The following is a 57,671-nucleotide window of genomic DNA, read 5'->3' as shown; positions in this document are numbered from 1 at the left end:
TCCCCAATCATCGCCGCTAAAAAAACGCCGGGCTATATGGCAGAGAAGATCGCTGAAGGCCAAGATGCCGAACAAGTGCTCAGCACTTATATTGATATGAAGCTGACGGAAAATGAGATCAATCAGGTTAAAAACGCAGCCTCACAATCGAATACAGCTGCTGTCCAAAAAAGCATTCAATTGATTTTTGATAAACGGTCTTTTTCAGGCTGGACGACGTTAGCCCACACCGGGGAAGACGTACCGGTTTATGCTTACGGTCCGGGAAAAGAAAAATGGAAGGGGCTTATCGACAATACGCAGCAGGCAAAAAACATTTTTGCCATTTTAGAACAAAAATAAAAAACTCCGGCTCACCGCCGGAGTTTTTTTATTAAGGAGCGCCGCCCCAGAAAGGATCGGCGCAAATTTCTTAAGCTAACTTCGAAAAGTCAAATTCGGTTATCGGCGTTTGATTTTCGATATCGTTTCTGAATCCCTTCAGCATTTCTTTTTCTTCTTCTCCTATTGAATCAAGGTCAAACATTTGGTGGAGCAATCCATAAATCAGCATATGGCGCAGGCGGAGGAAATCCGGGATTTTCTTGAGCCATTCGGCGGCAATTTCATTTTCCTCCCTGTACCCTTTCATAAAATGCGTCATAAATTCTTCTGTAAAGGCTGCTTTATTTTCATATGGGACAACCGGATACCATAGTACATTGTAGAGGAGAATGCTGATATCATTCACAAACCAGTTGTACCCGATATCATCAAAATCAAATGTAGTGATCTTCCCATGATCCCAGTTAAAATTACCATGGTGAAGATCTGCGTGAACAAGGCCGTAGCTGTCACGGTTTTTTGGCAGTTGCTGCAACTCATTCATTAAATCGTCTGCCTGCTGAAAAACCTTTGTCTGATCTTCAGGGACATATTTTCTGAGCTTCAACTGCTCTTCTTCATCCCACTCTTGTCTTTTAAATCTTGGATTGCTCAGTTTATAGCTTTTTGTCAGGCTGTGCATTTTCCCTGTATATCTGCCAAGCTCGAAAAATAGGGTTTCGTTCCACTCAGATTCGTCTACTTTATGACCCGGCGCCTTTTCATACACTCTCAATAAAAATGCTCCGCCGTTTCCGTCCGGCACTTCCTCAATATCCTTCCCGTTTAACGACGGGATCGGTTTGGCGACTGAAAGCCCGCCTTCAGCAAGATGATGGAGCCATTCCATCTCTCCCATAATATAATCCGGCGACCGGCGAATCGTGTGTGTAATCTTTAAAATATAAGATTCATTGTCTTTTGCAAACTCATACACATAGTTTTCCGCATCCGCTAAAAACTGCACTTGATCTCTAGTAAATCCATATATAACGGCAGCTTCTGCCAAAACCTTTTCTTCATCAAATATTGCTTTAATATCTTTATGCATGCTGATTCTCCCTCTTCATATATTTAGACAATTCCCTTATCGTGTGTTTTTTCGCAAGATTCAAATCATCAACATACCAGCCTTTCTTTTCCATCTCTACTTCCATTTTGACAGCGAGCAGCGAATTTCCTCCTAAATCAAAGAAATCGTTGTCAATTCCTACATAATCCAGGTGGAGAATTTCCTTCCAAATGTCTAAGAGGATTTTTTGCTGTTCTGTCTCCGGCCCGCTATCTTCTGTTTCAGCTCCTACATGTTCCTTCACTAACAGAGCCCGCAAATGCTCCGGCTGATTGGTATCTAAGGCCATTAAATATGGAGAATGCAAGGATTTTTCAGCATGCAGCACTTCCCAATGAGCGTTTGTGTTTTCCATTAAAGCGGATTGCAATACGTCATCAGCAAGCACTTTCGCCTTTTTGCGAGGCGCGGGCTGTAAAGAGGATGCCCATTCGATATGTCCGCTTTGATCCTCTACCTCATTGACGGTTATGTGATAAACCGTTTTTAACGGGCCAGCCTCTTCCTTAAAGCGATGCTCAGCCAAAAACTCAGAAAAAGCCCGGTTCTTTTCTGAGTTCTTATACTCCAAGGACAACGTCGCAAGCTGTTTATCCCGTGCATATGAAGCAAGGCCTGACAGCACTTTATGTTCAATTCCTTTGCCTAGTGCGCGGCAGCTGAGCAGAAAAGTATCTAGCTTTAATGAATCTTCTGTTCGGATTCCCATGATTGCACCGACGATGCCTTCATCACTGAATCTGTCCGCTGCTTCAACGATCCAGCCGATATGGCCGTCCGTATTGAGCCGCTGGGCAAGCTGCTCTTCACGATAGACTGACGGATTCATATTGAACTGATTGATTCTCGCACTCATTTGAGCAACTCGCGGCAAATGCTCTTCTGTCATCTCAGTCAAGGCGATACGCAGGTGTAAGCCGGAAAGAAATTCTTCAAGCGAACGGGACGTATTCAAATCTATTTTTCTTTCTTGCGCGGCCAAATATCGTTCCGTGCGCTTTTGATCAGCTTCTGTCACTCTGAACCTATCAAATGCCCAGACATGTTCTAGGAACATCGGAATAGAATCTGGATCAGACGGCAGAAGCAAGGTCAGAACCTCTGGCAGGCGTTCGTTCATTTCCAAGCATTGAGCCGGATCATCATCTAAGAATATGAACCGATCCACTGAAATGTTCAGCTCATCGGCCATTTCTTTCATGTTTCTGGCTTTCTCATTCCAATTAATGCGGGACAGGACAAAGTCCTCTTTCTTCAAAATCATATCTGGATGACGTTCAAACACATTCCAGACGTCTTCTTCATTATTTCTGCTTGAAAGCACAAGGAGCAGACCCTCTTCTTGTTTTCTCTTTAAAAATTGCTGCAGCGCTCGGTGGGCAGGAGTAATAATGACCCCTTCCACACCAGCTTCAGACACGGTACCGCTCCATAAAGTGCCGTCACAATCGATGGCGGCCGCTTTAAATGGCGGTTTGAGCCATGCCGCAAACTCACGTGCCACCCGTGTTCCCATCGCCGCATAAAATTCTTCAGTAAACGGTATTCTTGCCGCTCTTTCACTTTGCGGGTCAAATATGGCATCAAGCTGGTATGTTTGATGCAGCTGGCGGAGATCAATCAAATGTACATCCGTTTCTCCAGCAAGCTGCGCGATCCAATTCTGCTGGGATTGCACAAGGATGTCCCGGAGCTCCTGCTCTTTCACATTTTCCAGCGGAAGCAATCCAATGAAATAAGGCACTTCCTTTTTCTTTTGTTTCATGATGGCGAGCAGTTCATCTGAATTATATTGAACGTGAGCCATTCTTTCTTCCAAAGAAAGACCTGAATCCCCTGCCATATCCTCAAGGCGAATCAACAGCAGATTGGCACCATTTTTTTGCCGTGACAGCAAGCTTTCTTCATTAAGCAATTCTTGAAACACCTGACCGTAAGGAGACAGCTTTATATCTAGATTGATATCAAACTGTTCGCCCCACCATTTTAGGTAAGGCACAATCGGATCAGCCGTAAAATTGGAACAGATGGTTAATGGACACGAGATGACTCGGTTTGACTCTCTCTCCCTTTTCCGCTCGGCCTCTTCCTGCTCTTTTTGGCTCAGCACCGGAATGTCCTTTATGCGTTTTTCAGGCTCTTCTGCAGCTTTTTCAGCAAGAGAGATAAAATGAGAAACAAATGCCTGCATGGATTCATGAGTGAATAGCGACCGGTTGTATTGAAGCACACATTTAAGCTCTCCCGTCACTTCCTTCACGACGTCCATTTTCATATCAAGCTTTGAAATGCCCTTTGCGAATTCGAATGTTTCAAATGTTAATCCGCCAGCCTCTATTTTTATATTCGGGTCATACTCATTGTGATAGATCAGCATGGTATCAAAGAAAGGGTTGCGGTTCGGCTTGATCACCGGCTGCAACGCTTCTGCCATTTGATCGTATGGATAATCCTGATGGTCATAAGCTTCAAGCAGCGTTTGTTTTGTGTGTTGAAGGTTTCCGGCAAACGACTCTTCAGGATTCAAATGAATTTTGATCGGCAAAAAGTTTGTAAACATGCCGATCGTATTCTCAATATCCGCATGTCGCCGGCCTGCCACCAATGACCCAATCATCAGCTCCTGCTGTTTTGTATAGCTGGACAAAAGCATGGCATAGAGCTGAAACAGCATGACATTGTTGGTCAGCTGCTGCGCCTCTCCGATTTTCTCAAGCTTTTCTAAAACGCGAGGCGGGATTGTAAACTTAATTGCCCTGCCTAAAAAGCTTTGTTCTTTTCGTTCATAATCAAGAGGCATATTCAGCACGGGCACTTCGCCCTCAAGCTGCTTCAGCCAATACTCTTTTTGGCGTTTAAACATGTCACTATTAAAAAATGTCTGCTGCCACTCCGCATAATCTTTATACTGAATGATTTTTTCCGGGAGCTGTTCCCCTCTATATAATTGGGTAAATTCTTTTATAAAAATATTCATCGAGGCGCCGTCCGCCACAATATTATGCATATCAACAAGCAACGCATGTTTTTCTTCCTCAATTTTGACGAATTTCACCCGAATTAATGGAGAGACCTTAAGATCAAATGGCCGTATAAATGAACTGATTTCGTCATCAAGCTCATCCATTTTCGCTTCGGTTTGTTCAATCGAAAAATCAAAGTTCTGATGGATTCTCTGCACAGGTTCTCCATCCTTAATTTCAAACGTTGTACGCAGTGTTTCATGCCTTTCGATCAGCTTTTTGAATGTGTCCTCAAAGCGGGCGGCATCAATTTTTCCGAAGCACAAAAGAGCCATCGGCATGTTATATGTGGTGACTTGCCCGATTCTCTGATGAATCAAATACGTTCTCCGCTGTGCCGCTGAAAGCCTGTATACGTCTTTTTTCTCTGAAGGCTGAATGGATGTATATTGATTTCGGTCAGAGCGCTCAATAAGTGCGGCAAGCGCACGGATTGTCGGGTGCTGGAACACGTCGCTTAGCGTAAGCTCCGCTCCAAATTCCTTGTGAATGCGGGAAATCAGACCAGTGGCGTTCAATGAATGCCCGCCTGTTTCAAAGAAATGGGTATCTAATGTGACACGTTTGACTCCGAGAATGTCCTTCCACATAGCAGCCAAGACTGCCTCTGTCTCATTAAATTGAACATCTGATTCTGTATCCGCTGTCTGCCCGTCATTTGCTTGCTCAGGCACCAAAAGCTGAAAATTTTCTGCCACCGGTGTTCCCGACTGTTCATTTGTCCGGCCAATCCAATATCTTTCTCTTTCGAAAGGATACGTTGGAAGCGGAATAAGCTGGCATTGCTCCTGATCATAAAAAGCTGTCCAATCGACCGGCACCCCGTGCAGCCACATCTCACCCAGTCTGCTCAGCAAGTAACGGTAATCAGAAGCTGCCTCCTTTGGATGCCTCATCAGCTGGATTGCAATGTGCTGCTTGTCCTCTGCCTGATACAATTTGCTGACAAACGAACGCAGCGCATTTCCAGGGCCAACCTCTATAAAAATTGGATCCAGCTCTTCTTTTAAGCGTTTTGCGCAGTTCATAAATCTGACGGTTCCCCGCAAGTGATCAGCCCAATATGACGGATCTCCAGCTTCCTCATCAGTGATCCAGTCTCCTGTTACATTTGAGACAAACGGGATCTTTTGTTTTTTAAATTGATAGGCTGAGAGCTTTTGTTTCATGCTTTCTAAAACCGGTTCCATCATATACGAATGAAAGGCATGTGATGTATGAAGCTTTCTGCAGCTGTGTCCTTCCGCGTTCAGCTTCCTTTCCAATACATCAATCGCACTTGATTCTCCTGATACAACACATGAATCCGATGCATTCACAGCAGCGATTGAAATGGTTCCGTCTGTATACGGTTTGATGTCTGCTTCGCTTAAGGAAACGCTAAGCATAGAACCGGACGGCAGATTTTGGAGTGCTGCCCCTCGATAGCTGACGATGTCAAGAGCATCTTCCAATGAGAGCACACCGGAAATGGCTGCAGCCGTATACTCACCGATGCTGTGTCCCGCCATTGCTTTCGGCTTAATTCCCCAGTGGATCAGCATTTTTGCAAGTGCATATTCGATACAGAACAGCAGAGGCTGCGTATATTCAGTTTGGTTAATCAGTTTTGCATCATGCTGATTATTGTCAGAGAAAAGCACCGTGCGCGGATCTGTGTCCATATGATTTTTTAATATGTCAAAACAGGCATCGAGCTCTTCCTTAAAAATCGGTACAGTATCGTAAAGCCCTTTAGCCATATCAACATACTGCGCCCCCTGTCCCGGAAAAAGAAAGACAACGGGCCGGCTTGCAGATTGAGAGCTGCCGGTTTTAACAGACTCATAGTCATTTTCATGAATAGCCTCAAGAAGCTCAGGCACATCCGCTGCCACAATCGCTTTTTTATAAGGAAACGAATGACGCCCTACTTTGAGGGTATATGCCGCGTCTGCCAAATTGGCCTGCGGATTTTTCACGAAATAGTTTGACAGCCGGTCTGTCATGCTGTTTAAAGCGGCCGGTGTTTTGGCTGACAGCAATAAGAGTTCCGCGTCATGTCTTTCCGCTGCCTTTTGCTGTGCCGGCGCTTCCTCTAAAATGACATGGGCATTTGTTCCCCCAATGCCAAATGAGCTAACGCCCGCTCTGCGCGGGAACTCATTTTCTTCCCAAGGGGTGAGTTTCGTATTGACGACAAATGGTGATTGCTCAAAATCGATTTTGGCGTTTGGCTTTTCGAAATTCAGAGTCGGCGGAATCACTTTGTGCTTTAAGCTTAGAACTGCTTTCATAAATCCAGCTACACCAGACGCATCGTTTAAATGACCGATGTTGGATTTGACAGAACCAATTTTGCAGTAGCCGCGACGGTCCGTTTGGTAAGCTTGTTTTAATGCTTCAATTTCTATCGGATCACCGAGTGTCGTCCCTGTGCCATGAGCCTCGACATAGGTAATGGTTTCAGGCTCCACCTCGGCCATGTGCAGGGCTGTTTTGATCGCTGTTACCTGGCCTTTGGTGCTCGGCGCTGTATATCCAACCTTTCTGCTGCCGTCATTATTGATCGCAGTACCTTTTATCACTGCATAAATATGATCTCCGTCTGCTTCAGCATCTTCAAGCGTTTTTAAAATGACCGCTCCTGCCCCGTCTCCAAATACTGTGCCTGCCGCCTCATCATCAAAGACGCGGCAATGCCCGTCTGGAGAATGGATCATACCTTCTTGGTAGAGATACCCGGATTTTTGCGGGAGGCGGATAGAGACTCCGCCTGCAACCGCCATATGGCAGTCCCCATTTAACAAAGCCTGAGCAGCAAGATGAATAGAGACCATCGAGGTTGAGCAAGCAGTCTGCACCATCATGCTCGGCCCTTTCAGGTTAAGCTTATAAGAAATAAGTGTTGCCATGTAATCTCTCATATTCAAAACGGCTGTTTCCAGCGTCTTTGAGTCTTCTCCATGCTTTGCTCCCTGAAGAGCCCTCAGCACCCATTCTGCATTGAGGCCCGCTCCGGTATAAAGGCCGATCTGCCCTTTATAAGTGAAAGGATCGTAGCCGGCGTCTTCCAAGGCCGTCCACACACATTCATGAAAGATACGGAACTGCGGATCCATCATGGCAGCTTCCTTCGGCGTATAATCAAAGAAGCCGGCATCAAACAGATCTACATCCTCCACAATTCCTTTTGCTTTGACAAATCGCGGATCATTCAGCAGCTCTTCATTAACACCCTCTTCTCTCAGCTCATCATCAGTGAAAAAAGAAATCGTCTCTTTCGCATTTTTTAAATTGCTCCAAAACTCCTGCACGTTTTTTGCTCCCGGAAATCGGCCTGCCATACCGATTACCGCAATTTCAGCTCCATGATTCGCATAATGAGAATTACTCATTCTATTCGCCGCCTCTCAATCTTTTATCTCGCTGATTGCGTATCCGTGTTTTTCTCCGTCCCTTGGATACAGCTGCCATTTCTTCTTTATCCTCTTCACTTTCCTCTTGATCAGGACTGATAAATTGCGCTAAAGCAGCTACAGACGGGTATGTGAATAAAGTCACCACAGCCTCGTTGGTTCCCAATTCTTTATTTAAACGGTTTGTCACTTGTACAATGTCTAAAGAGCTGGCTCCCAAATCAAAAAAGTTATCATGTATGCCGACTTGCTCCAGACCCATGAAATCTTGCCAAATGCCGCATATGACCTGTTCTGTTTTGTTGCGGGGGGCGACATACGGATTATTCAATTCAGGTCGGGTGTGTAAGGCGCCCGTCTTCTTCTCCTCTTTCGCTATGCTATCGGCATTCATGGATATCCATTGCTTCATTCTGTGTCCCAAATCACCTGTTGAAACTAATAAATGGCGATTGTTGATATCTGACAGCACATATTGAAAAAGAGCTGCTCCTTCTTCAGGCAAAATGGCAAGTTCAGCAATAGATTCTCCGATAGTAGATTCAAGCTGGCCCCAGAAGTTCCATGCATCCCAGTTCACACAAACCCAAGGAGTCTTGCTGCGCTGATTTACCCTCGCCGCAAAAGCATCCATATAAATATTCGCTGCAGAGTAAGCTGAGAAACCGAGACCTCCAAGCAAAGCACTAATCGATGAAAATAAGAAACAAAAATCTATATTTTCGTTTTCTAATAGAGATTCAAGCACTTTCAATCCTCTGACTTTAGACTGGAACTGGTCTTCTCCGCCTTCAATCGTTGCAGGTATATCTGTAATCGCCCTGAAAGACGAACTTCCCGGAAGCCCGGCAGCGTGAAAGACGCCGTTCAGCTGGCCAAACTCAGTATGAACCTTTCTCATAACAGCCTGCATATCCGACAGGCTTCCCGCATCTGCCTGTAGAGCTGTCACCTTTGCGCCTAACCGTTCCAATTCTTTTATTTTCAGGATTTTCGCGGTAATCGGATCATCTTCCTCATGTTTCTCGCACCAGCTTTCCCACTGGCTGCGCTGCGGAAGTTCACTTCTTCCTGTCAGAATCAGACGGACGTTTCCTTCTTGTGCAAGCAGCTTTGATAACACAAATCCGATTCCGCCAAGCCCTCCCGTAATAAGATAAACACCTTTCGGGCGGATCATATTCGGCAAGCCGGACGCTTTATTTAACTGAACAGGCTGATACATCTGCACCCATCGGCGGCGGTTTCGGTATGCGATCATTTGATCCTCGCCCGCTGCATCAGTTTCCGTCAGGATTTGGTCAATCAACTCCTCTTCTTTCCATGTCAATGTATCCGGTAAAGGAGGAATGTCGATGTTCCAGCACTTCAAATGGTTATATTCCTGCGGGATGACTTTCAACGGCCCCAAAATCGTCGATTTTTCAGCATTGATTTGTTCTTCTCCAGTCACCTCATGAATCCCGCTTGTCAGCACAAACATATTACATTCGTTCATTTGTTTTTGATTAGATGCCGCCTGTGCAGTAAAAATCAAACTATAATAGCCGTTTTCACTGTACGTGCTGAAAGTTTTGAAGGATTCCCCTTGCTCCGAAACGCTCCACAGATGCATCATACAGTTTGGAAGTAGCCCGTCTGAAGCAAGTGAAGAAAATAAACGCTCATAATGTGTCCCATCAGCTGGATTGATGACATACAATCCGCTGTTTATTTTTTTGAATTGTCGGTCTCTCGTGACAATTACGGTCTCATGTCCTTTGCGGCGTATCGCTTGCACCAGCCGATCTCCAAAGGCTGTTCCTTCATGGAAAACCAGGGTTTTTCCGCCTTCAGCTGGCTGCTCTTTCTTTCGGCTGTCAGCGGACTTAATCTTTCTTTCCCATGACGGCAGATAGAACCATTGATCCATCGGTTTCTTTTTATTCCATTCATCAACTGCGGTGAAAGCAGCCGCATTGTCAGCCGCTTCTATCCAATAGCGTTTTTTCTCAAAAGGATAAGGCGGAAGCGATATCAGACGCTTAGGCTTATCACCGCCATACTGCCTCCAGTCAATTTCACATCCGCAGACCCAAAGCTGACCTAATTTCTTCAAGAAATAGGAATGATCATGCACTGGTTCTTGAACATGTCTGACAAGATTGACGATGTCATGCTGGCTAGATCTCTTCTTATGCCTTCTGGCAAATGTGCTTAACGTGCTGCCCGGTCCGACTTCTATTAACAGAACGTTATCGTCACTCAAAATCTGTTCTAATCCTTCATGGAAGCGGACTGTGCCTCTCAAGTGCTGAGACCAATAAGCCGGGTCTGCTGCTTGTTCCGGTGTTATCCATGTTCCCGTTACATTCGAAACAAAAGGAATCCGAGGGGTGTTCATATCCTGTTGCTTTACAATCGCGGCAAATTCCTCAAGAATGGGTTCCATCATATAAGAATGAAAAGCGTGAGAAGTATGCAGGTGGCGGCCGGCAACGCTCTTTTCTTCAAGAAGAACCGCAAACGTCTCAATGTCTTCGCTTTTTCCGGATACTACGCATAAGTCATGAGCATTGACAGCCGCAAGTGACAGACTGTTCGTAAGCAGCGGCTGCAGCTCTTCCTCTGATAGCTGAACACTCATCATTGCTCCAGATTCCAGCTGCTGCATCAGCCTTCCCCGTTCCATTACGAGCGTTAAAGCCGTGTCTAATGAGAACACGCCTGACAGGCATGCAGCAGTGTATTCACCAATGCTGTGTCCAATCATATAATCCGGTGAGATGCCTGCACTTTGCAGCAGCTTTGCGAGCGCGTATTCAAAGATGAACAGCAGCGGCTGCACAATAGCGGTCTCCGTCAGCTTCGCCCCATCATTTGAATCTGGGAAGACGATCGCCTTCAAATCAATTTGATGTGACTTCTGTGCGAAGGCAAAACAGCGGTCCGCTTCTTTCTGAAATACAGGTTCAGCTTCATATAAATCTTTCATCATATCAATATACTGAGAGCCTTGCCCGGAGAACATAAAGGCAGTCGGGCGCCCGCTGTGTCTTTGATAGGCTGTGAGCTCTGCACCGCTTTCCCATTCCGTTGATTTTGAGAGCACGACCGCTTTTCGGTATGAAAATTGTTTTCTGCCGACTTGCAAGGTGTATGCCACATCCTCTAACGGAACGTTTGGATGCGTTCGAAGAAATTCCTTCAATCGATTTGTCATCCGCTCTAAGGCTGTGTCTGTTTTTGCTGACAGAACTAGCAAATGCCGCTGGCTCTCGGAAGCTTCTCTGCCTGACTCCGGCTCCTCTTCCAGTACAATGTGCGCATTTGTGCCGCCAATTCCGAAAGAGCTGACACCCGCCCGCCTTGGATCAGCGGATTCCTTCCAGAATGTCGCCTCGGTATTAACATAAAATGGCGTCTGGTCAAAATGAATATGCGGATTAGGTGTCGTATAGTTCAAGCTTGGCAAAATTGTTTTATGTTTTAGCGATAAAACGGCCTTAAAGAGTCCGGCAATCCCGGCAGCGCTGTTTAAATGTCCAACATTGCTTTTCACTGACCCGATTGGAATTGACATTGGCCTGCCACTTTTAAAAACCTGGCTCAGCGCTTCCATTTCGATTGGATCACCCATTTTTGTACCGGTTCCGTGAGCTTCGATATACCCTACTGTGTTCGGGTCAATCCCTGCATTCTCGTATGCATTCTTTAACACTTCGGCCTGGCCTTCAACGCTCGGGGCGGTAAAACCGACTTTTCGGCTTCCGTCATTATTCATTCCGACCCCTTTTATGACCGCATAAATGGTATGCCCTTCTTTAACGGCGTCCTCATATCTTTTTAAAACGACAATTCCCGCGCCATCGCCAAAAACTGTGCCGCCTGCATCCTCATCAAAAGGACGGCAATGCCCATCAGGTGATTGAATCATGCCATCCTGATAAACATAGCCTGACCGCAAAGGGGTGCTGACAGTTACGCCTCCCGCAAGCGCCGCGTCACATGCTCTGTTTTGCAGCGCTTGACATGCCGCTCCAATATTGACTAAAGAAGTGGAGCAGGCTGTTTGCATTGTAATGCTCGGCCCATGCAGGTTTAATTTATAAGCCAGCTGGGTACTGAAAAATTCTCTGTCATTTAACAGCATGGAACTGAACTGTTCAGTCCCATCCAGTTTCCCTGCGAAACGTGTAATCCATTCGAGGTTCGGACTTGTCCCAGTGTAGACGCCGATTTTCCCTGTTGCCCGCTCAGGGTCGCAGCCCGCATCTTCTAAGGCCTCCCAGGCACATTCATGTAAAAGCCTGAATTGCGGATCCATCAATTCTGCTTCTCTTGAGGAATATTGGAAAAAATCCGCATCAAACATATCAGAGCCCTCGATGATCCCCTTCGCTTTTACATAATCGGGGTGCTGCAAGAGCTGGTCATCAATGCCTGACGCTTTTAATTCTTCATCCGTAAAGAAGCTGATCGTTTCTTTGCCGTTTACGAGATTATTCCAAAACTCATCCAAATTGCCGGCTCCCGGAAAACGCCCTGCCATACCGATAATCGCGATATCAGATCCCTGACCGTTCGGACGGCGTTGCGACACCTTTTGGTGCTGCGTCATTTCTGGCTGCCCGGCCTTCGTTTGAACCTGTTGATGAAGATGCTTCGCCAGGCTGCGAACTGCGGCAAATTGATAAAGCAGAACTGGTTCCACCCTCCAATTCAACTGGTCTGTTAATTTTGCCGCTAATTGAGAGATATCAAGCGACGTAGCCCCCAGCTCAAAAAACGGCGCATTATCGTCAAGCACATTGAATCCAAAATGCTTTATGACAATTTCTCTGATTGTCTTTTCAATAGCAGATAACGGCATTGCACGAAACGGTTCTGCCGGCTGGTGAGGCTCATCTTCTTCAAGTTCAGCCAGTGCTAAGCCGGCTGGCAACGGGAAATGCTGCTTTGTAAAAGGGTAAGTCGGCAGAGCTAACCTTTTATTATGCTGAGGTTCATGCAGGACGCTGAAATCAACCTCAGACCCGAGACTCCACAACGCTCCGTATATATGTAACTTTAAAACGTCTGTGTGTCCTTGTGTGCCGAGATCACCTGTCATGCCAATTGATTGGCGCTCTGTAAACACTGATGCCCCCTGAGTCAAACGCAGGTCTATGCAAACAGCAGGTTCCTCCCGCAAACAAGATGAGATGTGTTCAAAAAACCGTATCGGCTTGCAGATTTGGCCGGCCCAATAACTGGCATCCGCTGCTTCGCCATCTGTTATCACTTTTCCAGTGACAGATGAAACAACTGGAATGTCTGGTGACTTCATGTCCAGCGTGCCAAGGAAGTGCATGAATTCTTCCGCAGCGTCGACCAGCAGATCCGATTGATACGCGATATCCCCATCAAATAACTCAGCAGCAATCCCTTTTTGTTCAAGCCGCGCCTTCAGCTGATACACATCCTCTGGCAAACCGGAGACGGCACAATACCGCTCATCAATCAGCGCAAGGGATAATGATTTTTCTAAGTATTGAACGATATCCGATTCTGACAGGCTGACACCGAGCGTTTTTCCTGCCGGCGACATACTGATTAACTCTCCGCGTTTATATGCGGCTGCGGCCCCTTCTTCAAAGGAAAACATCCCTGCCGCGCAGGCCGCCGTAAACTCCCCGAATCCCCGCCCGATAAAGCGGTCTGGTGTTATGCCGATGTACTGTAAGAAACGGACTGCGGCGTATTCCATGATGAACGACAACGCATGGACCAATCCCAGATTTTCCTCTTCCCGGTACGTTTCTGGAGCAGAAATACATGCTTTAAAGAAGCTGAGTACATCCTGCTGAAAAGCATTTTGCACCTTTTCGAGGCAAGCATCGACTTCTTTTTTGAACAGATTTTCCGTGCGGTACAGCTGCGCATATCGGCCAAAGCCCTCTTGAACGTCTCCCGCAAATACAAACATGGTGCTGCTTGGAACAACCGCCGATTCGGTGATTTGTTTTTTATGCCGATGTTCAGAAAGCTGATCAAGCAGATCCTTTTGATGTGAAGCAACAAAGGAGATTCTGTACTGGAATTGCTTTCTGCCAAGCTGTAGCGTACGGGCTATGGCTGGCAGCGGCGCTTCTGGGTTCCGGCGAAGAAAATCAGCCAATTGATCCATTGAACGGGTAAGCTCCTGTCTTGTTCTCGCAGAAAGAACAACGAGCTCAGGACCGCCGGCTGGCATTTCGTCAGTATGAGATGGGGGCTCTTCAAGGACAACGTGAGCATTAGCGCCGCCGATTCCAAAGGCGCTCACGCCGGCTCTTCTCGGCCCTTGCAGAGATTCCCATTCAGTCAGCTCTGTATTGACAAAAAACGGCGTGTTCTCAAACTTGATGCGCGGGTTCGATTTTTGATAGTGAAAAGCGGGCGGCAGCATTTTATGATGGAGCATCATAACGGTTTTTATAAATCCCGCTACCCCGGAGGCGGCGTCCAGATGCCCGATATTCGCTTTGACAGAACCAATTCGGCAATATCCTTTTTTATCTGTATTGAAAGCGCGGGTCAGCGCCTCAATTTCAATCGGATCTCCGACAGGCGTTCCTGTCCCGTGGGCCTCAACATAACCAATAGTTTCCGGTTCCGTTTCCGCCATCTCCATAGCTGTGGCAATAACATTCGCCTGGCCTTCAGCACTTGGAGCCGTATACCCTGCCTTGTTGTTTCCATCATTATTAATTGCAGAGCCCTTGATGACCGCATAAATCACATCACCCTCAGCTTGTGCGTCTTTCAATCGCTTTAACGCCACCACTCCGGCTCCTTCACCAAAAATGGTTCCGTTCGCCTTTTCGTCAAACGGACGGCAATGACCATCTGCTGAATAGATCATTCCTTCCTGATAAAGGTACCCAGATATATGCGGCAGGCTCAGGGTAACACCTCCGGCTAATGCAAGGTCACATTCTCCTCCAATCAAGCCCTGGCACGCCATATGTATCGCGACAAGAGAAGTCGAGCAAGCGGTTTGAACTGATACACTCGGCCCTTTCAAATTAAGTTTATAAGCGATTCGTGACGCAAACGACGAATCATTTAAATGCATGATTTGAAAAGCGTCTTCATTCTTATGAAGAGAAGACATATGACGGCCCATCCAGGACAAATTGCTGGAAGCACCAGCATACAGCCCGATCAGCCCGTTAAACCGTTCAGCGTCACAGCCCGCATGCTCCAGCGCTTCCCAGGTACATTCATGCATGAGTCTGATTTGCGGATCCATCAAGGCAGCTTCTCTCGGTGAATAGCCGAAAAACTCTGCGTCGAAGTCAGAAACCTCATCAATGATCGGTTTTGCTTTTACATATGCCTCTTGACGAAGCAGCGTCTCATCTACCCCGGCTTCTTTTAGTTCTTCATCGGTAAATTGAGTGACCGATTCTATTCCTTTTGAAATGTTGCTCCAATACTCATCAATATTTGCCGCGCCTGGAAACTTGCCCGCCATACCGACTACCGCTATTTCCAGTCCTGTTTCTGTCCATTGTTTCTCGTCAGCCATGGAAATCAGCCTCCCATCTATTTTCGTCTCATTCGCTGTTTTCGCCGGTTTTTCCCTTCATTTATGGCTTTTTGGCGATCTGGCTCTATTCCTTTTATGTGCAAGTCATCACCGCTTTGCTGTGCTTTGACGGCTTGGGTTAATGCTGCAACCGTCGGGTGGGCATACATCATCACAACCGGGATATCCACGCCAAGCTCGTTTTTGATTCTCCCGCTCACCTGAAGCAGATCAAGTGAAGAGGCTCCTAATTCAAAGAAATTCATATTTACATCTGTCTCAGAATGAAAATAATCTTTGAAAATATTCATTAACCTTTCTTCAAGTGTGTCCAAGCGGTCTTTTGTCAGCACATGCGCTGCGGTTTGTCTGTCCTCTTTCACATAGCTGTCTTTCATTCGTTTGTTTACATCCTGCAGCGAAATCAGGACTTGCGGGTAGCGCAGCTGCAAAGCTCTCATAAACGCTTTCGCACCTTGGGCCGGCAGGATTCCTTGGTGTTGCTCCTCTTTGTCCGCTATCTTCGAAAGAATGGCTGCCGTTTCTGATTCATATGCCATCCCTACTTGTTCCCAACGGTCCCAGTTAACCGTCACCATGTTTTCACCTTCTTTTCGGCATGCGTGAGCATAACTGTCCAAGAATGCGTTTGATGCAGCGTAGCCGACTTGGCCCCCCGCTCCTAAAAATGAAACAAGAGAGGAACAAATGAAGAAGAAGTCCGGCTGTTTGTTTCTAAGCGCTTTTCTTAACAGAGCGGTTCCTGTTATTTTGGCTTTCGCCATATGCCTCTCATCGTCTGGTGTCCTTGCGTGAATCACTTTGCCATCAGGAATGCCTGCTGCATGAATAACGCCATGAACGGCTTGTCCGAAACGAGATTCCACCGTTTGCAAGGCTTTTTGAAGCTCTGCCTCGTCTGAAATATCCGCCTGTAATACCAGCACCTCTGCTCCAGCCTTCTCGAGCTCTTCCACAGCCTTGAGTTTTTTGGCTGTATCGTCATTTGCTCTTAGTTTATCGGGCAGTCCCGTCCGGCTTAGCAGCACAAGCTTTGCTTGAACTGTTTCAGCTAAATGAGATGCAAGAGATAATCCAATCCCCCCAAGGCCGCCTGTAATGATATAAACTCCTTTATGCCTGAGATTGCCGGCCATATCAATCTCATCTTGCTTGCCCGGCTGCTTCGCCTGCCGAATCCATCTGCTGTTTCCGCGATAAGCCACAATAGGCTGATCATCCTCTTTTTTAAGTTCATAAGAAATCATTTCAGGCCAGCTTGATTGACCGAGTCGCGGGTCCGGACAAAGATCAACAGCTTTACAGCTGATCTGCTTATACTCTTGCGGAATGGTCAAACAGACTCCGGTCAGCGCAGCCTGATGAGGCTGAAGATCCTCCATTCCCGTCACATCGTGAGCTTGATTGGTTACTACGGTCATGCTGAATCTTTTGTTGCTCTCTGTTCCAAGTAAACGGACAAGATCAAGGAGAGGAAGATAACCGGCTATTGTGTGCTCTGCAATATCTCCATCATGACAATCACAGTCTTGCAGCCACATCCAGATGATTTCATCAGGGATAAACCCCCTTGCATTCAGTTCATCCAGCAGCTTCCGAAAGTGGGCCGTATCACGATGGTTTACCGTAAACGTGTTTCTGTCTGTTTCCGCAAAGTAATCACCCGGCTGGACAGACACGGCTTCCGCCTGCTGTTTTAGGAGATATTGGCTGACATCACTGTTTTCTTCAAAGACAAGTATCCTCTTTCCTTGATGAGTGAATGTCTCATTGACTGGTTCCATTCGTTCCCAGAACGGTACGGAAAACCACTTATCAAAAGGAAGCTGTTTTTCACTTGAAGCAACGTTTAATTTCAATTCGTTTTTGATCTTTTCTTCCATGCCGCCCTGAGATGTTTGCGGATCGGGAAATACTTGATGCTCAAAAGGATAAGTCGGAAGCGGGACCCTTTCGTATGAGCCCCCCTGGCGAAAGTGCTCCCAGTTCATGTTTACACCATGCGTCCAAAGCCTGCCGATGCGGTTTAACAGATAGACACGATCAGATGATACTTCCTTTGGATGCCTGATCATGTTTACCGCAGCATGTTGCTCCGTCATAAAACCCTCATGTTTTCTCACAAACTGCGTCAACGTGTTTCCTGGCCCGATCTCAACAAATACAACATTGCCCATTTGTAAAAGTGTGTTCAGCCCTGAATGAAAATCAACCTTTTCCATGATTTGCGAAGCCCAGTATTTCGGATCTGCGGCCTGCTCTGCTTGTATCCAATCGCCTGTCACATTTGAAATAAACGGAAGGCCGGGTGCTTGGAATTCAATATTATGCAAAATATCAGCAAAACGAGATGCTGCCGGCTTCATCATGCTTGAATGAAACGCATGGGACGTTTTTAAGTGCTGAATTGCCACTCCTTTCGACTGAAGGCGCGCGGCAAAAGCATTGATTGGCTCCATAAGACCTGATACAACCGCTAAATCAGAGCTGTTTGAAGCCGACAGCTCAACCCCCTCTGTCAATTCCATTTCTGTCTCTCTGCTAGACAGTCTGACGCTCAACATTTCTCCCTCCGGCATTTCCTGCATCAATCGGCCTCTCATCGCAACCATATGAAGCGCGTCTTCCAATGAACAAATGCCTGACAGACAGGCTGCCGTTAATTCCCCTATGCTGTGGCCAATCATGTATTGCGGTTTTAAACCTTTTTTGCTCAAGAAGGACGCCAGCGCATATTCAAAAGAAAATAAAATAGGCTGCGTATATGAGGTTTCATGGATAAGCTGTTCGGCTTCTTTGCTTTCTGCTTCATTAGTCGGAAACATGATGCTTCTAATATTGAGTCCTTCCTCAGCTTGCAGAATGGTAAAACAGCGCTCCAGCTCCTCCTGGAATACGGGCTCCATTTCATACAGTTGTTTCCCCATATTGACGTATTGAGAGCCTTGCCCGGAAAACATAAAGACAACTGCCGGCTTCTCCAGCGCTATTGAAGAATTTGCCATATCGCTTGTTATCCCTAAAGGACCAGCCGTAAATGCCTGACGATACTGAAAATGCCTGCGGCCCTCTTGCAGTGTATATGAAACGTCTTGGAGCGGTACCTCTTCATTCTCTTTTATAAATTGCTTGACCTGATCCGCGGCCTTCATTGCAGCTTTTTCAGATCGGGCAGAAATAAGCATAAGGCAGTCTTCATGATCCTCTTGATGACGTCTTTCCTTCATCGGAGGCTCCTCCATAACAACATGAACATTCGTGCCGCCGATCCCAAAGGAACTGACGCCCGCTCGAAACACCCGGTCAGATGCTGTCCATTGTTTTGCTGATGTGCTGACATAAAAAGGACTGTTTTCAAAATCAATTTTAGGATTGGGCTTTTTGTAATGAAGGCTTGGCGGCAGGGTTCTCGCTTTGAGACTCAGCGCCGTTTTAATAAACCCCGCAATTCCCGCGGCGGAATCCAAATGACCGATATTTGTTTTAACAGAGCCGATCGCGCAGAATTGCTTCTTTTCTGTTTGAAACGCTTGTTTAAGCGCCTCTATTTCAACTGGATCTCCTAACGAGGTACCCGTGCCATGCGCTTCGACATAAGAAATACTTTCGGACTCTACACGGCTGATGTTCAGTGCTTTTCTAATGACATCTGCCTGCCCTTCGATACTTGGCGCTGTGTAACCGACTTTACGGCTGCCGTCATTGTTATATGCTGATCCTTTAATGACAGCGTAAATATGATCTTGATCCTTCAGCGCCTGCTTTAAGGTTTTCAGCACTACAACACCGCAGCCTTCACCCCCGACTGTCCCTTTTGCTTCCGCGTCAAATGCGCGGCAGCGGCCGTCCGGCGACATAATCATCCCTTCTTGATACATATAGCCCTTTTTATGGGGACAAGTCACCGTTACTCCTCCGGCCAGCGCCATTTTGCAGTCGCCGGTAAGCAAAGCTCTGGATGCGAGATGCACAGCGGTCAAAGAAGATGAACAGGCTGTATCCACTGCAATACTCGGCCCTTTCAAATTCAATTTGTATGAAATTTGTGTATTCATAAAATCCTTGTCCGTCAACTGAACAGCAGCAAACTGCTCAGAAGAACTGCTGCTTCTCAGCAGCATTGAACTTGCCTGCCAGTACAAATTCGCAGACGCAGCGCCGAATAAGCCGATAGGCTGTGAATAGGTTTCGGGATTATAGCCAGCGTTTTCAAGGGATTCCCACGCGACTTCATGAAACATCCGCACTTGCGGATCCATTACCTCGGCTTCGCGCTGTGAGTAGCCGAAAAACGCTGCGTCAAAGTGGTCATGCCGGTCTACTTTTCCTTTGGCCCTGACATAATTCTTATGATCGAGCTGTTCTTCAGGCAAACCGGCTTCCATAAGCTCTTCTTTTGAGAAAAATGTAATGGATTCCGTGCCCGTTTTGATATTCTCCCAAAACTCTTCAATATTATTGGCACCGGGGAAACGGCAAGCCATTCCGATAACCGCTATTTCTAAGCCTGTTGTTTTACTCATCAGAAATCCCGCCTAACAGTTGTGCGACATTTTCTAAATCCTCCGCTGCCTCTTCCCCACTCTCAGCATTTGCCTGAGAACCCTCAGACTCCGTTTGCCGGCTGAGCTGGGCAGCTATTGCCGATACGGAGGTATATTGAAACAGCTGAACAACAGACAGCTCTTGTCCAAACTGCTCTTTCAATTTGTTCGATAATTCTACGATGTGAAATGAGTTTCCGCCGATATCAAAAAAGTTATCTTCCATGCTGATATCAGATTCAGGTATATTCAAAATGCCAGCAAAAATGGAAACCAGCTTTTTCTCAGTTTCATTGTGCGGTTTTATGACCTGCTCGTCAGATTCAGGCTCTTCCATAGGATCTGGGAGCGCCTTGAGATCAAGCTTCCCTGACAGGTTCATTGGAAATGAGTCCACGCGGATGAATCGTCTCGGAATCATATAACCCGGCAGCTTTTCTCCTAAAAACCCTCTCATTTTTCTAGTTTTCAGTTTTTGATTGGAAATGAGATACGCCACAAGAAACTGATCATCTGGTTCCTTTTGAACTGGAATAATCACCGCGTCATGAATGATTTGTCCCGACTCCCGGTAATCAAGCAAGGCTTTTCTAATCTCATCAAGCTCTACTCTGAATCCTCTTATTTTTACTTGATCATCATACCTGCCAAAAAATTCGATTAAGCCGTCAGAACGCCATCTCGCCAAGTCGCCGGTATGATAAAGCTTGCCGGCAGGAATATGCTGCGGTTCTGTAAATTTTTCTGCCGTCAGCTCTGGCTGACAGATATATCCTCTTGCCACCCCATCTCCGGCAATGCACAGTTCTCCGTATACGCCAATGGGCACAGGCTGTCCGCAATGATCTAAAATATAAATCTGTTCATTCGGCATCGGCCTGCCGATCGGTACGACGGGTTCATTCCAATGCTCAGGTATGGTAAAAGCCGCTGACTGTACAGTACATTCCGTCGGACCGTAATTATTTGTCATCACCGGCTTATCATCACGAAATGTTTGTAAATATTGCTGAACCAATTGGGGCGGCAGAATTTCGCCGCCAGCCATTATTAACTTCAATTCGTCAACGTGATGCGGCTCTTTCTCAGCGGCTTTGAGCATTAGGCGCAAATGAGAAGGTGTCGCATCTGAAATATGAATGCGGTTCTCCTCATAAAAAGACCACAGCTGCTTTCCATCCATCCTTGCATGATCGGGTGCAATATATAAGGTGTGTCCAAGAAGCACTGCCGGAAATATCGTTTGCACGGATGCGTCAAAAATATGTGAAGCAAGCATGCCGATGCGGAAATGCTCTTGTGAAAACGGCTGAAAATGAAGGCTGTCTATGCCATATACTAAATTGATGACTTGACGATGCTCCACCATCACGCCTTTCGGTTTTCCTGTTGTCCCTGATGTATACAGCACATAAGCGAGATTTTCAGGAGACGGCAGACGCCCATGCTCCGCCGCCCCTTCAAATTTCATCATTTCCTCTATAAAAAAGCTTTTTTGATCCTCAGCAGAAATGTCATAATCCTCGTTCGTGATCACAAACCGCGAACCGCTGTTTTTCAGCATATAATCCATCCGTTCGGACGGCATATTTACATCTATCGGCAAATAAGGACATCCTGCTTTCAATATGCCTAATATGCCAATAACCATTTCTGCTGAGCGATGAACCATCAGCCCCACAGGCTCCTCATGACGAACACCTTCTTTTATCAAAAAAGCAGCAACCCGGTCTGACAATTCATCAGCCTCACCGTATGTGAAGCTGACATCTTCATACACAATTGCAGGCTGATTAGGTTTGAGAGCTGCCTGTTCTTTGAAGAGATCGACAATCGATTTTTCTTTCGGATAGGGCTGATTTGTGTGATTAAATGTCGTGATGATTCTCTCTCTCTCCTCACGAGAAAGTAACTGCAGCTCAGTGACCAGAGTCTCAGGCGCCGACAAAGCCCGGTCCGCAAGCATACAAAAATGGCCGGCTATCCGTTTAGCAGTATCGAATGTGTAATGCTTCAAATTCCAGCTCAACTTTCCAGTCAATGTCCCTCCATCACGCTGAATGGAAATAAGTATATTCGTGTCCAGCGCTTTCAAAGAGGACGGCTGCTGAAGATCATTCATAGCAAGGGAAATGCCGAAGCGGGGCTCCCCTTTTTTATGCAAAGGATGAAGCTCGTCCAATAGTATTTTCACAGGATAATTTTGATGGGCATACACTTCTTGAAAAGCTTGTTTCACATGCTCTAGACAGTCTCTGAAATTCATAGAAGGATTGATTTTCACCAGCAGCGGAAGAAGATCATTGATCACCGGCTGTGTTTCCCGCTGTCTCAACACAGGGGCCGACGCCATGATATCCGTTCTTCCGCTGTACCTGTGCAGCAATGTGACTGCCGCAGTCATAAAAATGATAAACATACGCAAATCTGAAGCTCCGGATGCCTTTAAGATGGCCTTTTCCAGCTGAGCCGGGAATGAAAAAGTGAATGAAGCTTCTTCATCGTTTTGATCAAGAAGCTGTGAATCATAAGGAAACCGGCAGTCCGACGGGATTTGAGATAATAGAGAAGTCCAATATTGCCGCTCCTTCACTTTTTCAAGAGCTGCGGTTTTCAATTGAAAGACATCGGTTTGGTTCATTGTTATTCACCTATTTCTGCTAGATTTTCAGATCGTCTAGTTCCAGCAACGATACCTTTTCTAAATCATTGATGCCTGAAGTCAGGTCAATATCCTTGAGAGCGGTTTGCTTACAATCAATCACGGCTGACAGCACCTTTTTAATCCCTTTCGCAACGCTTTCAATGGTTTCTCTTGTAAACAGCTCAGTGCTGTATTCAATGACAGAAGATAAACCGTTTTCGTCTTCTGAAGCGATCCAAAGCAAATCAAACCGGGAAACCGCTGTTTCATATTCATAATCGGTTAGTGTGATCCCGTCTACCTCTAAAGCAGGCTGGCTTAGATTCTGCAGAGCAAAAACGGTATCAAAAATATGATTCCTATTTAACGTCCTATCTAACTTCAAATCTTGAACCATATGTTCATACTGATAATCTTGATGATCAAAGTCATCAATCACCAGCTGCTTGACATGGTGCAGAAATTGAGTGAACGTCATCTCTTTTTTCGGATAAAACCGGAGCGGAAGCATATTAACGAATATACCGATGATCCGCTGCAGTTCCTCCTGCCTTCTTCCTGCGACCGGAACGCCGACTACAATGTCGGACTGTCCAGTGAGCTTGTGCAGCAGGATTTGATAGATTGATAAAAGTCCCATAAACAGCGTGGCATCTTCATCGGCCATAATGGATTTAAACGCCTCAAGCTCTTTTTTGCTTATATAAAAACGATAATGGGCGCCGGCAAAGCTTTTGACATCAGGTCTCTGGTAATCAGCCGGCAGCTGAAGCTCCCGGAAGCCGTCAAGCCGTTTCAGCCAATATGTTTTCACCTCATTCAGATCCTCAGACTGAAGCATCTGATTCTGCCATTCTGAGAAATCTTTATATTGCAGTTCAAGCGGTGCAAGCTCTTTGCCGTCATACAGATCCATAAATTCGCTGACCAAGATATCCTGAGATAAACCGTCAGAAATAATATGGTGCATATCGAGCATCAGAATATACTCGTTTTCAGAGTTCTTAATAACACCAGCTCTCATCAGGGGAGCCTGATCAAGCTGGAACGGCTTTAAAAAGCTGCTGATGACTTCTTGTTCTTTTTGGTTTTGCCCTTCCTGGCCTGCCACATTTGATAGGTCAAAAAAGTCTGCATGAAATTCCGCATGCTCAGCTATGCACTGCATAGGAACACCGTCTATTGCTTTAAAGGATGTTCTTAAACTCTCATGACGATTAATCAATTGCCGGAACACATTCTCAAGCCTTTGCATATCAAGTTTTCCTGCAATCCGGCCGGCAGTGAACTCATTGTAGCCAGTGCTTGTTTGATCTAACTGCTGAACAAGATAAAGCCGTTTTTGCGCTGAGGATAACGGATAATAATCCCGTTTTTCAGCTTTTTCTATCTTTCTGTACAACTTCTTGTCGGCTTGGCTGATAAATTCGGCCATCTGCCTGATCGTCGGAATGTTAAAGAAATCCGGCAGCGCAATTTCCACATTGAATGCTTGATGAATAATGGAAATGAAAGTAATCGCCTTTAACGAATCCCCGCCCATCTCAAAGAAATCATCGTCTATACCGATTTGATCAATCTTAAAAAATGACTGCCAATGAACAAGGAGTTCTTTCTCCATATCAGTTACTGGTTCAACATATTCAGCGGTAAGTTCTGGCCGCCCGTACAGCGAAACGTCCTCTTGCTCTTCACCGTTAGGCTGCTGCAGACGATTCACATATTTTCGTATCCTCTCCTGCAGATCCGTGGCAGACACTACAATCTGATCCATATGATCAAATGTGAAAATTTTCTCAAAAACCTCTCTGCCCTCATGCGCACGAATCAGGGTATTTTCTAAATCCCCTCCGACTGGAATATCCGGTTTTTTGCCGTCTTCAAATTCCCAGCCGTCTAAATTTAGGGCTGTCCACTGAACAGGATGCTGCGCATTATGTTTATATACAAAGGCATCAACAAACTGGTTAACCGCAGTATAGGCGGTAAATCCAAGTCCTCCCAATATCGGAGACAAGGATGAAATCAAAAAGCAGAAATCAAGCGGTCGATCGGCCAACACTTTTTCTAATACCGCAACGCCCGTCATTTTTGCTTGAAAGTGAGCATTCGAAAAACTTTTATCCGTTTGTTCCATCATCCTGAATGATTGTTCGCCTGTTATTCCAGCTGCATAAATTACACCATGAATGGAGCCGTACTTACGTTCAGCCATATGAACCAGTTCAGACATATCCGCTTCACAGCTTGCATCCGCAGCAACAGCAGTGACTTCTGCGCCTGTTTTTTCTATCTCATATATTGATTTTATTTTTTTAACGGTTGGATCATCCTCAGCATGCGTGCTGATTAAGGACTCCCATTCACTCCGCGGCGGTAGGCCAGAACGGCTTGTCAGAATAAGTTTTCCTTTTGTTTTCTCAGCAATGGTTTTTGCAGCATGTAAACCGATGAAGCCCAACCCGCCAATCAGAATATATACGCCTCCGGGACGAAGGTGCCCCTGCGATGATTCTGCAGGCACGGCTTTGTGAATAAAGTTCCTGGTGTACCTTTTATTACTTCTATAAACCGTTAAGAGATTGCCGGATTCGGTCATCAGCTCTGATCTGATGAGTCCCAGCAGCTTGTCTTCTTTCCAGGAATCTTCTTTCTGTCTGTCTATATCAATCACTCGATAGCGAAGGAACGGTGTTTCCTGAGATATGACCATACTCGGCCCCAGATGTACGGCTTTCTCTGGATACAGCATGTCTTCTCCGCCAAGCTGATACGTAAGGGACGATAACACAAAGATCGAAATGTCCTGCTTTGTTTCTTTCTTTTTCAATGCTTGCCCTAAGTAAAGCAAAGAGTAATAGGATTCGTTTTGCATCTGCTCAATCCACTCGGCAGCAGCGGTTTCATTCTTCTCTGCCAGCCCCCAGAGGTGCAAAATCCGGCTGTACTGAATCTTTTCCTTCTCCAACACTTCAAAAAGACGGCAGTAATCTTCCGCAGAGTCTGGGCGGAGTGTGTACACTCCTTTTTCAACCTGCTGAAAGTTATGCCCTTTTTTAACGATGACACAAGAAGCACAGGTGGATTGCAGCCCCTGAATAAGCTTATAGGAAAAATCTCCATCCTCCATGAAGACAAGCAAACGTTGTTCCGTCGCTTCAATCTCGCGGGAAATCGGCAGGATTTCTTTTTCCCATTGCGGCAGATAAAACCACTCCTGAAGCGGGAGCTTTCCTCCAGAATGTTTTTTGCCTTTTCCGCTGGCAGTATGTTTCCGTTTGTGCCAGAAGGATTCCTTTTCAAAAGGATATTGAGGCATAGTAATTTTTTCAGGGTGTCTGCCCTCGTGCAGCCCGCGCCAATCAATGTCCGCGCCATACATCCAGAGCGTGCCAATTCTGCTGAGTAAAAATTGGACATCTGACATACTCTGTCTGCTGTGTTTCAGCACATTGCAAACATGCTGGCGCAGCTCATCGTTAATCGATCTCTTCACCAGCACACTTAAATCTTGTCCCGGGCCGATTTCGATAAAAATAGCATCTTCCTGCTTCGTTAACACGCCAATACCCTCGGCAAAGCGAACAGTTTCAGTCATGTGCCGCTTCCAATAGTCATAGTCCGCAGCTTCTTCATCCGCTATCCAGTCTCCCGTTAAATTCGAGAAGAAAGGAACACCCGGTTTTTGATAAGAAATGCGCTTAGCCGTATTTCCAAATCGTTCAGCAGCGGAAGCCATGACGTGCGAGTGAGCAGCAATTGAACCTTTTACTCTCATACAAAGCACTTTTTTGGCTTTTAACTGTTCTTCAAATGCGGAAATGTCAGACTCAAGCCCCGACACAATGCAAGAAGCGTCATTAACAACAGCCAATGAAATGCAATCAGGGAGAATCGCTTTCAGTTCTTCCTCTGGCATTGGCACGCTTAGCATGATGCCTGACGGCGCTTCGTGCATCGCTTGTCCACGTAAGCTGATTAGCTTGATGGCATCGCTTAGCGTAAACACTCCCGATACCGCGGCAGCCGTTAATTCACCGAAACTGTAGCCGATCATAGCCCATGGCCGCAGCCCCCACTTCATCAGCAAAAGTGACAGCGCATATTCCAGCATAAAAATAGCCGGCTGGGCATATTTCGTCTCTTGAAGCTTTATCGCGGCAGCGTCTTCATCCTGCTGGTCAGGGTATAGAATATTCTCAAGCCTCTCACCGGTCGCTTCATAGAATTCTTGAAAACAGTGATCCATCGTCTCTTTGAAAAACGGCTCCTCCGTGTACAGATCCCTGCCCATGTTCACATATTGACTGCCTTGGCCCGAGAACATGAAGATCAATTTTTTCTCCTTTTTTTCCTGAATCCGCGACATTCGGCTGAGTCCTCTGTCCTTCTTCTCGGAAAGCAGGCGGATGACATCCTGTCTGTCCTTTGCCACAAACATTTGCCTATAATCAAAGTGCTGTCTTCCGGCCTGCAGCGTATAAGCGGCGTCTGCTGCATTAAGCTCAGAGTTCCTTTCCATGTGTTCGAGCAAAAGGTCTTTCGTTTTTTCTAAAGCATTCATCGTTTTTGCTGAAAGAGGAAACAGCTGATACGAACGCGAATGTTTTTCACGTTCACTGACAGGCGCTTCCTCCAGAATCACATGGGCATTGGTGCCGCCCATACCGAATGAGCTCACGCCTGCTCGTCTTGGGTTATTTGTTCTCTTCCACACTCGGAGCTTGTCATTCACTAGGAAAGGACTGTTTTGAAAATCAATATTCGGATTCGCTTCTTTAAAATGAAGACTAGGCACAAGTTGTTGATGCTGCAGAGAGAGAACTGTTTTAATAAGACCCGCCGCTCCGGCAGCAGCATCAAGGTGTCCGATATTCGTTTTTACGGAACCAATCCGGCAAAACGCGGTCTTATTTGTTTGAAACGCTTTAGTTAAGGCTTCAATTTCAATTGGATCTCCGAGAGCTGTGCCTGTCCCATGGGTTTCCACATAGCTGATGGTTTCCGGTTCAATCCCCGCGTCGGCAATCGCATCTCTTATAACCTCTGTCTGGCCTTCCACACTCGGCGCATTGAAGCCTACCTTTTGGTCACCATCATTGTTGACCGCAGATCCTTTTACAACCGCATAGATCCTATCGCCGTCAGCCAAAGCGCGGCTCAACGATTTCACTGCGACAAATCCGACACCATCGCCTCCTACAGTGCCTTTCGCGTCTTTATCAAAGGCTCGGCAATGGCCGTCTGGCGATTTCACCATATTCTCTTGATAGATGTAGCCTGACTTAACCGGGTGGAGAATGGACACACCGCCTGCGAGAGCCATATCAGATTCTCCATTCAGCACTGATTTGCAAGCCAAATGCAGCGCGACTAAGGAGGTTGAACAAGCTGTCTGCAGGGTAATGGCTGGACCTTTTAAATTAAGTTTATGAGCAACCCGTGTGCTGATCGTATAGGTATCATTTAAAGAGCCGATTTCAAACAGCTCTGACATCCTGCCGTCTAATGAGTCAGCGAAATGCTGGAGCCATTGAAAATTTGAGGTTGTTCCTGTAAACAAACCGATTTTTCCTTCATATTCAGCTGAAACACACCCTGCATCCTCCAGCGTTTTCCATACATACTCATGAAGAAGACGGATTTGCGGATCCATGACCTCTGCCTGTCCCGGTGAATAGCCGAAGAAGGAGGCGTCAAATAAATCGGGGCCGTCGATGATTCCTTTCGCCCTTACATAATCAGTTCTCGTAAATGTTTGTTCATCAATGCCTTCCGCAAACAGTTCTTCATCAGTGAAAAAAGAGATGGATTCCTTGCCATTTTGCAGGTTATGCCAAAATTCATCTATGTTTTTAGCTCCGGGGAAACGCCCGGCCATCCCGATGATGGCGATGCTGTCATCTGAAGGATCCTTCCGCTTTGATATGAATGGTGTTTTCTTTTTTGATTGCTCTTCATCATGACCTGATAAGAATTCAGCAAGCATCTGAACTGTTGGACGGCGGAACATCTCAACCATCGGAATACTTTTTCCCGTTTCCTTAGAAAGCTGCTGATTGACTTGGATCAAATGCAGGGAAGTGCCGCCGATTTCAAAAAATTTATCCTGAACATCGATGCTGTCTTGACCAAGTACACGTTTCCAAATCTCCAGCACCATCTTTTCTGTTTCAGAAGCTGGTGCTGCCGCAAGTGCCTTTCGTTTTGTCTCTGCAGCAAGCTCCGGCAGTGCTTTTTTATCCAGTTTTCCATTGGCCGTCAGCGGCATCTCATCCATCACAATAAATCGGGATGGAATCATATATTCCGGCAAATGACGGCGCAAGTATTCACGCAGCTGCTTTTCATCAATCGTCTCATCAGTGAAAAGATAAGCAGCCAGGCACGGTGTCTGGGACGCGTCCTTCTTCACGACAGCCGCCGCCCCTTTTATACGTCCGTACCGGCAGAGCCAGTGTTCAATCTCCCCGCTCTCAATCCGATAGCCCCTAAGTTTGATTTGGTCATCGTTTCTGCCTAAAAACTGAATGGTTCCATCCGGTAAAAAGCGGGCTGCGTCCCCTGTTTTATACATTTTTTCTCCGGGTTTAAAAGGATGAGCCACAAAGCGCTCTGCCGTCAGTTCCTTCCGGCCTAAGTAGCCTTCTGCCACTCCTTTTCCGGCAATATATAGTTCTCCCGCTGCTCCCTGGGGCAGCAGGTTCATATGTGAATCAAGAATGTATATATCAGTATGTGCTGCAGGCCGGCCGATCGGCACATACAGATCTTTATCCCTTTCAGATGAGTAGCGGTGAATCATGCAGCCGACTACCGTTTCCGTCGGGCCATATTCATTAAAAATTTCAATTTTTCCATCGAAGTTCTCTTCAATTTTCGCCGCCAAGGAGGTTTCTAATTGCTCTCCCCCCAGTATCAGGCACTTCATCACACTGTCCTGAAACGGCATCCCGGAAATGAAATGCAGATGGGACGGCGTTAACTTCATAACGTGGGCTCGATTATCTTTCAGAATTTGTTCCACAAGAAGCTGCTTGTTTGTATCCCGATACACAATAATTGCGTTTCCGGTTATAAGCGGGGTAAAGATAGAAGTTACTGTTAAATCAAAAGATAAAGACGTATAAAGGGCAAAATCTCTATTATCACCTCTTACATATTGCTCGGCGGCCCAGGAAATATAATTTTCAAGACCAAGATGCTTAACAAGCACCCCTTTTGGCCTGCCTGTTGTTCCAGAGGTATATATACAATACGCAATATCCTGCGGACCGTAATGTTTCACCAGATTGCTGTCGTTTCCTTGATAAAGGCTCTGATCGGTAATATCTATTTTCACACCATCGTACGAGTAAACCAGCCCCTCAATATCCTCTGTCAGCAGCAGGTTTACCCCACTGTCTTGAAGAAGATATTCAATTCTTTCCGGAGGATAATCGGGATCAACCGGAACATAAGCGCCGCCCGCTTTTAATACAGCGAGACAAGCGATCACCATTTCAATTGAATGTTCTGTTAAAATACCGACTCTTTGTGCGGGTTTGACTCCCTGACTTTCTAAAAAACGGGCGAGCTGATTCACTTTTTTATTTAATTGATCATAGGTCAGGGATTCCGAGCGAAACTCCACAGCAAGAGCGTCCGGCGTCTTTTCTGTCTGCCGTTCAAACAAATCAATAACAGTTTGATGTTCGTTGCCGGTCAGACCTTTATAATTGCAAAACTCTTCAAGCTGATAATACACCTCATCTTGTGAAAGCATATTCAAGCGATGCACAGATCTGTCTGCCGGATACTCAATCACTTCCGATAACAGGTTGAGAAAATGATCCCCCAGCTGCTTCACTTGAAGAGCAGACATGACACCGGGATTATATATAAATGAAAAATGGATATGTTCATCAAAAGCTTGTACACTCAATGTCAAATCAAACTCAGTTTGTTCAAACATGTCATATTGTTCGATTGAAAGAGGAAGACTGTTTGACTTAAGCATCTGATCAAGCGGATAATTTTCAATCACGACAATCGTGTCAAATAATGACTGCTCAGCCGTCAGCCCCGCATATGTTTTTAAATCAGACAGCGGTGTATGTTCATATTCACTTCTTTTGGCAATCTGCTCATGTGCAAGCTGAATCACATCTAAAGGCGTGGATTGAGGCGCAAAGCGAAGACGAAGCGGAATGGTATTAATAAACAGCCCCGTCATTTGTTCTATTCCCGGTACATCGGCGCTTCTTCCTGACACGGTTGTCCCGAACACCACTTCTTCTTGATCAGAATATTTCTTTAGCAGCAGACCCCAGACACTATATAGAATTGAAGCAAGCGTAACTTGCCGTTCAGAAGCGAGTGAGCGAAGAGCTTTCCCTGCTGAAACCGGAAGCTGTATTTCATGTTTAGAAAAAATAGCATTTCGCTTCCCTGGTCTTTCTGTATTCGGCAGCAATTGTACAGGTTCCCAGTCTTTCAATAACCCTTTCCAAAATGACGCCTGGCTGTCTTTTGTTTTACGCTGCTGTTCCTGCTGCCATTTCACAAATGCTTGATATGACGGTTTTTGAGAAATAACAGGTGTTTGACCCATGGATAACGCTTGATATGACTCCATCCACTCTTTGAGGACAATCCCCATGCTCCAGCCGTCCATCAGGATATGATGAAAGCTGATCATCATCCAGATTCCGTTTTCTTCTATTTGATAAAGCGTGACACGAAAAGGTACTTCTTGAAGCTGAAACGGCTCTTTCCGATCACGCGCCGCAAGCTCCTCCTTTAGCTTTTCCTGGGAAATGCCTTTCTCGAACGAGATGCTCTGATAACGGATATCTATTTTGTGATGCTTTAATATAACTTGAATGGGCTTAGCTGTTTCCTTCCACCTAAACACCGTCCGCAGCATTTCATTTTGCTGAACCGTTTGCTGCCATGCTTTTTCAAAAAGATCACGGGCTGGTTCGCTCTCTAGTTTTATCAGCATTTGTTCAAAATAAGCATTACCTTCCGGCTCCATTAAATGATGAAAAAGAAGACCTTCCTGAATGGTTGTCAGTCCGAGAATGTTGGCTATGTTATTTTTATCTATTTTATTCATTTGCTCACTCACAGAATCCTCTCCATCCTCTGCCTATATATGTTTGACAAAATATCGTCTCAATCCATAATTCGCTATAACTTGCTGCTGAATTTGAGATGTTCCTTCAATGATCTCCAATACTTTGGCTTCTCTGTACAGGCGGGCAGCTGAATGATCTCTGCTGAAGCCGCTTCCTCCATGGATCTGCACATTTGAATTGGTAATCTCAACAGCAACCTTTGAAGTGAAATATTTCGCGATAGACGTTTCCGTCACGGCCTCTGGATCTTGTTTCATCCGCATTTCGCCGGCTTTCATACATAAGGCGCGGGCTGCATGCAGCTGTGTTACGGCATCACCGATCATTCCTTTAATCATTTGATGTTTGTAGAGCTTCTCTCCAAATTGGCTTCTCTTCCGTGAGTATGTTACTAAAGAATCGACGGCTTCCTGTGCAATCGCCAATCCGGCCCATGCTACACTGTATCTGCCATGATCCAAAGCCAAGTTAACGATGTAATTAAAACCGCCCCCGATTGGCCCTAATATCTGGTCATCAGAAACCTCAACGCTGTCAAACTCTATTTCGGCAAGATAAGAAGCTCTATTGGCCATCATGCCTTCCATTTTTTTTACCGTTACGCCGCTCTGGCGGCTGTCTACAATAAAGGCTGTAACCACTTCTCCATCACGGGCTATAACCAGAAAAAAGTCAGCAATGGCGCCAAAGGAAATCCATTTTTTTCTGCCGTTGATGACATAGCAGCTTCCGTTTTTTGTATACGATGTTTCAATGTGGTTTGCGTCTGAACCAATGTTTGGTTCAGACAATGCAAACGCTCCGATTTTCTCTCCTTTTCCGATGGGGACAAGCCATTCTTCTTTTTGGCGCTCAGTACCGTACCGCAGCAGAGATTCACCGACTAACGAATTCACAGTCAAAAGGGTTCGAATATTACAGCACGCTTTACCTGCTTGTTCAGTAAACAAACCGTACTCGACAGGGTTCAATCCCAATCCGTGATAGACCTCCGGAATACCCGCAGCAAAATAAGATTTGCTCCCTAACTCTTTTATTAATTCTGCCGGGATGCATTCCTTCTCATCAAACTCGCCTGCAAAAGGTCTGATTTTTCCGTCACAGTAACCCCGGAAATCTTGAATGATGTCGGCTTTCATCTCAGCTGTTTTCATTAGCAAGCGCTCCGTTCTGTTTCTTTTCAATTAGGCTGACGATTCGGTTTACTGTGCTGAAGTTAGCAATATCTAAATCTTCGTTATCAAGCTGAAACCCAAAGTTTTGCTCAAGAAATGTTACAAGCTTCATCGCAAATAAAGAATTCACAAATCCCATTTCAAAAATGTGATCATCATTGGTTAATTCGATTTCATCGTCAAAGACCACCAAATTTTGTTCAATATATTCTCTAATTTGTTCATGAAGATTCATCTATTTGCTCTCCCCGCTATTTAGATTAATTGCTGCTTCCCGCAACAGGTGATTGGCTGAATTCCGTTTTGACCTCGACATACGCAGGATACGGCTGAATCCGGCTCAGGTCATTTTCAAATAAAATGAAGCCGTCCGGGCCCTTCGTATGTTCTTTGAAATTGGCAAATTTATATGTGATATACATGACTCTGTTCCGATCTGTTTGTTTAAAATCAGCAAACAGTTTTTTCCCTTTTTGTTTCGCTTCATTTAAAATAGCTGTCAGTAAAATCGTACCGACACCGCGGGACATAACCCGGCATGACATTAAAAGAAGATTAATATGCCATTCATCTCCCTTTTCTTCTATTAAAGAGAGTCCGATCTTTCCATAGGATCCGTACTTGTCCTCAAGCTCGCAGACTAGCAGCATATGAGAATCTGACTTTCGGAAATAATTTAATTCCTGATAATCGTATGTTTTTCCGCTTGCATTCAGCTGGTTTGTACGCACCGTAAGCTCTTCTGCCCGCTGCAAGTCGCTTTCTTGCGCATGGCTGATCGTAAACTTCATATTCAGAGTGGCAAGAAATTGTTCGGACGGTCCTTCAAACTGCTCTTCGTCCTCTTTTCTGCGGTCATCCTCCAGATACATCTGCCGGCGTCTTTTGGCATCCTCCGTTACAAATGCAGGCTTCAGCAAAGGATCGACGATTAGATCCTTATACCGAACGGCATCCCAGCACGAAATCTCCGGATGGGCATTTTTCACTTCTTCCCTTTCAAACGCTTGGTCGTCAATAAAGAGAAGCGTATCCTTATGGATATTGAGGTTTTTGCTGATTTTTTCCAAAGAAACCGATTTGGCATTCCAGCTGATTTCCGGATATAAAAAGAAATGGTCAATTCCAAATTCCTTTAATTTTTCCATAACAGCAGCTTCGTCATTTCTGCTTGCGACAGACAGCAATATGCCGCGTTCATCAAGCTCAGTCAAAATTTCTTTGATATTGTCCTTCAGCTTTACATCATCAGATTCAAGCAGAATACCATCCCATAGCGTATGATCTAAATCCCAGACAACACACTTAACTCCCTTTTTCAATGGTCTGCTCCTCCTTTAACTGTATTGAAAGAATCCTTGTCCTGACTTTCTCCCTAGCTTTCCTGCGTCTACCATTTTCACGAGCAGCGGACATGGCCTGAATTTTGAATCTTTGTAGCTTTCATATAGAACCAGCAAGGAGTTAAGGATCGTATCAAGACCAATTAAATCCGCAGTCGCGAGCGGACCCATTTTATGCCCAAACCCGCCGCGGAAGATTTTATCCACATTGGCTGGTGTCGCCACTTGATCTTGAACCGTCCAAATGCTTTCATTAATGGTCAGCATTAACACACGATTTGACACAAAGCCAGGCAAATCATGAACAACGACAGGGTTTTTGTCGAAAGATTTCAAAAACTCCACGGTTGCATTGACAGTCTCATCAGTGGTGGCATCGCCCCGAATCACCTCTACAAGTTCTTTCAGAGGAACAGGATTCATGAAATGCGCTCCAATTACCTTTTCAGGACGATGCATCAGTGAACCGACCTTCGTAATTGAGATACAGCTTGTATTTACAAGGTAGATGGTATCCTCGCGGCAGATATCCTTTAGTTGTAAATACACTTGTCTTTTTATCTCCCAATCTTCTGTTACGTTTTCAATGATGATATCAGCCGGCTCCACATTGTGCGGCTCAGTCGTGAATTGAATGTTATCAAGCACATCTTCAAGTGACATGCTGAACTTTTCTTTCCGCATCAGTTGAACAAGCCTGAATGTCTTTTTAATATTTTCCTCTGCGGCTTTCAGTTTTTCATCACTGATATCCAGCAAAATCACTTGATACCCATTCGCAGATAAATCAAGAGCCATATCGGCCCCCATGACGCCTCCTCCGATAACACCGGCAGTTCTGAAATCCATTTCATACCACTCCTGTCTGATTCAAAATATGATTGATTTTAGCTGTCACTTCTTCTACCTTCTGATTAATGAAAAAATGATCTCCTTCAAATTCGTAAAATCTGCATGTCTGATCGGTGTACTGATTCCAATCAGATAAATCAAACAGCACTGACGGCAGATCACGTTTTCCGTAAAAAACCGAAATATCGCAGGATAAAGGAGCAACAGCTGTATTCCTGTATGTTTCCAGCAACTCAAAGTCAGCTCTTAAAATAGGAAGGAAAAAGTCAAGCACCTGCTCATTTTTGCTGAATTCTTCCGGTACACCCCCCATCTCAATAATCGCTTGTTTTAAAGCGGAATTTGAAAGCTGATGAAGCACTTTCTTTTCCGGGATATGAGGCGGGAAACGCCCGGAAAAGAACATATGGATCGGCTGTTTATTTTCCATGGTTAATTTCTTTTGCAATTCGTATGCAAGCAGCGATCCCATGCTGTGTCCAAAAATGGCATAATCCGAATCATCCAAATGGGATTTTGCTTGCTCAAAAAGATCTTCCGTCACGGATCCTGCATGATTCAGCAATGGCTCAGACATTCTCGTTCCATGTCCCGGAAGCTCTAAGGCCACCAGTTCAACTGATGCATCAAGAAATCTTTTCCACCCGCTGAAGATGGTGCTCGAACCCCCGGCATACGGCAGACAGAATAATTTGATCATTTGACCCTCTCCTCTTTACCAATATCCTTCAGGCATTCAATATGGGCTGCTTCAAGTTCCAGCACTTTTTTCAGTGAATCTTTGATCCGGTCTTCATAACCAGAAGAAGATCCTCCCGAAAAATAAAGCTTAGCCGCAAGATGCCGCGCTGCTTCCCACTCATCAATAATGTCAGACGTCACAGCGGCAAGCTGTTCAAACGCCGGAAGAAATGCGAGGCGGTATTGCTCTGTTTTTTTTACATTTAAAATCCCATTAAATGAATGAAGGAGCTTTTCGCTGTCTCTTATGCTATGAAATTGCTCAGTAAACCGGCTGAAGGGCGCCAAACCGGATAACATCCGATCTACATGCTCGGTGATGTTATGAACAAAGAAAGCAGCCGCATCCTTGAAAATGCTTTGCCCTGAGCGATCCCTGCCCGGATCATAAGAAAAGGAGGCATAAGAATGAAAAGCGGCAGGAGGCTGAAAATAACTGTGAAAGCCTTGATAGGCTTTGGCCAAATGCTGATATGAAATATGTCTGGCTTCATATGACAAGTTATCGGGATAACGGTTTTCAATGGCAAGAACAGTCTGATCTACGTCATGAAAGCCATAAATCAGTATGCTGTTCCGGCTATGCTTAGACATATATTCCTGTCTATAAGGCTGCGCATATGTATCCAACCAAATGATGACGGGTTTATTTTTAAGAACATCCCGTTTCACATCATCTATGAGACTGCTGCTCACCGATTGCTTATCCGCGCTTATTCCCTGCTGATTCATGACATACTCAGGATCATAAACTTCAGTCCGATTAATCATTGGATAACCGTCTTCATCCAATTGATACGAATATATGTCATTTAAAAGATAAGGATAGATTTCTTGCTTAAACGAGCGAACCACTGAAAAATAACAGTTAAAAAAACAGCTGCGATAAAATAGGTCGTTAAACGGCTGAATATCAGGGATGGATGTTTCACATTTCATGCGTCTCACTCCTTCTTGCGGCACGGTGATTGAAAAAACAAGCGGTTAAACCGAATATACAGGAGGCAAGGAGCAGCATATAATAAACCGCCGCCAAATAAAGGAGAGAACCGGGCCCCCAAATAAATATCATGCTCCAAGGCAAGCCATTAAAGGCGAAGACTGAAATGAGCTTAGGCGCCACTATTCCGGCTGCGAGCAAAATCCCCCAAAGCAGCGCCTTTATTCTTGTTCGCTGCTGAGCGGGAACATTTTTCGATTTTACGCCTTTTAGAAAAATATAAATTCTCCACAGCAGAACAATAAGCAATAAACTGAATAAAACCAGCATGGCAGCCGCAGCTTTATCAATGACCTGGAACGGATCAGTGACAGAACCGTCCTGTTTTTGATTTGGATCGGCAATTACTTGTAACACAGAACGAGCGATTTTCTCAGGGTACGCGCTGTTCATATTGGCCAAAACCCCTACAGCCGCATTATCGTCAGGGCTGACGATAATAAACGAAGAAAAGTTAGGGTTGGAGCCGGCATGGAACACTTCTTTGACTCTGCCCTTTTTTTCAAAAATTGACCATCCCGCACCATAATACACGCCCGGCTCGTCGGTTTTTACGCTTTTATCGGGCAGGTGACTCTGCTCAATCAAGCGGCTTATATCACCGTCACTTTGATTCAGCTGAAATCGAAGCCATTTGGATACATCCTCTGCGTTCGTGATAATATATCCGGCAGGCGTGTTCCCCCTATACTCAGGCGCTTTATAGGCTCTGGCTTTTAAAAATCCAATTTTAAAACCTGATGATACACCGCCGGCATGTCCAGCGTGCCGCCCAGCATACGTGTTTGACATATCTAACTGCTTAAAAACGTGCTCAGCCATATATTGCTCGTACGGCTGGCCTGATGCCTGTTCAATGATATATCCCAGCACATCATAATTGATTGTGGCATATTCAAATGTGCTTCCCGGCTTATGACTAAGTTCAACTCCCTTTAATCCCTTCGCCGTTTTCTCCAAAGCATCTTCCTTTGAATCAACTTTGATATCCGCTATCGATAAAAAAGGAATTCCGCTTGTATGATGCAGCAGCTGTTGAATGGTGATATCTGTTTTCTTTCCGTTGTAAACTGCATAAAATCCGCTGATATACCGGCTGACAGGGTCATTTAGACTGATTGCCCCCGAACGTACAAGCTTAAGCACACCCAGTGCAGTAAACGCTTTAGAGGTTGAGCCCATCTCAAACAATGTCGAGGCGGTTACAGGGCGGCTATGCCTTTCGCCGGCATAACCAAACCCCTTTTCGTATACCACATCATTTCCTTTTACCACTGTCAATGAGATCCCCGGTATTCCGCTTTCCTTCATCTGCTTTTCGATCAGAGCGTCAATGCGCTTATCAACTGGCGTCTGAGCGCTTGCCTGTCCGCCACCCCAGATTTGAATTGACAAGATACAAAGACATAAAACCAGCCATACGTTTCTCATCATTTGAACAAGGAATCCAATTCTTCAATAGATAATGAGGCGGTTTCGAAATCTGATGGCGTATATTCAACAGACTCTTGTTTACAGCAATGTTCAGTCAGCTCCTTCAGCTGTACAAAAAATTCATCTAAAAGCTGTTCCATATCCTCTGTCTGATAAAGATCGCTGCAAATTAAATCCAACGTTAGCTGTCCGTCATAGATTCCCGCAGTCAAATCAAGACTGACTGTCAGATCATTTTCAGGTGATGACTCGGCGCCTGAATTTAAATAAGTCATGCGGTATTCTGATTTGTCTGCTAAAAAACGGTCAACTTCTCCCAGATAATTAAAGCGCAGCTCAGGCTTCCTGTGATCCGGCATTCGTTTACTCAAATAGGTGAGAGCGCCGTAGCCAATACCCTTATTGGGGATATTCCGCAGGTTTTCTTTCACTGAACGGATTTGCGCCGGCAGATCAGCCTCTGCCTGAAACACGGCGGGATACATTGCTGTAAACCACCCAAACGTTCTTGAAAAATCTAAGTCTTCCTTTAATGGCTCTCTTCCGTGACCTTCCAATTCCAAGGAAATAACCTCTTTGCCTGTGCAATGATGGCAAGCCCGGATTAACGCAGTGATAAGCAAATCATTTGTTTGGGTTTGATACGCCTCATTTGCTTCACTGAGCAGTTTTTGAGTCATCTGGCTGCTCAAAGACCGTTTCAGTTTTATACTATTTTCAACCTTGGAATTTTCCGGACAAAGCCCATAGAGCGGCTCAATCTTTTTCACTTTTTCATTCCAATAGCTGCATTCTTCTTCCGCCTCACGCGAATAAGCATATTCATGGATTGAATTTGAAAATTCCTGATAAGAATGTGTCTTTAAAGGGATTCTCTTCTCTTCCTTCTTATCTATTGAATGTAAAAGAGCAAGAAAATCATCAATCAGGATTTGCCATGATACACCGTCCGCGATCAGGTGATGGGCTGTAAATAACAAATGCGTTTTTTCGTTTGCTTTGATCACACCGGTTTTAAAAAGCACTCCATTGTATAAGTCCGTGCTTTCTCTCATTTCCTGCCCGATCACCTCTATTTGTTTGGTTTGCTCTTCCTCGGAAAGATTAGACAGATCATGGTATTCGATATAAGGTTCGATATTTGTATTGTGATAGACTAAGGTATTCGTTTCTTTTTCTACATTCATTCGCAAGCTGTCGTGATGATTGATCAAAAGAGACAGAACCGCCTTTACATCTTTAAGGTGAACCTCTTTTTCAGCAGTTAGCATAACCGATTGATGCCAGAAATGAGCACACTTTAAATCCAAAGACCAGAACCATTGGGTAATCGGCGTGCCCATCACTCTGCCTTCTGCTTGTTGTTGAGAAATTGCAGGCGATTGTTTGCTAGTCACAGCACTGACAAGTTCTCTAAATACGGGATAAGTCATAATATCCTGAGTCTTGATAAAAAGACCTTTTTCTTTCATTTTCGAAACGAATTGAATGGCTTTGATAGAATCTCCGCCAAGCTGATAAAAATGATCCTCTGGGCAAATATCAGTCTGGCCGAGTATCTCCTTCGCGGTTTCCAAAAGAACCGCCTCTATTTCCTTCTGCTCTTCATTTAACAATCCGTAATCTGTCTGTTCTTGATACAGTAAAGGGTCAGGAAGCGCTTCTTTGTCTGTTTTTCCATTTTGCGTAAGCGGAATATGATCCATCTTGATAAAGTAGGCCGGAACCATAAAAACGGGCAGTTTGCCAGAAAGCTTTTTCCTAAGCTCCAGCACTGGCGTAGGTGCAGAGCTCACTACATATGCCGCCAATTGCTTTCTGCCCTGTGAATCATCAAAATCAATGACAACCGCTTCTTCTATTTCCTCGAGAGAAAGCAGGGCTAATTCAATTTCTCCCAGTTCTATACGGTAGCCTTTCAATTTGATTTGATGGTCTTTACGCCCTGCATATTCAAGCAATCCATTATTCATTCTTTTCGCCAGATCGCCTGTCTTATACATTTTTCTGCCCTTCATGAAAGGGTTATCCAGAAAACGCTCGGTTTGCAAATCCGGACGCTTCCAATATCCTCTGGCGACATTATCGCCTGATATATACAGTTCACCTTGAGTTCCCGGCAATACCGGCTGCAGCTGTTCATCTAATAAATAAAGCTCTGTATTCTGCAGCGGAACCCCAATTGGAACCGAAGCTTGCTGATCCTGTTCTCGGTCATATTTGTGGATCATACACCCAACAGTCGCTTCTGTCGGCCCGTATTCATTAAAGATCTCGATGCGGTGATCTGATGCTTCTGTTATTTGGCGTGCTAAAGAAACAGACAGCTGCTCTCCGCCAACGATCATTCTTTTTATAGAGGAATCTTTTAAGTTTGCATCTTTCAGCAACGCTAAATGTGCTGGTGTCAGCTTGATGACAGCTGTTTTCATTTCTTTTACGATTTGATGAAGTATAAATTCCGGGATATCTTCTTGTCTGTAAATGACAATCTTATTTCCTGTCACTAATGGGGTGTAAATGGATGTAACGGTTAAATCAAAAGCTATGGATGAGTACAGCGCAAAGCTGTCCTCTTGGGAAGAAGTATAATTCTGAGAGGCTGATGTAATGTAGTTCACAAGGCTTTGATGTTCGATCATCACGCCTTTCGGCTGCCCTGTTGATCCAGAAGTGTAAATCATATATGCGATGTCGGAAGGATCGTTCCTGATGTCTAACTGTCCCGTATCTAAATCATTAAACATGGTGCAGTCAATACTGATTTGTTTTACGTGCCTTGGCAAACGGCAGTCTATTTTAAAAAGAGGGTCTGTAATAAAAAACGCCGCTTCACTATTTTCTAAAATATACTTGATTCGTTCCGCGGGATACTCGGGGTCGATCGGCACATAAGCGCCGCCTGCTTTTAAAATGCCCAGTAAAACAGCAATCAACTCCGGTGAGTGTTTCATGCTCACGGCAACAAAATCACCGCGGCTTATTCCTTTATGTATAAGGCAGCGAGCAATTTGGTTCGAGCGTTCATCCAGTTCTTGATAAGAAACATGTCTCTCGCCATCCTCTATCGCTGTGCGAAACGGATGCTGCAAGGCTGTTGCTTGAATTAATTGATTGATTGTCTGCTCTTTCGGATAGTCGGCCTGCGTCTGATTCCACTTAAATATCTCGTCCCTTTTTTCTTGTTCAGTTAATATAGACAAATGTCTGAATTGAATGTCTGGATCCTCGATAAGCAATAAAATCAGGCGGAGTAAACGGTCTTTCAATTGCTGAATTTCCGCTTCACTGTAATCCGCAACCTTGTAGTCGAACTGCAATTCGATTGCTCCGCCTTCGTCCCATTCTTTAACCGCAATTTGAAGGGAATAAGGCTGTGATCCGTTATATAATTCATCATATTCGACATGGCATCCATCTATATCAGAAGCAAGATCGGTGTTGTATGAATTGATATACATTTGGAAGAGCTGGTCGTATCCCTGTTTTGCCAGCTGTAATTCCTTTATCAGTTCGTCATAGGGGTACCGTTGGTGGAGAAAGTATTTCAGGTAGTCTGAATTGACTTCTTGTAAAAAGTCTGAAAAACGCTGGTCCAGGTCTGTTTTCTTTCTGAACGGCATCGTACTGACAGTCATCCCCGCCGTGCTTTTTTCCTTCTTTCCAGACCTGTTTAGTACCGGCGTGCCGATAATGAAATCATTCTCTCCCGTTGCTTTGCTTAAATACCAAAACAGCGATGCGGTAAACAATGCGTTTAACGAAGAGCCTTGCTTTTGAATAAATTCATAAACGGCAGCAGAATGTTCTTGGTCAAGTTTAAATCGTTTGCGTTTTCCCGCAATGTTCGCTGAACTTTTTGACAAGAAGCTGTCCGGCAAATGAGAAAATTCCTCTTTCCAAAATGCGGCATCTTTTTGATATCGCGGCGAAGAAAGGTATTTTTTCTCTTTTTCTATGAGAATCGAATAGTCGTCAGCGGCTTCTTCAGGCAGTTCTCCATTTGCCAGAAGCATGTACAGATCCTTAATCTTATCAATGATGATTTTCATAGACCAGCCGTCAGCAACAATATGATGGCATTTGATTAAATACCCGCAGGTTGCTTCATCTGTTTGGAAAACATAAAATTGAACAAGCGCGCCATCATATAAAGAGAAAGGTATTTTAAATTCCCGTTCGGCCCAATCTAGCATTCTTTCATATGGATGGTCTGCTGAAGTAAAATCGACTGATGGCACACGGGCCTGCGCTTTTTCGTCTATGTATTGAAGAACTGATCCTTCCTGCTTCATGAGCCGTATTCTGAGGGACTCTGTCTGTCTGATACAATGCTGAATGGCTTTTTTTAACGTCTCAAGATGAAGTTTTCCATTGATTTGGATAAGGCCGCCAATATGATTAATAGCTGTTTCTGGGTATAAATTTTCGATATTTAATATCCTTTTTTGATGATGAGAAAGAGGAAATAAATTCAAGTTACCATTCAACATATCCACCTCTTTACAAGTAGTATTTTACATCACCAATTTAAACACACAACAAATAATTTGTAAATATTTATAAAACATTGTCTATATTTGTTCATTTTTTAGTTTTAAAGATAAAAGCGCTGAAACGGTAAAAATGATAAAATTCAAGAAAAATACATATTGAACACCCAGCCAATCAGTAAGGCTGCTCATAATTAAGATCGATGCGCCGTATACAAATGTACTTATTGTATGCTGAGCCGATAGTATTTTCGGAAGCAAAGTTTCGTTTATGCTCTCCTGTACATAAGTTCTGATCGCAATTCCCCGGAGCTGAAATGAAGGTCCTAAAATAAAGACAAAAAGCAGCGATGCCAACGCATACTTGTTAAGCGCAAGGCATAGTGTGCAAGCACCGATGGCAAGTGATGTCCATAAAATCATCGAGAACAGTTTTCCATTCATTATTTTTGAAAGTTTCCAAACGATTAAACCGCCTGTAATGGTGCCGGCGAAATAGCTTGCGTTAATAAACCCCCACCATGTTTCGTTTTGATGCAGCACTTCATCGACATAAACAAGGATAATGGCTCCTGTCCAAATACTTCTGCCGAACATGGATAAAAGCTCAAGAACAGTCAGCATTCTGATAACAGGCATTTGATAAATTGCTTTCCACCCTGAGGAAATTTTATCCATAAAGGACTCGTTTTCTTCCTTTTCGGCATCTCCTTTTCCCGCATCCTTGACAAAAAATAAAGATACTGTAGAGGTGCCATAAAGCGCAAAAGTCAACAATAGAAGCAATTGCGGCCCGAGCCATTTGATCAAAATACCGCCGAGCAGCCATCCGAGCAGGAGCACGATTTGATCAGAGGTCAGCACCAGGCTGTTTGCTTTCAACAACATGGATTTTGGAACAAAACGGGGAATCATTGAATTTCTGACCGGAATAGTTCCTCCATCTAACAGCGACATTAAAAATACGATAAAGAAAAAAATAAAAATAGATTTAAAATCTATCATAAATATGAGAAGCAACAAAGATAACAGAATGGTTTGCGTTAACTGTAAAAAAATCAAAATGTGCTTTAATCTGTATTTATGAATAAAAACCGGTATAAATACTGCGCTTAATGACTGACCCACGAACTGCATCATGGCTACCAGCGAAGCCAAAAAGGCCGAATCTGTGACTTGATACGTAAACAGGGTCAGTACCAGCACGTATAAAGAATCTCCTAAATTCGCAATTGACTGGCCCGCCCATATGAAATAAAAGGATTTATTTTTCATAATTTCAACCCTTTTCTATTTTTAGAACATCATAACATAAATAAATACCCTCTCCAATGCTACTTAACCTTCAAAAAAACGCAAAAAACCCCTGCGCCGCAGCGGCACAAGGGGTCATCCAATATTAGTCATAAATGTGAACAGTCGGCTCTTTATCTCCCGCATTGCGGATAATAACCGCTTCCTGTCCGTCTGAGGATGTGATATTGACTTCGACATCAACTGAGCTCTTGGAGTAGTAATCCATCACTTCACCCGTTAAGAACTGGGTAAACGCAACGACTTCACTTTTTCCGTAGAATTGCATTGGAATATCAATCTTCATTTTCGTCATTTCATCTTTTTCATACAGGGCAGTCCCTACAACGCCTGTGTAGTTCGGGAAATATTCTTCAATTGAGTTTTTGAACCGTTTAAAGACCTCGGTGTCATCCGGGTATTTTTCTGCTGTGGTTGTATCCGCCGGATAGAATACATATTTTTCGTTTATGTCATCCCAGTTTGAGATATCCGTGGAGCCTGCTTTGACTTCTGTTTTGGCAATGAAGTTCCCCGGCACAATCGAAGTTTTTGACGCCTGCTTGTAGAGCGCGACGGTAATCGGCACATTCTTCAGATTATCTTTTTTACGGAGGCGGTTAATGACCTCTTGTGCGATTTTTTCACCCTGCTCGCGAAGCGTGCTTTCTTTAATCTCCACTTCTTTTTGAGGGTCGCCTGTTTTTTCACGATAGTAATACACGGAGTTTAACGCCAGTCCGATCATCACGCCGCCAAGCTGGATGGAATTCTTGTCTTTTCTGACTAAATAATCGTGCTCCAGCATGGACGCTAAATAAACCGGGCTGCTTTCGTTCTTTTCTTCTGTTGAACCGGAGCTCGGAAGCGCTGGGTTCAAGCCTTCATTTTTGAAGTTTTTATCTTCTTTTTGGGCTTTTTTCAGATCAGAGCCTGTTTTTTTCCGTGCCAGCCAGCTTAATACTGTATCTTCATCTAAATATTGCCCTTCTTGGAACAGATAATCGTCAGTAGAGAAAGAATCTTGGGCAAGACGCATCAGCCCTGTTTCAAACTCATCAATGTCCAGTCTTGTATTCAGCTGTTCCGTCGTCAAGCCGCGCGCTTTTCCCGCCTTAAACGGCAGCACCATTTTGTAATAGGAGTCAGAGATATTATATTTCGGGACAATCGCTTTTTCTGACGATTTCGCCGTCTTTTGTGTGATCTCTTCCTCCTTCTCCCCCCCAAAACCTGACGAGCAGGCAGACAGCATTAATACTGCCGCCGTTGCCGCCATTACCAACGTCTTTTTCAATAGAAAACACTCCTCTTATTTCTTTAGCTCTCCCATTAACTGTTCTTCATTCCATACTTCAATGTTCAGCTCTTGCGCTTTTGTCAGCTTGCTTCCCGCCGCTTCTCCGGCGATGACCAAGTCTGTGTTTTTGCTGACGCTGCCAGTCAGCTTGCCGCCGAGCGCTTCGATTTGCGCTTTGGCATCGTTTCTTGACAGTTGTTCCAGCTTTCCTGTCAGGACAATTGTTTTACCGGCAAAGTAAGAATCGCTGTCCTCTGCTTTTACTTTTTTCGGGCCTTTGTAGAGTGTGTTTACGCCCAGCTCCTGAAGTTCATTCAAGAGTTCAAGCATTTCTTCTTTATGAAAATAGGTGATGACCGCGTCAGCCATTTTTTCACCGATTTCATCTACCGCGAGAAGTTCCTCTTTTGAGGCGTTTTTCAGGTTCTCCAGGCTTTCAAAATGCATGGCGAGCGTCTTTGCAGCCTTTGAACCGATAAAGCGGATGCCGAGTCCGAATAGCAAGCGCTCTAACGAATTTTCTTTTGATTTTTGGATGGAGCTGATCAGGTTTTCTGTGGACTTTTCGCCCATGCGTTCGAGCTGAATGACCTGTTCCTTCGTCAGCTTATACAAATCCGCGACATTGCGGACGAGGTTCTCCCCAAACAGCTGTGTGATCACTCGTTCGCCAAGCCCGTCAATGTTCATGGCATTGCGGGAAACGAAATGGATCAGCCCTTCTCGGATTTGCGCCGGGCATTCCGGGTTAATGCAGCGAAGTGCCACTTCTCCTTCGATACGGACGAGTTCGCTTCCGCATTCAGGACATTCCGTCGGCATGCTGAATTCCTTTTCTTCTCCTGTGCGCTGTTCAATGAGGACATTTACGACTTCCGGAATGATATCGCCCGCTTTTTTGACGACGACCTTATCCAATATCCGAATGTCCTTCTCTTTAATTAAATCTTCGTTATGAAGGGATGCTCTTGAGACCGTTGTGCCGGCAACTTTTACCGGCTCAAGAATCGCAGTCGGCGTAATCACACCCGTTCTGCCGACATTTAATTCGATATCGAGAAGCTTTGTCACGACCTCTTCAGCAGGAAATTTATACGCGATGGCCCAGCGCGGGCTTTTCGCCGTAAAACCAAGCTCTTCCTGCTGATCAAGGGAATCTACCTTAATCACGATGCCGTCAATTTCATACGGAAGGTCAGCGCGCTTAGCCTGAAACTCATCGATCAGCGCAATAACTTCTTCTATGCTGCCGCATTTCTTTCGTTCCTGGTTCGTTTTAAATCCGATTTCGTCGAGAAAATCAAGGCCCTGACTTTGCGTCTCCACACCCATCTCGTCAAGCTCCGCTATACTGTAGACGAAGATATCAAGATTTCGTTTCGCTGCAATTTTCGGATCGAGCTGTCTGAGTGATCCCGCGGCGGCATTTCGCGGATTGGCGAACGGTTCTTCTTCGTTTTTGATCCGTTCCTCATTGAGCGTTTCAAACGAACGCTTTGGCATATACGCCTCGCCGCGCACTTCGATTGACAGATCACGTTTCATTTTGAGCGGAATATTGCGGATCGTCTTCAGGTTCTCCGTAATATCCTCTCCCGTCGTTCCGTCACCCCTTGTGGCCCCTCTGACAAAATAGCCGTCTTCATAACGGAGAGAAACAGCAAGACCGTCTATTTTCAGCTCCACATTATACGCCACATCGTCACCGACGGCCTGGCGCACCCGGCGATCGAAATCACGGAGATCGTCGGCGTTAAAGGCGTTGCCTAAACTGAGCATCGGCGTGCCGTGAGTGACTTTTTGAAACGCTTCAAGCACGGCTCCGCCCACACGCTGCGTAGGAGAGTCAGGCGTTCTGAGGTCTGGGTGCTCCTCCTCGATCGCAATCAGCTCCTGCATCAATTTGTCGTATTCGGCATCAGGGACGCTCGGTTCATCTAAGGTGTAATATTCATAGCTATACTTGTTGATGGTGCGGCGCAGTTCGTCTGCCCGCTGCTTCGCTGTTTCTTTGTCCATCTGCTTCTTCCTTTCCTCTTCAATTACTGCTTTTCAATAGGAGCGAATGCTGCTAACAGGCGTTTCACGCCGACAGGGCTCGGGAAGGCAATATCGAGCTCCGTTCCTTCTCCTTCGCCTTTCACACTGACGACAGTTCCTGTTCCCCATTTTTTATGGCCCGCCTTATCTCCGACTGCCCAGTTTAAGGTGTCGCCGCCTGTTTTGCTGGCGTAGGATACCGGACGTGAAACAGGACCGCGTCTCGGCTGCATTTTTCTTGCAGACGGCGCTCTCGCTTCTTTTTTCTCATTTAGGTTTTCCAATAAATCATCCGGTATTTCAGCAATAAAGCGAGATTCCGGGTTCATATTTGTTCGGCCAAACAAGGTGCGCATTTTAGCATTGGTCAGATAAAGCTCCTGCTCCGCCCTTGTAATCCCAACGTAAGCAAGACGGCGTTCTTCTTCCATTTCCGCTTCCTCCATGAGAGAACGGCTGTGCGGGAAGACGCCTTCTTCAAGCCCCATCAAGAAAACAACCGGGAACTCCAGTCCTTTTGCGGCGTGCAGTGTCATCAGGGTGATTGCATCCTTGCCGCCGGACTCCTCTTCTTTCTGATCAAGCTGATCGATGTCTGCGATCAGCGCCAAATCTGTCAAAAACGCAACGAGTGTCTTGTCTTCACTTTTCTGTTCAAAGTTTTTCGTAACAGACAGGAACTCGTCGATGTTTTCTAAACGGCTTTGGGCTTCGATTGATTTCTCGGCCTTCAGCATTTCTCTGTATTCCGTTTTATCAAGAATTTCTTCTGTCAGCTCTGTAATGGATAAATAATCCTGCATATTGGTCAGGTTCTCAATCATCTGTCTGAAACTGTCGAGCGCGTTGGCTGCCTTGGCGCTGACACCGATAAAATCGACCTGCTGAATCGCTTGGAAAAATGACAAGCCGTTCATCGCCGCATACGAAGCGATCTTTTCAAGTGATGTCGCGCCGACTCCGCGCTTCGGCACATTGACAATGCGCGTGAAACTGATATCGTCATCCGGATTGGATACGAGGCGCAGGTACGCGAGAATGTCTTTAATTTCTTTTCTGTCATAGAACTTTGTGCCGCCGACAATGTTATAGTTCAAGCCTGCTTTGAGAAGCGTTTCCTCAATCACACGCGACTGCGCATTTGTCCGGTACAAAATGGCGATATCCGACAGCTTCCGCTTGCCTGTGCTGTGAAGCTGATGAATTTTACCGGCTACAAACTGTCCTTCGCCGAACTCATTATCTCCACGGTAATAAGAAATTTTGATGCCTTCATCGTTTTCCGTCCACAAATTTTTCGGTTTGCGGTTTGAGTTGTTTTTGATGACCTCGTTAGCCGCGCGCAAAATCCGTTTTGTTGAACGGTAGTTCTGTTCGAGCAAAATCACGCTTGCGTTCGGATAATCTTTTTCAAAGGAAAGAATGTTGGCGATGTCCGCGCCGCGCCATCTGTAGATCGACTGGTCAGAGTCTCCGACAACACAAAGGTTCTGGAAGCGCTCCGCAAGCTGCTTCACGAGCATGTATTGGGCTCTGTTCGTATCCTGATACTCATCGACGTGGATGTACTGGAATTTGCGCTGATAAAATTCAAGCACTTCCGGCACACGGTCAAACAGTTTAATCGTTGTCATAATTAAATCGTCGAAATCGAGCGACTGGTTTTTTAAAAGCTTCTTCTGATAATCAACATACACATCGCTGACCACCTGATCGTAGTAGCCACCGGCAACTTTAGAGAATTCCTCCGGTTCGGTCAATTCGTTTTTCGCACTGCTGATCGTGCCGAGGATGCTTCTTGGGTCAAACTTCTTCGGATCAAGATTGCGCTCCTTCAAAATTCCCTTGATCACTGAAAGCTGGTCAGCCGTATCAAGGATGGAGAAATTGCGGTTGATCCCAATCCGGTCGATATCTCTGCGCAAGATCCGCACGCACATGCTGTGGAATGTTGAAATCCAGATATCGTCCGCACCCGGTCCGAGAATGCTCTCCACACGTTCCTTCATTTCGCGTGCCGCTTTATTTGTAAATGTGATCGCCAGAATATTCCACGGCGCCACATGCTTTTCCGCCATTAAATAAGCGATTCTGTGTGTCAGGACACGCGTCTTTCCGCTTCCCGCTCCCGCCATCAGCAAGAGAGGCCCGTCCGTTGTTTTGACAGCTTCCTGCTGAACAGGGTTTAGTCCGCTTAATAATTGATTGCTAATGTAATTCAAAATTTGTTCACCCGCCTATACAAAACATATGTTCTATCATAAACCAAATCCGTACAATTTACTACTCGCCTTTGACAGCCGCTACTGTTTTCAAAGCCCGGTCAAAATCCTCATACACCGCATTGCCTACAACGATCACGTCGGCATGCTCTGCATATTGCTTTGCCGTTTCCGCATCCTTGATGCCGCCGCCGTAAAACAAGGTGGACGTTTCCAATACAGCCTTCGTTTTCTTCACGGCTTCTATGTCTCCAAGCACGCCGCTGTATTCTAAATAAAAAATCGGAAGATGCAGCAGCTCAGACACACGCGCATAGGCGACAATATCGTCAATACTCAGATCGGCTTGCGCTTCAGTCAATGCCGCGGCTTTGCAATCCGGATTTGCAATGCAGTAGCCTTCCGCCACGATTTCTTCCATAGACATCAGTTCTCCGAATTCCTTCATGGCTCTCTGGTGCATTCCGACAATCCAGTCCGCATTTTTACTATTTAATACACTCGGAATAAAATATAAGTCAAAGCCGGGAACGATCGCTTCAATCGCTGACACCTCAAGGACACACGGCACTAAAAACCGTCTCACCTTAGACATCATCCGCAGGACATTGTCCTCTGTCACACCATCGCTTCCTCCGATTATGACCGCATCCGTTCCTGATTCACAAAGAATCTCCAGCTGTTCATCAGGCAAATCTTTATTTGGATCGAGTTTAAAGACATGCTTCCACTCCGTTACATCGTACACGTCATACGTTCCTCCATTCGTTTGTTACCATTTAAACATTATAACAAATTCACATAGCGCGGAAAAACGGAAAAAGCCGTTAATCTCGTTATTCACTGAAAAAGGTGTTTTGATTCTTTTTTCATAAAAAAGAGAGCGCTCATGAGCATTCGTATGACATGCGGAAGCACCTGCGCTGTAAGTCCCCCAAAAGAATTTCTGTAATTTCTTCCGTCCAAACTGTTATTGTTTGGAAAGCGTTCAACTGTGGAAATGATTACATAAAAAAGGGAGGCTGACAGATGGAAACCATCATCATTGCACTCATCGCATTTATCATCGGGATCATTGCCATCCCCATCATTTTGTTTGTCTGGATCTACATAAAGGATGAAAAACAGCAGGAGCATTCGATCCTCCGCAACTATCCTGTGATCGGAAGGTTTCGATATATCCTTGAAAAAATCGGGCCGGAGCTCAGGCAGTATTTATACAGCAATGACAATGAGGAGCAGCCCTTTTCCAGAAAGGAATATGAACAAACCGTCATCTCAGGCAAATACAAAAGCAGAATGATGGGCTTTGGATCTGTAAGAGATTTTGACAAACCGGGCTATTTTATCCGTAACGCTCTGTTTCCGAAACAAAAAGAAGAATTGCGTGTAAACCAAACGCCTAAAATTGAAACCCAAATCTATCAACTCGATGCTGACAATCTGTTCAAACGCAAGGAACACGCCGAGCACATCAAGGCCGATCCGTATTTTCTCCACCCTGATGATGTGCAAGTGATCGGCGAGCATACATGCGAGCAGCCTTTTTATGTAAAGGGATTAGTCGGCCAGTCTGCCATGAGCTACGGTTCCCTTGGAGAACGGGCGATTACGGCTCTCTCAAAAGGGCTTCATCAGGCAGGCGGCACTTGGATGAATACCGGTGAAGGAGGATTATCTGAGTATCATTTAAAAGGCGGCGCCGATATCATTTGCCAAATTGGGCCGGGGCTTTTTGGCGTACGCAAAAGAAATGGGGAATTTTCATGGGAGGAGTTTAAAAGAAAAAGCAGGCTTGACCAAATTAAAGCGTTTGAGCTAAAGCTGGCGCAAGGAGCCAAAACCCGCGGCGGCCATGTGGATGGCGCTAAGGTATCAGAAGAAGTGGCAGACATCCGGAATGTTGAACCCGGGAAGTCGATTGACAGTCCGAACCGCTTTCATGAATTTTCAAGCACTCCTGACATGCTCAACTTTATTGAAAAGCTTAGAAATGTCGGGCAAAAGCCAGTCGGAATCAAACTTGTCGCAGGCCATCCTGACGAATTACACAAGCTTTTTTCTTATATGAAGAAAAGCGGAAAGCATCCGGATTTTATCACGATCGACGGGAGCGAAGGCGGTACCGGCGCTTCCTTTTATGAGCTCGCTGACACAGTCGGCCTTCCGATTATGACAGCCCTGCCTCTTGTTGATACGCTGCTTAGACAATACGGCTTGCGCGGCCAACTGAAAATCTTTGCTTCCGGAAAGCTCCTGACTCCTGACAAAATCGCGGTTGCCTTAGCCCTCGGCGCTGACTTTGTTAACATTGCACGCGGCATGATGTTTTCGGTTGGCTGTATCCGTGCTCTCGTATGCCACACCAACACATGCCCGGCAGGTGTGGCGACAACAGATCCAAAACTGCAAAAAGCACTGAGCGTCGAGGAAAAGCAGCATCGTGTCTGCAACTACGTCATTTCGCTGCGCGAGGGGCTGTTTAACCTCGCTGCCGCAGCCGGCATTAATTCACCGATCCACTTTTCCAAGGAGCATGTTGTCTATCGAAAAGAGGATGGCAGCATCGTCGACATCGACAAACTGATTCACCAATTTGTTTCATAAAGAAACCGCCCTTGCCGAACGGCAGGGCGGTTCTTTGTTATTTCGAAGAAGACTCTGTTTCCGTCTCCTTCACACGGTCAAGCGCCATTTCATAAGCGTCATTACCGTAATTTAAGCAGCGTTTCACACGGGAAATCGTAGCCGTGGAAGCGCCTGTTTCTGTTTCAATCTTATGGTACGTGTTTCCTTCGCGAAGCATGCGCGCCACTTCAAGGCGCTGAGCCAGCGATTGAATTTCGTTAATTGTGCAAAGATCATCGAAGAACCGGTAACATTCCTCCAGGTCTTTCAGCGATAAGATCGAGTTGAATAACTGGTCCAGCTCTTTGCCGCGTAATTTATCGATTTGCATCGTTACACACCTTCTCCTTTACTAATGGAAGCCGCATCGAGATCAGGCACGATATTAATCCAAGTCTTTCCTGGCACAAACGGCAGCCATTTGCCGTCTTTCACCGGCACAATTCTTCCGTTTACTTGTTTCCAGTCTGTTTCAATGACGTTTCCGTGCTGAAACAACAGACCTTTCCCCCCTGATTCCAGATCGATGTCCCGCCTTCCATCTTGATCAATAGTATGATGGCTGGCTTCAACAATGAAAATATTTTGCATTGCAACCGGCTTTCCGGTTTCCCGGTCTGTCGTTATGACACCATCAGAGCTTCTTTTATAAGCTTCAGCTTTTTTATCATAGTTGTATTCGACAAGATTTGTAACGTTCTTTGTTCCATAATCTACCCGAACATTGTAAGATTCATTTACAGGTTTTGCTTCTGATGTTTGAAACAGCAGCGGATCTGTTTTCCGGTTCAGCTCATATCCCTTTTTTTCCGCCGCCTTTTTTATGTAATCATAAGACGTATAGGAATTGTGGGGCGGTTTGCTGAAATCGGCTCTCCAAAATAAGCTTCCGTCAAAATCCAATCCGTTAATATAGTCGGCAGCTCCGGATTCCAGCTGCTCTTTGGCGCCGGGACTCCAGCCGTGATGGACAAATATGCTGTCAAAGCCATTGCTGATAGTGACGAAATATTCTCGCGCGCTCCGCACAGGGCCGACAGTTTCAGGCATCTGGCTTTGAAAAATGGCCAGAAATCTTGTAATTTGCCCTTCGGCAAGCGCCTCTATGACAATGTCGGCTTTAGACAGTCCTGACTGCGGCCTCGCCTTCGGGTGATTGTTCACCACAACAGCAACAGGCCGGCGTTCAGTCACCTTCTGTTCAGTCGCCAGTCCCGTCAAAGGAGCTTTCGGCTTCTTTGCAGAATCAGGGACAGCATCCTTCTGCTGGCAGGATACAAGCAGAAAAAACACGAAACACAGCACGCAAACTGTCATCCATTTTTTCATATGTCGGCTCCCCGCTCTTTTATATTTTAACGCATTATCGATGGAAAGAGTACAGTTTTTTTCATGACGTCGAAGATTCCTCTCGGCGTAATGCGTATATACGGAAGGTGCGTACTTTGCAAAAAGAGCAGCGTATAGACGGGATCACAATACTCGTAGCCTCTTTCTGTCAAAAGATCTCTCAGCTTTTGTTCCTTCTCAAGTACATCTTCATACGTTTCCGAAGAGGCGCAGCCGCACAGCGCAAGCGGAATTTCATGCAGAATGTTCCCGTTTTCCGCAAGAACAATTCCTCCGCCGATTTCTTTCATGCGAGCGAAAGCGAGCAGCATATCCGCTTTATTTTTTCCAATCGCGACAATATCCCCCGTCGTCGTAAAGGAGCTCACAAATCCCTGCACGCTTGAAGCAAACCCTTTTATCATCGTATTGACGCGCCATTTCCCATGTTTGTCAAGCATCGTCAAATAACTTTCATCATGGTCAAACGAGAGCTGCTCCATCGAATTGTCGATCTCAATCATATACGGCTCCATAATGACCGCATTCCGCATTTTCACGCCCATCGGCATCGAAAACTGCAAATCATCCATCGTCATATCATATGAAAGCTCAAGCGGGACAAGACCGCCTTTGTTCCAGTCCGTCTTTGTAAACGCCTTCATATCACTGCCGTCTTCACGAAGGATAATCCCTTTTGACAGAACGGTCACAGGATTCGGATTTAACGGATCTTCAAGTATGTTCAGCGATGCCAGTCTTCCCGGTCCGACAACTCCTAAATAGTCATCCATTTGGTAATACTTCGCGATATTAAATGATGCCATATTGTAGGCATCGATTGCCGGAACTCCTTCTTCTAACGCGATGCGGATCAGCTCGTTTGTCATGCCGCCTTTATAGAAATTCGGCGTCGCGCCGTCTGTCGTATAAAAGAAGTGGTCATAATAGCGGAAGCCCTTCTCATGCAGCTCCTGCAATATGTTTCTTACATCAGGGCGAATGGAAGAGTTCCGAAGGGAAACATAGTAGCCCAGTTCCAGCCTTCTCATCACTTCATCACCTGTCATCGCTTCATGATCACAATCCGCTCCGAACAGCTTCATTTTTGTAAGCGTTTTATCTGAAGCGCCGGGAAAATGCCCTTCAATGCGTTTCCGCTGTTTCTTTGTAGCTTGCATGCAGTGAAGCATTAAATCATCACCATCTACCAGACGAGGCCACCCGGTCATTTCTCCGCCTTGGATGACATCCGGATGTTCAATCCACTGTTTTCTGACGTCAAACGGAAGAACGTGATCCTCGTTCAGAACCTCGGTCTGGAGGTCATAGCGCGACCACCAAAAATACTGGACCGGCTGCTTTTTAAGTTCATTTAAAATCGTAAGCGCTTTCTTTTTTCCACTTTGTAAAAGCAAAAATAAGTTATCATTCACAAATGTCGTTGTTCCGTATTGAGACACATATTCCGCCAGCGTTTGGGGATTATATATTTGAAAAGGATGTGCGTGCGGTTCGATATACCCTGGCACAATGTATTTTCCTTCACAATCAATCGTATGAATTTCTTCGGCTCTATTCGGAAGTTCATGACCTACATAAACAATACGGTCCTGATAAATCCAAATGTTTTTTTTCAGCCATTGTTTTACATATGGATTTAAGACGAGAGCATTCCGTAAAAGGAGCGTTGGAAGCAGCTTTGAGTCTACAACATCAACCTGTGCCCTGATGTCTTTGTTTTTCCAGTTAAAGGTGCGTTCGGACATTCACATACTCTCCTTTACATGTATTAGACTCATGTTATCACATCCTTACTCATCACGCACGATAAAAACGTTACAAATTTTTGAAGGTTCAATTTAAAAAACTTTTTCAAGTAAAAAGGAGCGGATTTCCATGAAGCCAAACATCAGTCTCATCAATGCCGTCTTCAGAATCGCCTGCGGACTGACGATTATGTCAGCCGCCAGCGCAAAGTTTACGAAAAAGCCTTGGTGCAGAATGCACCTCTTTTACATCTTTATGGGGGCCTTGAAAGCAGGTTCGGGAATCTTGCGCTTCTGCCCTGTGACCTACATGTTTCAAAACGGCGCTTTTGGAAATAACGAACAAGAGCATCAAGACAGATAAACGGTAAAGCTTGATCACAAAACATGATCAAGCTTTTTCTCATGACATCCCGTTGTCTTCATATAGAGATACCCTGCGGCTGCCAAGGCTACCGGATAAAGGAGTGCCCAGCCGCTGAACGTGTAAATCACTGCGCACGCCACAAACGCCCCGAGCGCCATCCACCAGCCTGAATCTCTCCATTTCAGCAGTTTTAGTGCTGCTGCCATTGTACATATGTAAGAGGCAATGAATGCCGCACTCGGCCCTTTTAACAGAGCCGTCAAATCGATTTGAAACAAGCCATGCGCCGCAAGCACTAAGCCAAACACTGCGGCCAGCACTGTCAATACACGGATAGGCGTATGTTTTGTCTCACTGAGTTTCCCGAAATATACGGGGATGTGCCCCTCTCTCGCTAATGCGTATACCATTCTGGAAAAACCCGCAATATTGGCGTGAATGGTGGCGAATGTAATAAACAGTGCTAAACATACCGTTACATATACTCCGCTTTCCCCGGCTCCTTTTGAGATAAGCATCGCAAGCGATGCGATTTCTCCATTCTCTCCATAGGAATGAGTCCCTATCGTCACAAAAGACAGCATGATATACAGCCCTGCTACACAAGCCGCTGCCAAGAACAAGCTGAGCGGGACATCTTTCTCAGGGCGATGAAATTCCTCAGCCAATGGGGTAATCATTTCCCAGCCTACAAAAGAGAAAAAAATCATAACAGAAACAGCCCCTGCGGCAGACCAGCCATGCGGAAGTAACGGCTTAAATTCTGCTATCCTGACGTGAGGCAATGACACGGCAATAGAAGCGACAAGCAGAAATACGATGACACAAATGACGAGTGTACTGATGTTTGCAGATAGTTGAATGCCTCTTATATGAAGCAAAATGGAGACAGCCAGCATGAAACCTGCAATTAAAGTAATCTGCCAATCCGAAGCCTCTGTGACGTAACTGGCGTAATGCGCGCCAGTCAAAGCGATGACAGGAACGCCGATCGGAACGGACCCTAACATGATCCAGCCCAAAATCGCTCCGGCTTTTTTCTGAAAAGCCAGCTGCACATAAGCCGTGATTCCTCCCGCGCTGGGCGCTATTTTTACAAGCCGGGCCAGTGTGCCGACGAGAAGAAAAGATAAGAAAGACATGAACACCCAAACAAATAAAGAAGCGGGACCGGCTGCGTCAGCAGTGACAGACGGCAGGATTAATATCCCGCAGCCTAAAACGGCCCCAATCGTTAATGCCGTCCCTTGAATCCAAGTGATAGAACGCTGCAATTCTGGCAACATGATGCCTCCTCTTCCGTTGATGGCTTTATTATAGGAAAAATAAGACGGCATCCATATGCTACAATTAAGTTAAATCAACAGCATCACCTTATGATAAAAGGAATTTTCACGAATTTGCTTAAACATGTAAAGGAGCCAGACAAATGGACGATACAGACCTTCAAATTCTCTCGCATTTGCAGCAAAATGGCAGACTAACGATGGTTGAGCTGGGAAAGCTTGTCGGACTCAGCTCGCCAAGCGCGGCGGAACGTGTCAGGAAGCTGGAAGACAGAGGAGTGATTACCGGCTACAGCGCGAATATCTGTTACGAAAAACTAAACAAGCACGTAACGGCTTTTATCCTGATGGAGCCGAAAAGCTGCAAACACTATGCCGCCTTTGCTGCAGCGCACCCGGATGTGGCAGAGAACCACCGTATTACAGGGATGTACAGCTATGTGACAAAAGTAGTGACAGAATCGGTACATACGCTTGAAGATTTTATTGACGCTTCGATGGCCCACGGAAAACCGACTACGCTGGTTGTGCTTTCTTCTTCCGCTCACCACCCCGCTTTTGTATAAAAAAACCCGCAGCTTAATCTGCGGGTTTTCTACATTTTATTTTTGGGCAGCTTTTAAAGCGCGTGCCCCAATGTCTTTTCTGAAAAAGAGTCCCGGCTTGATGATCTCATCA

28 protein-coding genes (2 of these 28 cut by a window edge) are annotated in these 57,671 nt (G+C 45.4%); 4 read left to right on the top strand and 24 right to left on the bottom strand.

Annotated elements, in window-relative coordinates:
- Window positions 1-342: the final stretch of an alkaline phosphatase gene (locus tag CVV77_RS16985; protein ID WP_100275994.1), read on the top strand. It extends 1,038 nt beyond the left edge of the window; only the last 342 of its 1,380 coding nucleotides appear in the window; its start codon lies beyond the left edge, outside the window; it ends in the stop codon at window positions 340-342.
- A 70-nt stretch (window positions 343-412) separates the two neighbouring features.
- Here the strand turns inward: CVV77_RS16985 and CVV77_RS16980 are convergent, their stop codons facing one another.
- The 19 genes from CVV77_RS16980 to pcrB form a co-directional block, all read right to left on the bottom strand.
- Entirely contained in the window at window positions 413-1,414 is a 1,002-nt protein-coding gene (locus tag CVV77_RS16980) for a phosphotransferase enzyme family protein (RefSeq protein ID WP_100275993.1), read from the bottom strand.
- The gene (locus CVV77_RS16975) at window positions 1,407-7,835 is read right to left on the bottom strand and encodes a type I polyketide synthase (protein WP_100275992.1); all 6,429 of its coding nucleotides are present in this window, start codon (window positions 7,833-7,835) and stop codon (window positions 1,407-1,409) included. The genes CVV77_RS16980 and CVV77_RS16975 overlap by 8 nt, the downstream gene beginning before the upstream one ends.
- Window position 7,836: 1 nt before the next feature.
- Complete coding sequence (locus CVV77_RS16970; protein ID WP_100275991.1) at window positions 7,837-15,390, bottom strand: type I polyketide synthase; 7,554 nt, start codon at window positions 15,388-15,390, stop codon at window positions 7,837-7,839.
- A 17-nt stretch (window positions 15,391-15,407) separates the two neighbouring features.
- Entirely contained in the window at window positions 15,408-19,934 is a 4,527-nt protein-coding gene (locus tag CVV77_RS16965; protein ID WP_100275990.1) for a type I polyketide synthase, read from the bottom strand.
- Window positions 19,927-22,596 (bottom strand): non-ribosomal peptide synthetase, encoded by a 2,670-nt coding sequence (locus tag CVV77_RS16960; RefSeq protein WP_100275989.1) that lies wholly within the window; start codon window positions 22,594-22,596, stop codon window positions 19,927-19,929. The genes CVV77_RS16965 and CVV77_RS16960 overlap by 8 nt, the downstream gene beginning before the upstream one ends.
- A gap of 19 nt (window positions 22,597-22,615) precedes the next feature.
- On the bottom strand, window positions 22,616-31,711 hold the full coding sequence (locus tag CVV77_RS16955; protein WP_100275988.1) for a hybrid non-ribosomal peptide synthetase/type I polyketide synthase: 9,096 nt from the start codon (window positions 31,709-31,711) through the stop codon (window positions 22,616-22,618).
- A gap of 21 nt (window positions 31,712-31,732) precedes the next feature.
- Window positions 31,733-32,875, bottom strand: a complete 1,143-nt coding sequence (locus tag CVV77_RS16950) for an acyl-CoA dehydrogenase family protein (protein ID WP_100275987.1) — start codon at window positions 32,873-32,875, stop codon at window positions 31,733-31,735.
- The gene (locus CVV77_RS16945; protein ID WP_003240117.1) at window positions 32,862-33,131 is read right to left on the bottom strand and encodes an acyl carrier protein; all 270 of its coding nucleotides are present in this window, start codon (window positions 33,129-33,131) and stop codon (window positions 32,862-32,864) included. Before CVV77_RS16945 ends, CVV77_RS16950 begins: the two co-directional genes overlap by 14 nt.
- Window positions 33,132-33,156: 25 nt before the next feature.
- The gene (locus tag CVV77_RS16940) at window positions 33,157-34,218 is read right to left on the bottom strand and encodes an HAD-IIIC family phosphatase (protein WP_019257686.1); all 1,062 of its coding nucleotides are present in this window, start codon (window positions 34,216-34,218) and stop codon (window positions 33,157-33,159) included.
- A 15-nt stretch (window positions 34,219-34,233) separates the two neighbouring features.
- Window positions 34,234-35,088, bottom strand: a complete 855-nt coding sequence (locus CVV77_RS16935) for a 3-hydroxyacyl-CoA dehydrogenase family protein (RefSeq protein WP_003240121.1) — start codon at window positions 35,086-35,088, stop codon at window positions 34,234-34,236.
- 1 nt (window position 35,089) lies between these two features.
- On the bottom strand, window positions 35,090-35,791 hold the full coding sequence (locus tag CVV77_RS16930; protein ID WP_100275986.1) for a thioesterase II family protein: 702 nt from the start codon (window positions 35,789-35,791) through the stop codon (window positions 35,090-35,092).
- Window positions 35,788-36,771, bottom strand: coding sequence for a cysteine peptidase family C39 domain-containing protein (locus CVV77_RS16925; RefSeq protein WP_100275985.1), 984 nt, complete (start codon window positions 36,769-36,771; stop codon window positions 35,788-35,790). The genes CVV77_RS16930 and CVV77_RS16925 overlap by 4 nt, the downstream gene beginning before the upstream one ends.
- Window positions 36,761-38,266, bottom strand: coding sequence for a serine hydrolase domain-containing protein (locus tag CVV77_RS16920; RefSeq protein ID WP_100275984.1), 1,506 nt, complete (start codon window positions 38,264-38,266; stop codon window positions 36,761-36,763). Before CVV77_RS16920 ends, CVV77_RS16925 begins: the two co-directional genes overlap by 11 nt.
- A complete protein-coding gene (locus tag CVV77_RS16915; protein WP_100275983.1) occupies window positions 38,263-42,759 on the bottom strand; it encodes a non-ribosomal peptide synthetase in 4,497 nt (1,498 codons plus the stop codon). Before CVV77_RS16915 ends, CVV77_RS16920 begins: the two co-directional genes overlap by 4 nt.
- A gap of 81 nt (window positions 42,760-42,840) precedes the next feature.
- Complete coding sequence (locus CVV77_RS16910) at window positions 42,841-44,034, bottom strand: MFS transporter (protein ID WP_003240131.1); 1,194 nt, start codon at window positions 44,032-44,034, stop codon at window positions 42,841-42,843.
- A gap of 124 nt (window positions 44,035-44,158) precedes the next feature.
- Window positions 44,159-45,349, bottom strand: a complete 1,191-nt coding sequence (locus tag CVV77_RS16905; protein ID WP_003240132.1) for a CamS family sex pheromone protein — start codon at window positions 45,347-45,349, stop codon at window positions 44,159-44,161.
- A gap of 15 nt (window positions 45,350-45,364) precedes the next feature.
- Window positions 45,365-47,371, bottom strand: a complete 2,007-nt coding sequence (gene ligA, locus CVV77_RS16900) for an NAD-dependent DNA ligase LigA (protein ID WP_100275982.1) — start codon at window positions 47,369-47,371, stop codon at window positions 45,365-45,367.
- A 23-nt stretch (window positions 47,372-47,394) separates the two neighbouring features.
- Window positions 47,395-49,614 carry a DNA helicase PcrA gene (gene pcrA, locus CVV77_RS16895; RefSeq protein WP_100275981.1) on the bottom strand — a complete coding sequence of 740 codons (2,220 nt, stop codon included), beginning with the start codon at window positions 49,612-49,614 and terminating at the stop codon, window positions 47,395-47,397.
- A 61-nt stretch (window positions 49,615-49,675) separates the two neighbouring features.
- Window positions 49,676-50,362, bottom strand: a complete 687-nt coding sequence (gene pcrB / locus CVV77_RS16890) for a heptaprenylglyceryl phosphate synthase (protein ID WP_003240137.1) — start codon at window positions 50,360-50,362, stop codon at window positions 49,676-49,678.
- Window positions 50,363-50,643: 281 nt separating this feature from the next.
- On the opposite strand from pcrB, the gene CVV77_RS16885 reads away from it, so the two are divergent.
- Window positions 50,644-52,221: an FMN-binding glutamate synthase family protein gene (locus CVV77_RS16885; protein ID WP_100275980.1), complete on the top strand. Its 1,578-nt coding sequence runs from the start codon at window positions 50,644-50,646 to the stop codon at window positions 52,219-52,221.
- A gap of 37 nt (window positions 52,222-52,258) precedes the next feature.
- Here the strand turns inward: CVV77_RS16885 and CVV77_RS16880 are convergent, their stop codons facing one another.
- Genes CVV77_RS16880 through CVV77_RS16870 form a run of 3 tightly spaced genes read right to left on the bottom strand, consistent with a single transcriptional unit; the run spans window position 52,259 to window position 55,340 of the window.
- Window positions 52,259-52,573, bottom strand: coding sequence for a YerC/YecD family TrpR-related protein (locus CVV77_RS16880; protein ID WP_003219429.1), 315 nt, complete (start codon window positions 52,571-52,573; stop codon window positions 52,259-52,261).
- 2 nt (window positions 52,574-52,575) lie between these two features.
- On the bottom strand, window positions 52,576-53,571 hold the full coding sequence (locus CVV77_RS16875; RefSeq protein WP_100275979.1) for a DUF3048 domain-containing protein: 996 nt from the start codon (window positions 53,569-53,571) through the stop codon (window positions 52,576-52,578).
- A 26-nt stretch (window positions 53,572-53,597) separates the two neighbouring features.
- Window positions 53,598-55,340: an adenine deaminase gene (locus tag CVV77_RS16870; protein ID WP_100275978.1), complete on the bottom strand. Its 1,743-nt coding sequence runs from the start codon at window positions 55,338-55,340 to the stop codon at window positions 53,598-53,600.
- A gap of 130 nt (window positions 55,341-55,470) precedes the next feature.
- On the opposite strand from CVV77_RS16870, the gene CVV77_RS16865 reads away from it, so the two are divergent.
- Complete coding sequence (locus tag CVV77_RS16865) at window positions 55,471-55,704, top strand: YgaP family membrane protein (RefSeq protein WP_019257673.1); 234 nt, start codon at window positions 55,471-55,473, stop codon at window positions 55,702-55,704.
- Between the two features lie 14 nt (window positions 55,705-55,718).
- On the opposite strand, the gene CVV77_RS16860 is transcribed toward CVV77_RS16865, so the two are convergent.
- Window positions 55,719-56,993 (bottom strand): APC family permease, encoded by a 1,275-nt coding sequence (locus tag CVV77_RS16860; RefSeq protein WP_100276112.1) that lies wholly within the window; start codon window positions 56,991-56,993, stop codon window positions 55,719-55,721.
- A gap of 143 nt (window positions 56,994-57,136) precedes the next feature.
- Here CVV77_RS16860 and CVV77_RS16855 point away from each other — a divergent pair, with 143 nt between their 5' ends.
- Entirely contained in the window at window positions 57,137-57,559 is a 423-nt protein-coding gene (locus CVV77_RS16855) for an Lrp/AsnC family transcriptional regulator (protein ID WP_088111412.1), read from the top strand.
- A 36-nt stretch (window positions 57,560-57,595) separates the two neighbouring features.
- On the opposite strand, the gene purD is transcribed toward CVV77_RS16855, so the two are convergent.
- A protein-coding gene (purD, locus tag CVV77_RS16850) for a phosphoribosylamine--glycine ligase (RefSeq protein WP_100275977.1) crosses the window boundary here: on the bottom strand, window positions 57,596-57,671 show its final stretch. The gene runs 1,193 nt beyond the window's last position; 76 of the gene's 1,269 nt are visible here — the last part of the coding sequence; its start codon lies off the right edge, out of view; the stop codon is at window positions 57,596-57,598.

This window comes from Bacillus sp. SN1, from assembly GCF_002796895.1.
Taxonomy (GTDB): Bacteria; Bacillota; Bacilli; order Bacillales; family Bacillaceae; genus Bacillus; species Bacillus inaquosorum.
This window is presented reverse-complemented; position numbering and strand designations above follow the sequence as displayed.

Coding starts and splice junctions, on each gene's coding strand:
- CVV77_RS16970 (WP_100275991.1), bottom strand. CDS start 15,390: ATGGCTGACGAGAAACAATGGACAGAAACAGGACTGGAAATAGCGGTA.
- CVV77_RS16865 (WP_019257673.1), top strand. CDS start 55,471: ATGAAGCCAAACATCAGTCTCATCAATGCCGTCTTCAGAATCGCCTGC.
- CVV77_RS16965 (WP_100275990.1), bottom strand. CDS start 19,934: ATGAGTAAAACAACAGGCTTAGAAATAGCGGTTATCGGAATGGCTTGC.
- CVV77_RS16885 (WP_100275980.1), top strand. CDS start 50,644: ATGGAAACCATCATCATTGCACTCATCGCATTTATCATCGGGATCATT.
- CVV77_RS16855 (WP_088111412.1), top strand. CDS start 57,137: ATGGACGATACAGACCTTCAAATTCTCTCGCATTTGCAGCAAAATGGC.
- ligA (WP_100275982.1), bottom strand. CDS start 47,371: ATGGACAAAGAAACAGCGAAGCAGCGGGCAGACGAACTGCGCCGCACC.
- CVV77_RS16980 (WP_100275993.1), bottom strand. CDS start 1,414: ATGCATAAAGATATTAAAGCAATATTTGATGAAGAAAAGGTTTTGGCA.
- CVV77_RS16880 (WP_003219429.1), bottom strand. CDS start 52,573: ATGCAAATCGATAAATTACGCGGCAAAGAGCTGGACCAGTTATTCAAC.
- CVV77_RS16875 (WP_100275979.1), bottom strand. CDS start 53,571: ATGAAAAAATGGATGACAGTTTGCGTGCTGTGTTTCGTGTTTTTTCTG.
- CVV77_RS16920 (WP_100275984.1), bottom strand. CDS start 38,266: ATGATGAGAAACGTATGGCTGGTTTTATGTCTTTGTATCTTGTCAATT.
- CVV77_RS16915 (WP_100275983.1), bottom strand. CDS start 42,759: ATGTTGAATGGTAACTTGAATTTATTTCCTCTTTCTCATCATCAAAAA.
- CVV77_RS16925 (WP_100275985.1), bottom strand. CDS start 36,771: ATGAAATGTGAAACATCCATCCCTGATATTCAGCCGTTTAACGACCTA.
- CVV77_RS16930 (WP_100275986.1), bottom strand. CDS start 35,791: ATGATCAAATTATTCTGTCTGCCGTATGCCGGGGGTTCGAGCACCATC.
- CVV77_RS16945 (WP_003240117.1), bottom strand. CDS start 33,131: ATGAATCTTCATGAACAAATTAGAGAATATATTGAACAAAATTTGGTG.
- CVV77_RS16910 (WP_003240131.1), bottom strand. CDS start 44,034: ATGAAAAATAAATCCTTTTATTTCATATGGGCGGGCCAGTCAATTGCG.
- CVV77_RS16960 (WP_100275989.1), bottom strand. CDS start 22,596: ATGAACCAAACCGATGTCTTTCAATTGAAAACCGCAGCTCTTGAAAAA.
- CVV77_RS16975 (WP_100275992.1), bottom strand. CDS start 7,835: ATGAGTAATTCTCATTATGCGAATCATGGAGCTGAAATTGCGGTAATC.
- CVV77_RS16860 (WP_100276112.1), bottom strand. CDS start 56,993: ATGTTGCCAGAATTGCAGCGTTCTATCACTTGGATTCAAGGGACGGCA.
- CVV77_RS16950 (WP_100275987.1), bottom strand. CDS start 32,875: ATGAAAACAGCTGAGATGAAAGCCGACATCATTCAAGATTTCCGGGGT.
- CVV77_RS16935 (WP_003240121.1), bottom strand. CDS start 35,088: ATGGATTTCAGAACTGCCGGTGTTATCGGAGGAGGCGTCATGGGGGCC.
- CVV77_RS16870 (WP_100275978.1), bottom strand. CDS start 55,340: ATGTCCGAACGCACCTTTAACTGGAAAAACAAAGACATCAGGGCACAG.